The sequence below is a fragment of the Arthrobacter cupressi genome (genome assembly GCF_900099975.1).
GTDB lineage: Bacteria > Actinomycetota > Actinomycetes > Actinomycetales > Micrococcaceae > Arthrobacter > Arthrobacter cupressi.
The window spans coordinates 225,016-282,686 of sequence record NZ_FNEI01000004.1 but is presented as its reverse complement, the minus strand read 5'-3'; the positions used below and the strand labels follow the sequence as shown (position 1 = coordinate 282,686).

33 protein-coding genes (2 of these 33 only partly in view) are annotated in these 57,671 nt (G+C 68.0%); 20 read left to right on the top strand and 13 right to left on the bottom strand.

What is annotated here, in order from left to right; translation table 11 throughout:
* A protein-coding gene (locus BLP88_RS07150) for a Calx-beta domain-containing protein (RefSeq protein WP_139163320.1) crosses the window boundary here: on the top strand, positions 1-25,167 show its 3' portion. It extends 3,963 nt beyond the left edge of the window; the window shows 25,167 of its 29,130 coding nt (coding positions 3,964-29,130); its start codon lies beyond the left edge, outside the window; its stop codon occupies positions 25,165-25,167.
* A gap of 641 nt (positions 25,168-25,808) precedes the next feature.
* Here the strand turns inward: BLP88_RS07150 and BLP88_RS07145 are convergent.
* On the bottom strand, positions 25,809-27,041 hold the full coding sequence (locus tag BLP88_RS07145; protein WP_074588043.1) for an MFS transporter: 1,233 nt from the start codon (positions 27,039-27,041) through the stop codon (positions 25,809-25,811).
* Positions 27,042-27,353: 312 nt separating this feature from the next.
* Between BLP88_RS07145 and BLP88_RS07140 the strand changes: the two genes are divergently transcribed.
* Positions 27,354-27,803, top strand: coding sequence for an SRPBCC family protein (locus tag BLP88_RS07140; protein WP_074588041.1), 450 nt, complete (start codon positions 27,354-27,356; stop codon positions 27,801-27,803).
* On the opposite strand, the gene BLP88_RS07135 is transcribed toward BLP88_RS07140, so the two are convergent.
* Complete coding sequence (locus tag BLP88_RS07135; protein ID WP_245679790.1) at positions 27,784-27,996, bottom strand: VOC family protein; 213 nt, start codon at positions 27,994-27,996, stop codon at positions 27,784-27,786. The genes BLP88_RS07140 and BLP88_RS07135 overlap by 20 nt on opposite strands.
* A 171-nt stretch (positions 27,997-28,167) precedes the next feature.
* On the opposite strand from BLP88_RS07135, the gene BLP88_RS07130 reads away from it, so the two are divergent.
* From BLP88_RS07130 to BLP88_RS07095, 8 genes are read left to right on the top strand one after another with little or no spacing between them, the layout of a single operon-like run.
* On the top strand, positions 28,168-28,470 hold the full coding sequence (locus BLP88_RS07130; RefSeq protein WP_074588039.1) for an urease subunit gamma: 303 nt from the start codon (positions 28,168-28,170) through the stop codon (positions 28,468-28,470).
* A 10-nt stretch (positions 28,471-28,480) separates the two neighbouring features.
* The gene (locus BLP88_RS07125) at positions 28,481-28,819 is read left to right on the top strand and encodes an urease subunit beta (RefSeq protein WP_074588038.1); all 339 of its coding nucleotides are present in this window, start codon (positions 28,481-28,483) and stop codon (positions 28,817-28,819) included.
* Positions 28,816-30,561 carry an urease subunit alpha gene (gene ureC, locus BLP88_RS07120; protein WP_074588036.1) on the top strand — a complete coding sequence of 582 codons (1,746 nt, stop codon included), beginning with the start codon at positions 28,816-28,818 and terminating at the stop codon, positions 30,559-30,561. Before BLP88_RS07125 ends, ureC begins: the two co-directional genes overlap by 4 nt.
* 29 nt (positions 30,562-30,590) lie before the next feature.
* The gene (gene ureE / locus BLP88_RS07115) at positions 30,591-31,070 is read left to right on the top strand and encodes an urease accessory protein UreE (protein WP_074588034.1); all 480 of its coding nucleotides are present in this window, start codon (positions 30,591-30,593) and stop codon (positions 31,068-31,070) included.
* The gene (locus BLP88_RS07110) at positions 31,051-31,731 is read left to right on the top strand and encodes an urease accessory protein UreF (protein WP_074588032.1); all 681 of its coding nucleotides are present in this window, start codon (positions 31,051-31,053) and stop codon (positions 31,729-31,731) included. Before ureE ends, BLP88_RS07110 begins: the two co-directional genes overlap by 20 nt.
* A gap of 12 nt (positions 31,732-31,743) precedes the next feature.
* The gene (gene ureG / locus BLP88_RS07105) at positions 31,744-32,361 is read left to right on the top strand and encodes an urease accessory protein UreG (RefSeq protein ID WP_074588030.1); all 618 of its coding nucleotides are present in this window, start codon (positions 31,744-31,746) and stop codon (positions 32,359-32,361) included.
* Positions 32,362-32,375: 14 nt separating this feature from the next.
* Entirely contained in the window at positions 32,376-33,266 is an 891-nt protein-coding gene (locus tag BLP88_RS07100; protein WP_074588126.1) for an urease accessory protein UreD, read from the top strand.
* Complete coding sequence (locus BLP88_RS07095; RefSeq protein ID WP_074588028.1) at positions 33,266-34,330, top strand: HoxN/HupN/NixA family nickel/cobalt transporter; 1,065 nt, start codon at positions 33,266-33,268, stop codon at positions 34,328-34,330. The genes BLP88_RS07100 and BLP88_RS07095 overlap by 1 nt, the downstream gene beginning before the upstream one ends.
* Positions 34,331-34,365: 35 nt before the next feature.
* Here the strand turns inward: BLP88_RS07095 and treS are convergent, their stop codons facing one another.
* A complete protein-coding gene (gene treS, locus BLP88_RS07090) occupies positions 34,366-36,660 on the bottom strand; it encodes a maltose alpha-D-glucosyltransferase (protein WP_074588026.1) in 2,295 nt (764 codons plus the stop codon).
* Positions 36,661-36,852: 192 nt separating this feature from the next.
* Here treS and BLP88_RS07085 point away from each other — a divergent pair, with 192 nt between their 5' ends.
* Complete coding sequence (locus tag BLP88_RS07085; RefSeq protein WP_074588024.1) at positions 36,853-37,437, top strand: HhH-GPD-type base excision DNA repair protein; 585 nt, start codon at positions 36,853-36,855, stop codon at positions 37,435-37,437.
* A gap of 31 nt (positions 37,438-37,468) precedes the next feature.
* Positions 37,469-38,029: an HdeD family acid-resistance protein gene (locus BLP88_RS07080; RefSeq protein ID WP_074588019.1), complete on the top strand. Its 561-nt coding sequence runs from the start codon at positions 37,469-37,471 to the stop codon at positions 38,027-38,029.
* Positions 38,030-38,056: 27 nt separating this feature from the next.
* Here the strand turns inward: BLP88_RS07080 and BLP88_RS07075 are convergent, their stop codons facing one another.
* The 4 genes from BLP88_RS07075 to BLP88_RS07060 all read right to left on the bottom strand — a co-directional run bounded on the left by BLP88_RS07075 (position 38,057) and on the right by BLP88_RS07060 (position 42,080).
* Complete coding sequence (locus BLP88_RS07075) at positions 38,057-38,998, bottom strand: carbohydrate kinase family protein (protein ID WP_074588017.1); 942 nt, start codon at positions 38,996-38,998, stop codon at positions 38,057-38,059.
* Positions 38,999-39,099: 101 nt separating this feature from the next.
* Positions 39,100-39,894 carry an ATP-binding cassette domain-containing protein gene (locus BLP88_RS07070; RefSeq protein WP_074588016.1) on the bottom strand — a complete coding sequence of 265 codons (795 nt, stop codon included), beginning with the start codon at positions 39,892-39,894 and terminating at the stop codon, positions 39,100-39,102.
* A complete protein-coding gene (locus BLP88_RS07065; RefSeq protein ID WP_074588015.1) occupies positions 39,891-40,940 on the bottom strand; it encodes an ABC transporter permease in 1,050 nt (349 codons plus the stop codon). The genes BLP88_RS07070 and BLP88_RS07065 overlap by 4 nt, the downstream gene beginning before the upstream one ends.
* A gap of 24 nt (positions 40,941-40,964) precedes the next feature.
* Positions 40,965-42,080, bottom strand: coding sequence for a substrate-binding domain-containing protein (locus tag BLP88_RS07060; protein WP_074588014.1), 1,116 nt, complete (start codon positions 42,078-42,080; stop codon positions 40,965-40,967).
* A gap of 165 nt (positions 42,081-42,245) precedes the next feature.
* Here BLP88_RS07060 and BLP88_RS07055 point away from each other — a divergent pair, with 165 nt between their 5' ends.
* Together BLP88_RS07055 and BLP88_RS07050 are read left to right on the top strand one after the other, a co-directional pair.
* Positions 42,246-43,244: a LacI family DNA-binding transcriptional regulator gene (locus BLP88_RS07055; protein ID WP_074588012.1), complete on the top strand. Its 999-nt coding sequence runs from the start codon at positions 42,246-42,248 to the stop codon at positions 43,242-43,244.
* A 41-nt stretch (positions 43,245-43,285) separates the two neighbouring features.
* Positions 43,286-43,579 (top strand): putative quinol monooxygenase, encoded by a 294-nt coding sequence (locus tag BLP88_RS07050; RefSeq protein ID WP_074588011.1) that lies wholly within the window; start codon positions 43,286-43,288, stop codon positions 43,577-43,579.
* An 86-nt stretch (positions 43,580-43,665) separates the two neighbouring features.
* Here BLP88_RS07050 and BLP88_RS07045 read toward each other — a convergent pair whose 3' ends face one another.
* Positions 43,666-46,323, bottom strand: a complete 2,658-nt coding sequence (locus BLP88_RS07045; RefSeq protein WP_245679789.1) for a glycoside hydrolase family 32 protein — start codon at positions 46,321-46,323, stop codon at positions 43,666-43,668.
* 232 nt (positions 46,324-46,555) lie between these two features.
* On the opposite strand from BLP88_RS07045, the gene BLP88_RS07040 reads away from it, so the two are divergent.
* A complete protein-coding gene (locus tag BLP88_RS07040) occupies positions 46,556-46,753 on the top strand; it encodes a hypothetical protein (protein WP_074588009.1) in 198 nt (65 codons plus the stop codon).
* Positions 46,750-46,989, top strand: coding sequence for a hypothetical protein (locus BLP88_RS07035; RefSeq protein WP_084110901.1), 240 nt, complete (start codon positions 46,750-46,752; stop codon positions 46,987-46,989). The genes BLP88_RS07040 and BLP88_RS07035 overlap by 4 nt, the downstream gene beginning before the upstream one ends.
* A gap of 121 nt (positions 46,990-47,110) precedes the next feature.
* Here BLP88_RS07035 and BLP88_RS07030 read toward each other — a convergent pair whose 3' ends face one another.
* From BLP88_RS07030 to BLP88_RS07015, 4 genes are all read right to left on the bottom strand, one after another.
* Positions 47,111-47,320 (bottom strand): dodecin, encoded by a 210-nt coding sequence (locus BLP88_RS07030; protein WP_074588008.1) that lies wholly within the window; start codon positions 47,318-47,320, stop codon positions 47,111-47,113.
* 134 nt (positions 47,321-47,454) lie between these two features.
* A complete protein-coding gene (locus tag BLP88_RS07025) occupies positions 47,455-48,156 on the bottom strand; it encodes a FadR/GntR family transcriptional regulator (RefSeq protein ID WP_074588007.1) in 702 nt (233 codons plus the stop codon).
* A 149-nt stretch (positions 48,157-48,305) separates the two neighbouring features.
* Complete coding sequence (locus tag BLP88_RS07020) at positions 48,306-51,113, bottom strand: alpha-amylase family glycosyl hydrolase (RefSeq protein WP_139163318.1); 2,808 nt, start codon at positions 51,111-51,113, stop codon at positions 48,306-48,308.
* 429 nt (positions 51,114-51,542) lie between these two features.
* A complete protein-coding gene (locus BLP88_RS07015) occupies positions 51,543-52,589 on the bottom strand; it encodes a lactonase family protein (RefSeq protein WP_175453509.1) in 1,047 nt (348 codons plus the stop codon).
* Between the two features lie 138 nt (positions 52,590-52,727).
* Here BLP88_RS07015 and BLP88_RS07010 point away from each other — a divergent pair, with 138 nt between their 5' ends.
* The 4 genes from BLP88_RS07010 (at position 52,728) to BLP88_RS06995 (ending at position 57,592) form a co-directional block, all read left to right on the top strand.
* Entirely contained in the window at positions 52,728-54,215 is a 1,488-nt protein-coding gene (locus BLP88_RS07010; RefSeq protein WP_074588006.1) for a four-carbon acid sugar kinase family protein, read from the top strand.
* A 26-nt stretch (positions 54,216-54,241) separates the two neighbouring features.
* Complete coding sequence (locus tag BLP88_RS07005; RefSeq protein WP_074588005.1) at positions 54,242-55,141, top strand: NAD(P)-dependent oxidoreductase; 900 nt, start codon at positions 54,242-54,244, stop codon at positions 55,139-55,141.
* Between the two features lie 115 nt (positions 55,142-55,256).
* Positions 55,257-56,723: a GntP family transporter gene (locus BLP88_RS07000; protein WP_074588004.1), complete on the top strand. Its 1,467-nt coding sequence runs from the start codon at positions 55,257-55,259 to the stop codon at positions 56,721-56,723.
* Positions 56,723-57,592, top strand: coding sequence for a class II fructose-bisphosphate aldolase (locus tag BLP88_RS06995; protein ID WP_074588002.1), 870 nt, complete (start codon positions 56,723-56,725; stop codon positions 57,590-57,592). The genes BLP88_RS07000 and BLP88_RS06995 overlap by 1 nt, the downstream gene beginning before the upstream one ends.
* Before the next feature lie 16 nt (positions 57,593-57,608).
* Here BLP88_RS06995 and BLP88_RS06990 read toward each other — a convergent pair whose 3' ends face one another.
* Positions 57,609-57,671, bottom strand: the end of a protein-coding gene (locus BLP88_RS06990; protein ID WP_084110895.1) for an aminotransferase class I/II-fold pyridoxal phosphate-dependent enzyme. 2,778 nt of this gene lie beyond the right edge of the window; only the last 63 of its 2,841 coding nucleotides appear in the window; the start codon falls outside the window, past its right edge; the stop codon is at positions 57,609-57,611.

The window sequence follows — 57,671 nt, the reverse complement described above, 5'->3', positions numbered from 1 at the left end:
GTGGCGATCGTGGGCGGCGGTGCCGTGGCCATGAGCGCCAACTCGAACTCCACCTCCAACGCCAAGGCCAAGGCCAGCCAGTCCGGCAGCGGAACGGTGGGGATCGGCGCGGCCTTCGCGCTGAACCTCATCAACGACACCGTGTACTCGGGAATCGACCAGGTGGGAGATCCGACGCGCGGACCCCCGCTCACCGGAGCCGGAAACGTCACCATCGCAGGAACCACCGCGCACACCCTGACCACCACAGCCGAAAGCGGATCAGCGGGCGGAACAGTCAGCATCACCCCGGCAATCGCGATCACCATCGCCAACATTCTCAGCAGCGCCTCGCTTGGCGCCAGCACCACGGCCCTCACCGCCAGCGGCGCCGTGGACGCCCAGGCCACCCAGACCGTCAAGGCCACCACCACCGCCAAGGGCGACACCAAGGTGGGCGGCACCGCCGGCATCGGCGTTTCCCTCGCACTGGCAATCATCGACAACGACGTCGATTCAGGCAGTGCCCGCAGCATCACGGCAGGCGGCGCCGTCAGCTTCAAGGCCACCGGAACCTCGGACACCAAGACCACTGCCGAAGCCTCCGCGAAGGGCGCCTCGGCCAGCGAAGGCAGCAGCGGCGGCGGCAAGGACGTCAACAAGAAGGCCGACGACAACCTCGGCCAGGCCAAGAGCACCCAGTCTGCCGAAACCGGCAAGACCTCAAGCACCAGTTCCACTCCGAAGGCCGCCAGCAACGAGGACGGCGGAAGTTCGGTCTCGATCGCCGGTGCCATCGCCATCAACGTCGTGGCAACCACCTCGCGGGCCTGGCTCGCCAACGGCGTCACCATCAGCTCCGGCGGGATCGTCACCCTCAAGAGCCTGGCCAACACCGACGCCCTCGCCAACGCCAAGGGCGACAGCGCCGCGGACACGAGCGTGGGCATCGGCGCCGGCGTGGCCGTGAACAAGGTGGACATCGTCAACCGGGCCGTCACGGGCACCGCCACCATCACGGGCACCGGCCTGGTCCTCACCGCGGCCCTGACCGCCGGCGATACCAACGACGTGGTGCGGCGCTGGACCGGCAGCGAATGGAAGACCGTGGAAAGCGGGGCCGAACTTCCCGGCCCGTCCAAGGACGACCTCGCCTACGTCAAAACCAACGGCGGCACCGGCGGCAACGACGGCATCTACAAGTTCAACGGCAGCAACTGGACCATGGACCAGGACGTCACCATCACCAGCGGCGCCGCCTTCCCCGGTTCACCCTCCAGCGGCGACTACTTCCTCCTCACCACCGCCCACGACGGCCACCCGCGCAACAGCGTCTACAAGTACGACGGCAGCGAGTGGGACTTCGTCACCGCGGACACCTACGGGCAGAAGGAAGAACTGCCCAAGAACGACATCGAAGAGAACGACTGGTTCCAGCTGACGGCGCAGGACGGCGGCAACGCCCCCGGCTTCTACAAGCGCAACGGCTCCCAGCAGTGGGTGGCCCAGTCCGTGACCCTGAGCGACGGTGACCATTTCCCGGCCAGCCCCACAGCGGACCAGCTCTTCCGGCTCTGGGAGCACGAGATTTCCGCCACCGCCCGCGCCGGCGCCAGCAAGGCCTCCAGCGTCGGAGTCGCCGGCGCCCTGGCCCTGAACATCGTCACCAACACCACCGAAGCCGTGCTGCAGGCCGGTGCCTCGGCAACGCTCGGCGGCTCCGCCGTCGTGATCTCCGCCCTCAGCAACGAATACGACTACGCCAAGGCCAGCGGCAAAGCCGAGGTGGGCAGTGCCACGGGCGTCGGCGCCTCCGTCGCCCTCCAGGTCCTGGTGCCGTCCACCGTCCGGGCGGAAGCCGAAAACGGCGCCACCCTCACCGGCGGATCCTCCGTGACCGTGGACGCCTTCGGCTTCCGCGAGCTGGTCACCACGGCCGAAGGCGGGACGGCCGGCGGCACCGCGGTCACCCCGGTGGTGGCCCTGCTCATCAGCAAGGACGACCACGTTATCGCCCGCCTCGGCACCGGCTCCGCGCTGACCAGCTCCGGCGCCGTCAAGGTCACCGCCACCCACCTCAACCGGATCCGCACGGAAGGCAACGCCGAAGCGGCCGGCAAGGACACCGCCGTCGGGATCGACATCTCCATCAACGTGGCGGTCGGCTGGCAGACGACGGCGGAAATCGCCCGGAACGTCACCGGCGCCTCCGTGGACGTGGTGGCCTCCAGCGAAATCAAGAGCGAAGCGAAGGCCGTGGCCAGCGCCAAAGGCAGCAGCGAAAGCGATCCCAAGAGCGGCGACCAGAACGCCAACAGCCAGGTCAACGGCGACAACCCGAACACCAAGGACCAGGGCACCGGAACCCTCCCCAGCTCCAGCGGCGGCACCAACGGCAGCAACGGCGCCACCAACGCCAACGGCAAGGCCAGCAGCGAATCCGGCAGCGGGGGCGGCGGAACCGGAGTGGCCGGCGCCATCGCCGTCAACTGGGTGGTGATGGTCAACACCGCACGGATCACCGCCAACCGCACCGTCACCGCCACCGCCGGCGCCGTCACCGTCCGCGCCCTCAGCCACGTGGACGCCAACGCCCGGGCCATGGGCTCGGCCATCGACCTGCAGAACGACACCGGAGTGGGCGCCGCGATCGGCCTGAACGTCCAGGACCTCACCAGCATCGCCACGATCGGCGCCGGTGCGGTCATCAGCGGACAAGCCGGAATCACCGTGGAAGCGATCACCCCGGCCGGCCAGCGCAACGACTTCATCGTCTGGGGGATCGCCGCCGGCGGCGGCAAGAACAGCGCCGGGGTGGCCGCTTCCGCGGGCGTGCAGATCCTCCTCATCACCACGACGGCGTCTGTCGGCAAGGGCGCGCAGCTGGACTCCGCGGCGGGAGGCGTGACAGTCCGGGCCACCGAAGCCATGGGCCTGCAGCTCATCGCGCTCTCCGGAGGCTTCTCCACGGGCAGCGGCACGGCAGTGGGCGGCGCCGTGGCGGTCAACTACCTCGAGGTGACCACCTGGGCCTTCATCGACTCCGGCACCGCGGCCGGGCAGGTCACCTCGGTGGATGCCGCCGGCACCCTGACCATCAGCGCGAAGACCACCCTCGTGCCGCTCGAACCCGAAACCCCGCTGCAAGGCAAGGTCACCCTGCCCTCCGTCACCAGCGTCGCGGTCGGTGCCGGCGCCAGCAACAGCGGCGCCGCCGTGAGCGGCTCCTTCATCATCGACATCATGTCCTTCGACACCCAGGCCTCCCTCGGCACCGGTGCCCGCGTGAACCAGGAAGGCGCAGTGGGCGGCGCCGGCCAGTCCGTGTCCGTCACCGCAGAGGACAGCCTGGAGATCGTGAACGTGGCCGGCGCCCTGTCCTTCAGCGCCAGCTCGGCCGCCGTGGGCCTGACCGTGATCGTGGACGTCATCACCTCCAACGTCCGGGCCAGGATCGGCGCCGGCTCCGCGGTCCGGGCCGGCGGCAGCGTCACGGTCGAGGCCAAGGGCGGCGAGGACTGGTTCGAACTCTCCGTGGCCGGTGGCGTGAGCGGAAGCAGTGCGGCCGTCACGGGCGCCGTGCTGGTGTTCGTGTTCAACCAGGGCGGCAGCAGTCCGGCAGTCGTCGCCTCCATCGAAGCCGGCGCCGAGGTCCACGCCCTCGGAACCGTCAAGGTCCTGGCGAGCCGGACCGCCAGCGGGCCGTTCTCCGCAGGCAACCTGGCAATCGGCGGCGGCTCGGCCGGCGTCGGTGCCTCCGCCGTCGTGATCGTCCGCAGCAGCGTGGTGGAAGCGTACGTCGGCGCCGGCGCGGACATCGAAGCCGGCGGCGCCGGCCTCACAGTGAGCGCCATCCAGTCCGGCGATTTCAAGTTCCTGGCCGTAGGCGGTGCCGGCGGCAACTCCGCCGGCGTGGCCGGCTCCGTGGTGGTCAACGTCAGCAGCGATACCACCAAGGCCCACCTCGACGCCGGAGCCTCCTCGGCGGGAACGCACACCACGGTGCTGGCCAAGGACACGACGACGGTCCTTGCGCTCGCGGGCGTGCTCACCGTGGGCGGCTCGGCGGGCGTGGGCGCAGGCGTGGACGTCGAGGTCATCACCAAGGACACCCAGGCCTGGCTCGCCAAGGACACCTCCGTCACCGGCAGCGGCAACCTCACCGTGGACGCCCAGTCCGCCGAGAAGATCACCTCCATCTCCGTGGGCGGCAGCTTCGCCGGGTCCGCCGCCGTCAACGTCAACGCCGCCGTGTCCGTCCTGTCCATCACCACCAAGGCCTTCATCGCCGACGGCACCTCCACCTCGGACGCCGCCGTCGTCGCCATGGACGGCAGCGTCCGGGTCAACGCCGACGAATCCCTCACCCTGAACGTGATCGGCGGCAACATCGCCGTGGGCGGCAGCGCCGGCGTCGGCGCCGCAGTGTCCGTGCCGGTCACCACCAAGGAAACCCACGCCTGGATCGGCAATTACGCCCGGGTCTCCGCCAAAGGCGCCGACGCCGTCACGGTGGCCACCGGCAGCTACAGCGTCACCACCAAGGACATGCGCTTCGCCCCGGCGGACGTCAACACCGGCAGCAACACCATCACCCTGGCCGGCCACGGCTTCCAGAACGGCCGGCAGGTCCAGTACGACCGCGGCTGCGACACCGGCGGCTGCGGCATCACCGGCCTGACCCACCGCGGCATCTACTACATCGTCAACGCCACGGCCAACACCTTCCAGGTCTCCGCCACGCAGGGCGGCGCGGCCGTGGACCTGCTGAGCCAGGGAACCACCGAAAACCAGCGCTTCTTCGCCACCGACGAAGCCAACGTCCAGGAAGACAACACCCTCCGCTTCAACCCGCAGACGGCGGTGTCCGGCAACCAGATCACCACCCCGTACTCCGTCAATGCCGCCAACGACGACGCCGTGGTCTACAGTTCCGGCGGCGGCGCGGTGATCGGCGGCCTCGTCGACGGCGGCACCTACTTCTACAAGAGCCTGGGCGGGAACACCTTCCAGCTGTTGAACAAGAAGAGCACCGACGGCGGTACCCCGGTTGCCCTGTCCCTCAGCGGCACCACGGGCAAGGCGCACAGCATCACCAAGTCCGGCACTGCCCCTGGCGGCGACGCCAGCGCCATGGGACCACGCGTCATCCAGGCCGGCAGCACCCCGGACTTCGGCGGCGTCGCCGTCACCGCCAACAACTCCGACAACATCGGCGCCTTCGGCGTGGCGGTGGGCATCGGCGGCACGGCCGGCGTCTCCCTCGCCGGCGCCGTGGCCGTGAACACCATCCGCACCTCCGCGCACATCGGCGCGAACGCCCGCATCAACTGCGGCGTCACGTGCGCTTCCAACGTTGCTGGTGCCAACACCGGGCAGTCCGTCCAGGTCTCCGCGGCCAACCAGTACTACCAGCTGGGCATCGCCGCCGCGGTGGGCATCGGCGGCAGCGCCGGCGTGGCCGTTCCCGTCGATGTCCGGGTGGTCAGCATCGACACGTACGCCTACATCGGCACCGGCAGCACCGTGAACGCCCGCAACAACATCGCCGTCACCGCCAACGCCAAGGATGCCGTGGTCTCCGTGGCAGCCGGCGCCGGCGGCGGAACGGTCGGCGTCGCGGGTACCGTCGCCGTCACCGTCCTGAAGCTGAACACCTTCGCCTGCACCGGCACCCCCACGGGAACCCTCGCCTTCGAATGCCTCGGCACCGGGGCCACCCTAAAGGCAGACAACAACGTGCTGGTGTCCGCCAAGGATGACACCCGATTGCTCCTGCTCACCCTCGCCGCAGCCGGCGGTTACGTGGGCGTCGGTGCCGCCGTCGGCGTCGCCGTCCTGGACAAGAAGGTGCAGGCGTACCTGGGCGCCGGCGGCGCGGTGGACGCGCTGGCCCTCGGCAGCGGAATCGGCGGTGTATCCAACGGCGCCGGGCTCAGCGGTTCCGGGACCGCCGCAGACTTCGGCCGCCAGTCCTTCTCGGGCGTGATCGTGCGGGCCGATTCGGTGGAGGACGTCTTCGGGCTGGTGGCCGCGGTGGGCGGCGGCTTCGTGGGCGTGGCAGGCGGTGTGTCCGTGGCCCTCCTGACGGTGCTGGTGAAGGCCTTCATCGGGGGCAACAGCACGGTCAACGCCCAGCCCGGGGCCAGCCCGGCCCAGGGTGTCAACGTCTCGGCGACCGACAGGTTCAAGTCGCTGACAATCGCCGGCGGCATCGCTGGCGGTTTCGTAGGTGTTTCCGGCGGTGTGGATGTCGGCGTGGCCAACAATTCTGTTCAGGCCATTCTGGGCGCCGGCGCCACCATCCACGCCGCCGGAAACGTGCAGGTCTACGCGGTGTCGGCCAAGGATGTGAGCACTTTCGCCGTCAGCGTCTCGGGCGGGTTCGTCGGCGTCGCGGCGGCCGTGTCGGTCTGGACCGTGGGCACCGCCGCCACCGGCGGATACCACGCGGCCCCCGGCGGCGACTACCGCGGCAACTGGAACTCCGGCACCAGTTACCGGCGCGGCGACGTCGTCACCGACACCGGCGACGGCAAGCGCTACTCCGCCAAGGAAGACGGCGTGCTGGGCGGCGCCTCGCCGAGGAACAACCCCGCCAAGTGGCTGGGCGAGTCCAGCGCCTTCGGCCGCGGCGACTGGTCCGCCGCCGAGTACTACAACAAGGGCGACGAAGTCCGCGACACCGTGGACGGCAAGTACTACACCGCAACCGCCGACGGCGTACACAGCGCCACCCGCCCGGGCCTGGACTCCGGCAACTGGGACGAGGGCGGCTCGCTCAACAGCATCCAGCAGGGCGGCACGGCTGCCCAGGGCGGCAGCGGCGGCTACAAGGACAACACCCTCACCGGTACCACGGCCGGCGCGGCCACCGCATGGACCAGCGCCCAGGCCTGGGACGAAGGCGCACTTGCCAGCTACAACGGCCAGACCTGGTCGGCCACCGAGGACATCGCCAGCGGCGTGGCCCTCGCACCGGGAACCGCCGGCGCCAAGTGGCGGCTCGTCTCCGGCTCGGAGACCAAGACCAACCAGCGCCTCGCCGACCAGCTGGGCGTGGCGTCGGGACGCATCTCCGCGGCGGCCCCGGCCAGCAACATCGGTAATGACGCGCTCGGCACCGTCCCCACGGGCGGGACTACCGCCACCATCAACGCGATCGTCCTGGCCGGCGGCCACGTGCGCGCCTGGGCCAAGGACCAGCTGCGGATCCTCGGCGTCGCCGGCGCCGGCGCGGTGGGGGCAGTCGGCGTCGGCATCTCCGTCCTGGTCCTGAACATCAAGAGCAACACCGACGCCGGCATCGGTTCCACCGCGCAGATCACCGCCGGCACCGGCGGCACCGGCGAAGTGTCCGTCCAGGCCGGCATGGACGAGCACTCGGTGGGCTTCGGCTTCTCCGGCGCCGTGGGCGCCGTCGGGATCGCCGGGCAGGTGGTGGTCATCAACGACCGCGGCACCCAGCGGGCCCACATCGACGGCGGTGCGCAGATCCTGCGGGCCGGCGGCGGAGTGCTTGTGGGATCCACCGCCGACCGGCACCTCGAGAACTACTCGATCGGCCTGGCCATCGGGGCGGTCGGCGCGGGCGTGTCCGTGTCCGTCGTCAACGTCTCCGGCGACAACACCGCCGAAACCGGAACAGTGGCCGTCGGCGGCACCGGCACCGTGGCCAGCTTCACCTCCAGCACCGTGGACAACATCAACGTCTACGGACTGGGTGTCAGCGTCGCCGGCGGGGCCGGGGCCATTGGTGGCGTGGTCACCCTCGTCAGCCTGGCAGGGACGGCCAAGGCCTCGGCCTCGCCGAGCGGTACCGTGGGCTCGGGCGGGGTCGCCGCCACTGCCACCGGCACCCGCACCGTGCAGGCCACCACCCTCAACGTCACTGTGGGCGGCGTGGCGATCGGCCTCACCGTGGTCCGCGCCGACTCGGCCCGGCACCTCGAGTCCATCGTGGGCGGCAGCGCCACCACCAGCGGCGCGGTCGAATCCACGGCCACCGCCAGCAACACCGCAACCGTCCGCTCCCCGGGCGTCTCGATCGGCGGCGTCACCATCGGCATCACCGTCTCTTTCGCAGAACTGTCCGGACACACCCTCGCCAAGGCCACCGGCACCGTCACCGGCGCCTCCTCGATCGACGTCGTGGCCACGGCCGCCAACAAGGCCGACACCGAAACGGTCCTGGTTTCGGGTTCGCTCCTCGGCCTGAGCGGGGCCTGGGCCAGCTCCCGGATCACCTCGGACGCCTGGATCCGGGCGATCGTGGACGGCACGGCCAGCCTGGGCTCCACTGGAACCATCACCGTCAAGGCCCAAACCCAGGGCGACGGCAACTACGCCAAGGGCATCGTGGACTCCACCAGCGGCGGACTCATCGACCTCAAGGCCATGGTGGCCGTGGCCCGCGTATCGAACGAGGTCCGCGCCACCCTGGACGGCGCCGTCACCGCGGCCGGCAAGCTGGACGTCCTGGCGGACGCGCACAACAGCAGCGAGGCACGGGTCAAGACGGCCGCCGTCGCGCTCGTCAGCCTGGCGATCGGCGCGGCGGATTCAAAGATCGACGCCGGAACCCGCGTCACCGGGGCGGGCAGCATCGCCGCCGCCGGGGCCGACCTCACTATCAAGGCCACCAGCGTCAACACCGCTACCGCCTACTCCAACGTCATCACCGGCGGCCTCCTGGGCGGTGTGGCCGTCAGCGCCCCCGTCGCGGACATCTCGGCACCCACCGGAGCCCAATGGGACGGCCAGGCCACCGCCGGACGCAACATGACGGTGGAAGCCGACGCCACCAACACGGCCCACTCCACCGCGAAGGTCCTGGCCACCGGCATCGTGGGCGTCACCGGCGCCTCGGCCCCCGCGGACATCACCACCGCCACCGTCACGTACGCGGTCATCGGAAGCGCCGCGAAGATCAGCGGCCTGACCCAGAAACTCCTCGTCTACGCCCACGCGGTCAACCGGGCCACGGCAGTTGCAGGCGGCAAGGGCATCGGTGCCGTCAGCATCGGCGTCATGTACCCCAACGCCACGGACAAGGCCATCACCAAAGCCGAACTCAACGGCGACGTGGGCACCACCCACGTGGATCCCGCCGTCGGCACCGTGGGCGACGCCGGAGCCCTCACCATCGAGGTCAAGGCCATCGGCGACGACGCCACCAACGCCAGCGTGGACAGCCTGAGCATCGGGCTCGTGGCCGTCTCGGCGTCCTCCGCCGAGGCCCGTACCGAACCGGAAGTCCGCGCCCAGCTGGGCGGCGGCAAGGTCACTGCCACGCAGGGCGTCACCGTCCTGGCCCAGTCCGTGACCGACGCCGACTCCTACGCCTACGCGGCCTCCGGCGGCGTGATCGACATCCAGGCAGGCTTCACCGCCAAGTCCTTCGCCAGCCCCAAGGTCTCCGCGATCGTCACCGGCGGCTTCGTCCAGGCCGGCGGCTTGCTCTCCATCACGGCCCTGCACGGCGCAGCGCAGGCCCCGCTGTCCGACGGCACGGTGGCCGGCATCAACTGCAACGGCGCGGACACCATCTGCTTCACCCTGCCGCACGGCATCGGCACCGGAACGACCGTCACCTACAGTGCCCCCGCCTCCTCGGTGCCGGGCGTCGCCGAAGGCACCGTCCCCAACCCCAACGCGATTCCGGGCCTCGGCGACGGACGCACCTACGGGGTCATCAAGGTGGACAACAATACCCTCCGGCTCGGCGTCGAATTCAACGCCGCCGGCGTAGTGAACGCCCAGACCGGCACCCTGCACTTCGCCGGCGGCCACAACTTCCGCACCGGCGACCGGGTGGTCTACAACTGCAACGGCGGCGGCGCCCTCGGCACCCTCCCGGTGGCCGGGCTCGCCTGCGGCAGCTCCTACTACGTCTTCGCCGTGGACGAATTCGACATCCGGCTCTCCAGCACCCCGCTCGGCACCACGGGCAGCAACGTGGTCACCTTCAACCCGAGCACGGCCATGCCGGACGGCTCAACCTTCCAGGTGGCCGACACCACCGGCCTGGACGGGCGCGCCGTGGTCTACCACGCCCCGGCCACCATCGACTTCAAGTCCAGCCTGGTGGACGTCAACACCAACGGCAGCGGGCAGCTCCAGGACAACGACAACAACGGCATCGACCACGACGGCTCCTGGAACACCATCTACGCCCCGTCCCACGGCGCCATCGACAACGCCGAGTACGTCTACACCGTGACCGACGGCCCGGCCATCGGCGGCCTGTTCAACGGCCAGCACGTCTGGATCGTCCTCGAGGACCTGGACGGCCTCGGCAGCATGTTCGCCGCCGGCAACCACATGATCCGGCTCGCCGACTCGGCCTGCCACGCCGGAATCGGACAGTACGACGCCGACCCGGGCGCCGGCGTCGACCTCCATCCCTGCACCGAGGTCATGCAGGTCATCGCCCTGGTGCCGAACACCAGCCCCGCGGGTCTGCGCGCCAACCATTCGCTGCGCCGGGTCGGCTACGAATCCATCGGCCTCGTCGAAGGCAACATGTACTTCATCGACGTCGTCAACGGCACCGACTTCCAGCTGCGCAACGCCGCCGGAACCCTGATGACCGGCCTGGACACCAGCAAGCTCGGCACCCACCGGCTGGTCAACGAAGGCATTGCCGCAGTCAGCGGCGGCACCGGCACCCAGCAGCTCTACATCGACCTGGGCGCCGGCGCCCTGGCCGGCACGCCGCACGTGATGATCGGCGTCGGCGGCCCCGGCGCACTCCTGGCGGACCCTGCCGGCTCCACCAACGGCGTGGCCAGCGCAACGTCCACGGGCATCGGCGGCGGTCTCTTCCGCTTCAGCGACGTCTTCTCCGAGGTCACCTCCAAGCCCTCCCTCACTGTGGACGTCCAGGCCGGCACGCTGCGCGGCAACGCCGTCCTGATCGACGGCACCTCCTACATCAACGTCGCCGTGAGCTCCGTGGGCAAGGGCGGCGGGTTCCTCGGCTTCGGCGCCTCCAACGCCTTCGCCGATGCCGTCAACACTGTCCTCGTCAAGATCGGCAGCGCGGCCAACATCTTTGCCTCCACGGACCTGCAGGTCACCGCGCTCGGTATCACCACTGCCAACGGCGAAGCCGTCAACCGCACCGGCGGGCTGATCTTGGGAGCGGACACCGACGTCGATCTTGAACTCGGGTACTCCGTGAAGACCGGGGTGGCCGGTACGCTCTACGCCAACCGCTCCGTGCTGATCGACGCCGCCGCCGGCTTCAACGCCAACGCGCGGGCCTCCTCCGGCTCCGGCGGCCTGGGCACCAACGCGGACGCGAATGACGACAGCGGCCAAGGCGTGCAGATCGGTCACGACTACACCGCCGAGGTGGCCACGAGCCTCAGTGGGACCGCGAAACTGCGCGGCGCGCAGGTCCAGATTTCCGCCGGCGTCGGCTCGGCCTTCGGCATCGACTTCACCGACGGCAGCATCGACGGCCGGGCGCTCGAGGCCCGCGGCGTGGCCCGCTCCGACGCGGACGCCTACGCCCTCGGCGCGGACTCCGACGCCGGCGCCTACGTCAGCCTGACGGACAGCGTGCTGACCAAGCTGGACACCGGCTCCTACATCGAAGGCGAATACGTCTTCATCCGCGCCGCCCATGAACACCTGAACCTGCAGGCCGACGCGAACGCCAACTGCGGCTGCGGCGGTGGCGACACCGACGCCCGCGCCTACGTCTCGTTCAACGGCAACTCCGCGGTCCAGGGCCTCGATGAATCCGTGATCCGCACCGCCGAACTGCACGTGGCGGCCCTGCAGTACTTCGACCGCCTGTATTACCACGCACACCGGTCCGGCGGGCTCTTCGACTTCGGCAGCGCCGACGGCGACATCCACTACCAGCCCCAGCGCGACATCCTGTGGGAATCCACGGTGTACCTGCTAGGCGAACCCAACCCGGTGCTGATCGTGGACGCCAGCGGCAAGATCATCGCCAAGACCTACAACGTGACCGTCCGCTCCACCCAGTTCGGCCCCGCCCTGGGCATCGGCGACACCGTCTCCGGCCCCACCATCTGGATCGACCCGATCCTCTACGACGAACTGCCCGCAGCGCTCTTCGAGGCCAACAACGCCGGCGGCGAATGCGACGCCAACTGCAACGGCCTCATCCACGGCAGCCTGGGCATCTTCTCCATGCAGGAAACCTGGAACTCGGTGCTGATCCGCAACAGCTCGGACAAGAACATCTTCCTGAAGGGCACCACGGACCCGCAGAGCGTCTCCATCAACACGCTCAATTCCCACCTGACCAGCACGCCGGAAGCCGTCATCAGCGTCTCCGTGGACAACGGCCCGCACGCACCCCCGGCCACGCAATGGTTCTGGCACGTGCACCACATCTTCCCGGCCACCGGCGTGGTGATCGAAAGCCTCCGGCCCACGGCCACCACCGGCTTCGACCTCACGATCGACGGTGACATCCGCAACCGCATCGGCAGCACCCGCCTCACCAACCAGCGCGGCTCCATCCTGCGCGGCAACGACGCCGGCACGGAGACGTTCTACAGCAACACGATCACCCTGGACTCGGAGTCCGGCTCGCTTGGCGCTGTCTCTGCAGGCACCGTCCCGAACCCGCTCATCCTGGTCCTCCTCCAGATTTTCCACACCGGCGAGCCCGGCGTCCCCGCGGTCCTCAAGCCCGTGGGCCTGGACGCCGAAGCAGGCCAGGACCTCTACCTGGACCTCACCGTCCTCCGGCGTGATTCCCTCACCGCCAACCCGGCGCCCATCAACCCCGTCATCGGCCCCATCAAGGCCGGGCGCGACGCCGTCGTGATCCTGCGCGACAGCGCCGAAGGAGTCAACGGACCCGGCATCGGCGACATCAACGTGGACATCTACACCCCGGACAACAAGCCGGCACCCTACGGTACGGGCAGCGTCCTCGAAACGGTCCCCACCACCTGCTACTTCCGGCCCGACGGCGCGTCCTGCACCGGCGGCACGGACACCCCCGTGGTGGTGGGCGGCGCCGTCGTCGCGGTCGCCTTCGGCTCCGACCTCACGCCGATCAACGCCAACTACACGTTCAGCGACCTCCGCGCCGGGCACAACATCGCTATCTTCCACCCGTCCGCGGCCACGGCCATGACCATCAAGGCCTTCACCGACGTTGACGCCCAGTGGATCGACGACGAGACAGGCGCCACGCACGGCGTGACCGACGGCTCCGGCAAGACCGACGTCCTGAACAACGGCAACATTTGGGTGATCGAGCAAAGCGGCAAGGGCGACCTGCGGGTGGGCCACATCCACGGCACCGGCCTCTGCACCGGCGCCGCCGCGCTGTGCGCCACCCCGATCCCGGCCGACGTCCGGCTCGACTCGCCGGCCCGGATCCTCGACGCCGAACTGGACAGCGGCGTGCTGGACACCGACGACGACGGCACCCTGGTGGACGCCTACGACCTCGACGTCAGCGGCATCGCCAACGGCATCGACGTCACCGGCCGCAATATCACCCTCACCGCGGGCGACAACGGCCTGGGCGAGGCCGGCAGCGTCTCCGGCATTGGCGGCATCGGCCTGCCGGACAACTTCCTGGAGATCCAGGTGGACGCCGTGGGCGGCTTCCCGTCCGTGGCCAAGGGCCTGCTCAACGCCCACGACCTCGCCGCAGACGACGACAAGACCCTGGGCATCTACCTCGACCAGGTGGCCGGGGACCTGCGGATCGGCGTCGTGGAAACCGCGGGCGATAGCAGCCTGAGCACGGGCAACGTGTCCCTCCGCAGCCGGGCCGGCTCCATCATCGACGGCGCCGCCAACGGTGCCGGGGACGCGGCCGCCGACGTGCTCGGCCAGACGATCGACATCGACGCGCACGGCGGCTCGATCGGTACCGCTGCCAAGGACCTGGACATCGATTCGCTCCGCGGCTCGCCGTTCGCGTGCACCAACGCCAACTGCGCCAACAACTCTGGTGGTGTCTCCGACGGGACGTCCGACGCCGGCCTCGCCGCCGTTGCGGACGACGTCGCCCTGGAAGCCGGCACCGGCATCTACCTGACGGAAACGGACTCCTACCTGCGCCTGGTCCTGGCCCACGCCGTCACCGGCAACATCCGCATCACCGTCCGCGAAACCGCCGAACTCGATGAGGACCTGTTCCTGATCCGCGACGGCAGCGCCAACTTCGCCGAGGACAACACCACCGTCCCGGGCAACGACGCCGACCACCCGCGCACCATCCCGGCCGGCACCGTCTTCGCCGAAACCGGCGGCGTGCAGCTCCGCGTCGGCGACGACGTGACGCTCCACCAGAACAGCCAGATCCTCGCGAAGCTCGGAATCGACATCCGCGGCGACTTCGGCAACGCGGACACCGGCGGCACCCTCGCCGTCCCGGATCCCGAGTACGGCAGCAGCATGATCCTGCGCGGCCGCATCATCGCGGACTGCACCGTCACTCCGGGCGACTCCACCGGCGACCCGATGGGCGCCTGCGCGCCGAGCACCGCCAACCCGGTGGCCGGCCGCCAGGTGCACGTCTGGGGCGGTTCCGACGTCGACATCATCCAGCTCGGCGACCCGTCCGGACTGGACCTCGCGCAGACCACCAACCCGGCCCTGAACAAGGAACAGCAGGGCGACCCCGGCTACATCTTCCTGGGCTCCAAGACCACCATCCACGGCAACGCCACCACCGCCTCGAACACTGCGGACGGCGAGGACCGCATCACCGTCTGGTACCTGCAGTCCATGAACGTGGTCACCAGCCCCACCGGCCTCGCTAATCCTGCCCTGACGGGCACCGGCGCCGGCCACACCCTCACCCTCGACGGTCAGGGCGAGTCCGACCACTACGCCGTCTACACCAACGGCAGCCACGGCAACATCCGCAACTACGTCATCAACGTCCTGGACACCGGCGCCCCGGACGCAGGCGTGGACGAGCTCACCATCCACGGCTACAACAACACCGCCGCGGCCTACAACGGCTACGTACCCGGCACCACCCGGAATGCCGCCACGGACGACATCTTCCTCCTGCGGGCCCTGAAGTGCATCGACAACGCGAGCCCCTTCGACCTTGGCACCGGTGTCCCGAGCAACTGCCTGAGCCCGACCGAGACGGCGGACCACCCGGCCTTCATCGCCCTGCTCGCCGGCAGCCTCGCGGCGGACGGCGGCATCGGCTCCTACCGCGACCGGATCGCCGGCAACGAACCCAGCGCCCTGGTCCAGCGGATCAACTACGACACCGCGCTCAACGGCCGCATTACGGTCTTGGGCGAGGGCGGCAACGACGCCTTCTACGTGGACGACACCTCCGCCACCATCACCCTGGACGGCGGCGCCGGCAACGATGTGTTCCAAATCGGCCAGATCTTCGGCTCCCGCCGCGGCACCCAGAACGTTCCCGACGGCGGCGCCCTCCTCCCGGCCGACACCTTCCCGGCGCTGGTGCCCACCACCCGCGGCTGGCTCAGCCCCGGAGCGCACGCCCCGCTGCTGGCCACCGGCGGCACCGGCAACGACCAGTTCACCGTCTACTCCAACCAGGCCGAAATCCAGCTCAACGGCGACGACAACAACGACATCTTCATCGTGCGGGCCTTCGCGGTGGCCGCCGTCTGCGACACCGATGCGGACAGCATCGCCGGCTGCGGCCTGAGCGATGTGTCCTTCGCTCCGGCCGGCGGAACCTTCCCCACCACTGCGGCGTTCGGGTCCTGCGTCATCAACGCCGGCTACACCCGCTACGACCGCAACGGCGACGGCGTCTGCAACAATGCCGACGCCCACACCACCTTCAACCACCTGCCCGGAAGCAACATCGACCTCGACAACACCATGTGGGAAGACGACATCATCCCGCTGGACCTGAACGGCGTGGCGGTTCCCGTGATCGGCCTGGGCTTCTCCACCTCCCGGCCGCTGGACATCCGGGCCGGCGGCGGCGAGGACGAGGTCCAGTACAACGTCAACGCCCCGGTCAACTTGGACGGCGGCACCGGCTTCGACAAGTTGGTGGTCCTCGGCACCGAGTTCGCGGACGACTTCGCCATCACGGACAAGGGCATCTTCGGGGCCGGGCTGAACGTCAAGTACACCACCATCGAAGTGGTGGAAGTGGACGGCCTGGAGGGCGATGACCAGTTCTTCGTCCAGTCCACCGCCTACGGGGTGGCGTACCGGGTGATCGGCGGCCTCGGCTCGGACATGATCAGCGTGACCGGCGACGTCACCGCGGACATCGTCACCCGCGAACTCGAGGGCCTCAGCGGCGCCGTGGACCACATCGTCACCTCGCCCACCGACCCCGGCTACGACGGCCTCACCGCCGACGGCGTGCCCTACAACCTGGCCACCCAGGACCGCGGCATCGTGGTGATCCGCGAAGGCACGGGCGGCACCCGGGTTCGTGAAGGAGCCGCCGGCACCGCAACCATCAAGAGCTACGCCTACTACACGGTGGAACTCGCGGTGGTCCCGACGTCGAACGTGTACGTGACCGTCTCCGCCGCCCTCCCGCCGTCGCAGGAAGCGGACGGCAGCCTCGCCAACCCGGCCCCGCTGCCCAACGGCCTGGGCGACACCGTGTGGCTGTGCGTGGGAACCACGGACACCCAGTGCGACGAGCTCTCCGAGTTCCAGCGGCACTACGTAGTCAACGGCGTAGTGGTGGACGAAGCAGGCCGGGCACTGACCCTGACCTTCACGCCGGGCACCTGGAACACTCCGCAGCGCGTCTACCTCTGGGCCGTGGACGATCCGCGCGCCGAAGGCGACCGCACCGTGGTCCTGCAGCACAGCGTGATCAGCCAGGACACCCGCTTCCACCGGGCCGCGGTCCGCCAGGTCAACGCGCTGGTCTACGACAACGACACCCCGGGCGTGTACGTCACCGAGGTGGAACCCGGCGGCACCGCCACCGACGGCCGCACCGTGGTCATCGAAGGCAGCGCCCTGACGCAGCGCACCGACGACCTCCTGCTCAGCCTCGCCAAGGCACCCGCCGGCCACACCATCTGGGTGAAGGTCTGGATGGACGCGGACAGCCAGCGCCTCATCCAGCTCGACTTCAGCCTGGTCCCGGCCGGCCGCTGGATCGCCTTCTCCGACGGACACGGCGGCACCTACTACTCCGTCAGCTTCGACTCCACCAACTGGAGCACCCCGCTGCGGATCGTGGTCAAGGCACGGTCCAACAGCGACGCCGGCGACCCGCTGACCGCCGTCGTCAACTACGAACTCGACACCCTGATCACCACACCTGCCGCGGCGGCCGCGTACCCGTTCCCGAACCTGCGCAGCGGCCCGCAGCGCACCGACGTGCTGGTGTACGACGACGAGACCCCCAACGTGGTCAGCCTCCCCACCGGGACGGACACCGTGGTCATCAAGTGCGGCAACACCGCCTGCACCATCCCCGGCGGCACCGACGGGTACACCATCCGGCTCACCAGGGCCCCCGCCGGTGGCGCCGGCGGCACCGTCCGGATCGCGCTGATCCCGGACGGCCTGGTGGACGTGGTTTCGGTGGACGGCGTGGCCGTCACCCCGGCCGACTACGCGGTGGTGGGCGGGGACATCCCGGCCCGCGCCTTCCAAGGCGCACTGGCCATCGCCGGGGCCACCATCAGCCGGGCCAACGGCAGCGACCTCGGCAGCTTCCTCGACGAAGGCTTCGCCGCCGGCCAGCGGATCACGATCTCCAGCTGCGGCGCGACCATCTTCACCGTCCTGTCCGTCAGCGCCAACGGCAAGTCCATGGTCCTGTCCTCCGCCCCGGCCTGCGCCGGCGGCATGGGCATCAGCATCAACCGGATCACCCGCTCCGGCGCGTGGGACGGCACGGCCACCACGGAATTCGTGAACGGCGCCTGGCGGCTGGTCCGGCCTGTTGTTGGACCGACGGGTGGCAGCTGGCTCGCCGACGGCTTCAGCGAAGGCCAGTGGGTGCAGATCTGCCAGGCCGGCACGTGCATCCGGGCCAAGATCGCCGTGATCCGCGGGGACAACGCCGGGCACGACGAGAAGCTGGAACTGCGCAACTTCGCCCTCAGCGGCGACTCCCTGGCCGCCTTCGGGGCCGGCGCCTTCACCGTGGTGCGGATTGCCGCCATCGTGGACTTCACGGCCGCCAACTGGTTCCATGAACAGTTCATCGAACTCCGGGCCGATGTCGCCTACGAACAGCCGCTCCAGCGGCAGGGCGTGAAGATCTTCCCGGCCGCCCAGCACCTGGTGTCCCGGCTGCGCGGACCGCTCGCCGTGGAAGGCGGCGTCACCGGCGCCGACCGCTCCCTCCAGCTGGGCCTGAAGCTCCCGGGCGAACAGGACGGCCCGCTCTTCGCGATCGCCACGCAGGCACCCGAGTCCAAGCAGATTGACATCCTGAACATCTACAACGACTCCTCGCAGGCCAATGGCCGCGGGGCCATGAACAGCACCTCGCTGCGCGGCTTCAGCATGGCCAAGGACCTCGACTTCGGGGCAGCCTACGGCGGGGCCGAGGGCCAGACCTTCGGCGAACCGCAGGTGTTCCCGGGCGGCATCAGCTACGGAACCGTTCAGTTTGTGGATGGCCAGTTCGTCACAAGCGGCGCCAAGTCGACCATCGAGATCTTCAACCTGATGCTCGGCACCGGCAACGACCACCTGGACATCCAGGGCACCCTGCAGCCGGACGACGCCGTGAAGCTCACCGGCACCGTGGTGCTGGCACCGTCCGTCGGCGAATACGGCTCCACCCACCGCATCAGCCGGCCCGCCCCGTTCGACTGGAAGGCACAAGGCTTCCTGACCGGCCAGCCGGTGACCATCAGCGGCCTCGCCGGAACGTGGAAGGTGCTCGGCTTCGGCGACGACGACCCGGCGGACACCACCGACAACACCGTGATGTACCTGCTCCAGCTCACCGGCCCGGTGGTCGGCGCCTCCACCGCTGTGCGCACCCTGGTGGCCGCGGACGTGCCGGTCAGCGTCACCGGCGCCGTCACCACCGTTCCGAACGCAGCCAACGACGGCGGAACGGTCACCCGGGCGTCCGGCAGCTGGATCGCCGACGGCTTCGTGGCCGGCCAGTTGGTGATGATCCAGGGCGTCACGGGCGCCTGGCGGCTCACCGCTGTGACAGACCTCGTCCTCACCCTGGGCCGCGGAGACCCGCTGCCCGCCCTGAACGGCAACCGCACCGTGTTCGTCCCCGGACCGCACGGCGGCCTCACCACCGTGCACGGCGGCGGCAACTCCTTCATCCGGAACGCCTTCGACATGCAACGCTCCGCCCCCGGCGCCGGTGCCCCTGCGGGCACGGGCCTGGTCCTCACCCGCCAGGACGGGCTGCCGTGGGCACTCACCGACTTCCTGCCCGGCTCCGGCTACTACGCACTGGATCCGTACGGCCACGGCCCGCAGCACATCCAGCTGGCGGGGGAGTCCTTCACCCGGCTCATTCTGGGCTTCGGCAATGCTGCCTGCCCCTTCGCCGATCCGTTCCCGCACTGCGGCGAAGGCTCGGTCATGTACCTCTCCGGGCCCGTCTACGGCGGCCCGAAGGCGGTAGTCCCCACGGACGTGCACGCGGCCAAGCCCCTGGCGCTGACTGCCAGCGGCACCATGCAGCTGCACACTGACTACCTCGTCCGGACCGACGGCGGGTCCTTCCTGGCCGACGGCTTCAAGGCGGGCATGCAGGTGCGCATCAGCGGCCTGGCCGGGCCCTTCACCATCAAGACCCTGACGGCCACCACCATGACGTTCTGGAACGCGGCCCTGCGGCCCACCGTCCACCTCAACGCCGCCGGCGCTGCGGTGTGGGATGCGCCGGTCTTCACGGTGGCCGGCAACGACCCGAACCGCGACGGCGGCCTCCTGATCGGCGGCGACACTATCACCGTCTGCAGGCTCGCAGCCCCGGTCATCGACGGCACGGCCGTCCCCTGCGACCTCGACGCGACCGCGGGTCCCGGCTCACCGCTGGTGGTCTACGGCGACACCAGCCAGGACGGCGTCTGGTACTCCGGCCACCCGTACGACGTCCTCGGCATGGAATTCGGCCCCAAGCCCTTCGACCCCTTCGTCAACATCCCCGACGCCGGGAACGAAGACGACGAATGGATGCTTGGCCTGGCCAACCCCTACGACTACGCCGGCAACGACATCATCGACGCCTCCGGCCTCTTCGCCCACTTGCCCGCAGGCCAGCTGCCCACCGTCGGCTTCACGGCCTACGGCGGACTCGGCGACGACCTCATCATCGGCAGCCAGGCCGGCGACCACCTGGCCGGCGGCTCGGGCGACGACGAAATCCGCGGCCAGCGCGGCGTCGACCACATTTACGGCGACTCCGGCGTCAACGTAAACGTCTTCACCCGGGCGCTGGACATCGCCGTCGTCGACCGCAGCCCGCTGCCGTCCGTCACCGGCGCCGGCGTCCTCAACAACGGCACCACCATCCAGCCCTACCCGTCACCGGTCCGCGACGACCTCCTGGCGGCGGGCCGGGACCTGCTCTTCGGCGAAGGCGCCGGCACCGTCGGAAGCGTGCCGGAAAGTGCGTACGACGACATCGTCTTCGGCGACCACGGCGCCGTGATCCAGGACGTCGCGGACCCGAACGAACCGGACGTCCGCCTGCAGAAGATCCAGACGACGGCGCTCGCCTCCGTCCTGGCGGTCGAGTCCCGCAACCTGCAGCGCGGCGCGGACGACATCCTCTTCGGCGGCCTGGGCCGGGACCTGCTGATCGGCGGGGCCGGGCACGACATGGCCGACGGCGACGACGCCGACGACATGGTCCTCGGCGACAACGCCTCCCTGCTCCGGACGGACTTCCTGAGCTTCCACTTCCAGACCCTCTGCGGCACCCTGCTCTACAGCCGCAGCGACCAGCCCAACGCGTGCGGCGGAACAGTCACAGAGGACAACAGCGGCCTGCTCCTCGTGGACGGCACCCCGCGTGCCTACCGCGATCCGGACGGCGCCCCCTGGTGGGCCGAGTACGACGTCACGAACCTCTTCCACGACTTCGCCTCGGACGAAGGCAGCAAGTGGGCCGGCAGCTTCGGAAACGACTACCTTGCAGGCGGCGCGGGCCACGACGTGATCCTCGGCCAGCTGGGCAACGACGTCATCCAGGGCGACGGCGGCATCGAGCAGGCCTTCGCGCGCATGGTGGACGACCCCACGATCACCCTGCATGCCGGCGCCTCCCGCACCCCGCTGGGCTGCACCGGCGCACCCGGCAACGTGGTTTGCGACTTCACCGGCGTGCTCGCCGTCGTCGCCTCCTTCGAAGCCGCCACCGACGGCGAGGACTACACCGAGGGCAACGCCGGCAACGACGTGGTCTTCGGCGGACTCGGCCAGGACGACATCGTGGGCGGCAGCAGCGACTTCTTCTCGCTGGTTACCCCCGAGCTCCGCCCGGACGGCCTGCCCTTCCCGGCCTTGGCCTACCTGCCCGGCGATGACCGCGGCGCGGACCTGCTGTTCGGCGGTGCCGGAACCCAGATCGCCATGAACAACCAGGTGAGCGGCGTGCCCGGCACCCCGGGCCAGCCCGGCGGCATCCTGGCCGACAACACGCTCCCCGCCAACATGCATGCCCGCGACGCCGACACCATCGTTGCGGACAACGGCCGGATCATCCGGATCGTGGGCACCAACCACACGGACATCAACCCGGCCGGTACCGCCGGCGCGGCCAACTACGTCACCTTCAACTACGACAACTACGGAACACAGCGCATCGTGGTCCGCGGCGTACATCTGCTCGACTACACCCCTGGCGGCCCGGACTTCGTCCCCGCCAACTTCGGCCAGGGCGCCGGCTCGGACTGCAACGGCTCGCCCACCCAGCCCACCTGCTCGATCGTCCTGGACACCGCCACCGGCACCTGGAAGTACACGCAGATCGGCGGCCGCGACGAGGTCCACGGCGAGTCCGGCGACGACACCGCCTACGCCGGCGCCGACCACGACGCGCTCTACGGCGACGCGCAGGACGACGACCTGATCGGCGGCTGGGGCAACGACTGGATCTCCGGCGGCACCGGCACCGACGGCATCCTGGGCGATGACGGCCGGATCTTCACCAGCCGCAACACCGGTTGCTCGGTCGCCTCCAGCGCCGTGTGCACGCAGCTGGGCGAGCCGCTCTACGGCGTCTACAAGTTCCGCTCCGTGGACCCGGACACCCGCACCAGCCAAGGGGATGTCCTCAACGAGGCCATCTACACCCCGGGCCGCGTGCAGACCGCTACCATCAACGTTGCCGGGCAGCTGGCCAAGGCCGCGGACCTCACCCCGTACAACCTGGGCGACAACGTCAACGCCAGCCAGCATCACGTGGCCAACCAACCGCTCTTCGACGCCAACAACTCGGACGACGTCATCTTCGGCGGTTGGGGAAACGACTTCATCCACGGCGGCGCGGGCGACGACGCAGTCTCCGGCTCCGAGGCGTTGGGCACCTCCTACGCCCAGCACTTCGACGCCGGCGGCAACCCCGTGGGCCTGGAACTGATCGACTTCCTGCACCCGTACAACCCGGGCGATGTACTGCACTTCGGCGCCGACACCAACGCCTGGCACAGCAACAACCACAACATGGGCCGGCTGGGCGAATTCCTCCTCTACGACGAATACGATCCGCGCCGCGCCATCCTCTTCAACGCCGACGGCAGCGTCTGGAAGGGAACCACCCCGCCGTGGACCCGGCAGTTCTTCCTGAACAACGACGCCGCGTCCGGCAACTGGGTGACCGCCTGCATCGCCGTCGACAACCAGGGCAACTGCACCGGAACCATCACCAACCAGCCCTCCGACGGCGACGACGCCATCTTCGGCGACCTCGGCAACGACTGGTCCGTGGGCGGCACCGGCCAGGACACCATCTGGGCCGGCTGGGGCAACGACCTCTCCAACGCGGACGATCTATTGACCACCAACAACGGCCTCAACGACGCCCCCGACGGCGTGAACTCCAGCTACCAGGACCGCGTCTTCGGCGGTGCAGGCCTGGACATCCTGATCGGCAACACCGGCGGCGACCGGTTGATCGACTGGGTGGGCGAATTCAACAGCTACCTCGTGCCGTTCGCACCGTTCGGTATCGCCACGGTCAGCCGCCAGGTGGAACCGCAGCTGCCCATGTTCCTGTACGCCCTCTCCCGCAGCCAGGGCGCGGACCCCACCCGGGCCACGGACACGGGCAACGACCCCGTCCGCAACGGCGAGCCCGACGGCGAACTGGGCCTCATCACCCAGCACGACCACGGCCAATGGCAGACGCAGACCGGCGGACCCACGGACCCGCAGGCCGGCAACATCCCGGGCGGCCGCCGCGACACCCTCCGCGGCGCCGACTTCAACGACGGCACACTGCAGGGCTTCGCCACCGACTCCGGTGCATTCGCCGTCCAGAACGGCCTGCTCAAGGTGACGGCCGCAGGGCCCTCGCAGGACGCCGTCGCCGTCTGGTACTCGGACGCCTACAAGTCCGTGTACTACGAAATCGCGGCCAAGATCTCCATGGACAAGGCAACCGGCGGCTGGAAGGCCAACGCGTTCATCATCTTCGACTACTTCGGCCCGGAGGACTTCAAGTTCGCCGGCATCGACGATTCGATCAACAAGATGGTGATCGGGCACCGCAACGCCTCCGGCTGGTGGTACGACGCCCAGGCCTCGGTGCCCGGTTCGGTCAGCCCCGGCAGGTTCTACGAGCTGAACGTGGTGGTCAACGGCTTGGTGGTCACCGTGACGGCCGACGGCAAGAACGCCTTCAGCCATCAGTTCCCGGTGCGGTACGTCGACGGCGACGCCGTGGCGCTCAACAAGGGGCTGGTGGGCTTCGGTTCGCAGCAGGCCCAGGGCTGGTTCGACAACATCGCCCTGACGGTCATCTCCCCGGAAATCTCGCTGGACCGCACGGAATACTTCGACGACGGCACGGCCGAGGCGTTCACCCCGGCGGCCGGATCGTGGAGCATCGACACCGGCCGCTACCTCGGCACGGTACGCAACGGCACGGCGCTAGTAACCGCCCAATTCGGCAGCACCGGGATCGACCCCCTGTCCTACGTGGAGGTCGAGGCAACGTTCCGGGCCGCCGGGGTCACCGGCATCGTCTTCGACTACTACGCCGCCAACGACTACAAGTTCGTGGTCCTGGACGTGCCCGCGCAGCGGGTGCTGATCGGGCATGTGAGCCCGCGCAGCGGCTGGGTGGTGGACCAGGCCGTCGCACGGACCATCGCCGCCGGCAGCGAACAGACCCTCAACCTGGTGCTCAAGGCCACCGTGGCCACGGTGACGCTCAACGGCCAGGTGGTCACCAGCCGCTCCTTCAACTCCGCCGTCGCTGACGGCCGCACCGGCCTGCTGGGCAGGCCAGCATCGGACGCGGAGCCGGCGTCATTCAACAGCTTCCGCTTCCGCACCGACGATGACCAGTTCACCCCGCCCGCCGTCATCCAGCGCGAGGTGCGGATCGGCGACGCCACCGTGGTCGAGGGCAACAGCGGGGCCAGGACGGTGGCCCTCACCCTGACGCTCAGCCAGGCCCAGGCCATCCCGCTGACGCTCAGTTGGCGGACGGTGGCCGGGAGCGCGACGGCGGGAACGGACTTCCTCGCCGCGTCCGGCACGGTGACCTTCGCGGCCAACAGCACGACGGCGACCATCACCGTGACGGTCTACGGGGACGCTGTGTTTGAATCGGCCGAGCAGTTCATGGTCCAGCTCCTGGCCGGGCCGGACTTCAACCTCGCCGACGGCTTCGGCCAGGTGACCATCAGCAACGACGACGCCGCGCCGGCCGGCGGTGCCGCCGCGGGCGGTGCCGCCGCCACCACGATGTCGTCGCCTGGCACTTCTTCCAGCTCCACCACCCAGTCCGCCTCCACTGAGCCGGCGCCCGCGGCGGCGTCCTCAGATGGCCCGCTCACCGTAAACTACCTGCCCGACGGCGGCTTCAGCTTCACCGTGCAGGGCGCCAACAACCGGGACTACTACACGGTGCGGATCGTCTGCGGGGACTACTCCACCACCCTCACCGTGGTGATTGGCGCGGACGGTACCGGCACCACGCAGGCCGTCTACCCGCCGTCGGGCAGCTGCACTGCCACGCTGGAAATCCCGAAGCAGATCAACCGCTCCCGGGTCCTGGCCACGGTCACCTTCACGGTGTGAGGCGCCCGGAACGGCCGGCGGAACCGATTCTTACAACCCGACCTGTTCGTTTTGCTCCGGTTGCCACAATTCAACGGCCCCTCTTATCGCCGCTGAAATTTCAGAAGCCGTGAACTTGAATTCCGCGCTAATCTGCTGCTCCGGCCAGGAAAAGGAGATCGTGAGAAGTTTCTCAGGTAAGACTCCGCCTGCGATGAAATAATGCGCTGCTCCTCCAGCGAGAGCGGGCCGCGGAAACGGACGCTAATCTCAGCGAAGAATCCACTGGGATAGATCTCCCCGAAGTTCAGCGTAAAGATTGTTGCAGTCCCGAGTTCCGGGGCGACCTGGCCTGACAACAGTCCAGGCATCCAGTTCCGCGGTCGCCTGCTCATGTCGTTCTCCTAGCAATTTAGCCAAACTGCCACGCTTTTTGTACTGCCCCGGCATCCATGAAATGACTCATTGTAACGCTGAGAATGGAGCTGCCGGCCCAAAGCTGAGCTGCAGGCCCGGTATGTGTTCCAAACAAAGGCCAGATATCAAAGGATCAGTCCTGCAGATCAGGCGACATACAGGCTTGCAAACCCGCCTGATCTGCAGAATCAATTTGTGCCCTGTGCAAGGGCGGACGCAGCGGCACTAGTCCCCAGCCGTGGGGTTTAGCCAACGGTGTCCCCGCCAACTGCACGGGCGGTCAGCACGGCCAGCAGTGCGGCGGCCCCGAGCACCGCGGCACTGACCATGAAGGTGCTGCCGTACCCGCCGCCGTCGAACAGGACGCCGCCGAGCGTGGAACCGAAGGCGATGCAGGTCTGGACCGTGGCCACCATGAGTCCGCCGCCGGCCTCGGCGTTGTGCGGCATGGCCGTGGCCACCCAGCTCCACCAGCCCACGGGGGCCGAGGTCGCGAGCAGTCCCCACACACCCAGGAGTGCCAACACCGCGATGAGTGAGGGGCCGAAAGGAACCAGGGCCAGCGCGACGGCGGCCAGCAGCGCCGGGATGACCGCCAGGGTCCGGTACAGGCCCGGGCCGAGGAACCGGCCGATCAGCAGCGTGCCGATGAAGCCCGTTACGCCGACGATGAGCAGCGCCAGCGACACCGTGGTCACATCCACCTTGGTGACCGTCTCCAGGAACGGCCGCACATAGGTGAACAGGATGAACTGGCCCATGAAAAAGGCCCCGCACGCCGCCATGCCCAGGGCAATCGGGCGGCTCTTGAGCGCGGCGAAGATGCCGAAGATCTGCCGCGCCGACGCCGAGGACCTCCCGGCTTCCAGCGAGGGCAGGCTGAACCACTGCCAGGCGAGGCAGAGCAGTGAGATCGGGACCAGGCAGAAGAAGGCTCCACGCCAGCCCACCACCGTGCCCAGGTAGCTGCCCAGGGGCGCCCCCAGCACGGTGGCCAGGGCTCCGCCGCCGTTGAAGATGGCCAGGGCGCGTGGCAGGCGGGACGCCGGAACGAGGTGCATGGCGGTGGCCGCGGACATCGACCAGAAGCCGCCCACCACCACGCCGATCAGCGCCCGGCCCGCCATGTACACGAAGTAGCCGGGTGCCATCGCCACCACGGCGCCGGAGACGCCCATCAGTGCCGTCAGGCCGAGCAGCAACGTCTTGCGGTTCATTCCGCCGGCCAAAGTGGTGACCGAGAGGCTGGTCAGCACGGCGAACAGTCCGGAGATTGCGATGCCCTGCCCCACCAGTCCCTCGGACACGCCCAGGTCCGCTGCCATCGGGGTCAGCAGGCTGACGGGCATGAACTCCGAGGAGATCAGGGCGAAGGCACAGAGCGACATCGCGAAGACGCCCTGCCAGTGTGCAGGGTGTCCTTCCGTCGGCGCTGCGTGAGTCGCGGTTACAGACTCAATGGACGTGCCGTGTGACATGAAAATCCTCTTTCGACCGCGGGCGGGGGTTGCCCCGACAATCCATGGGACCATCGCGCTCGCGAATGAGGGAGGCTCAGTTGATAGGGGTACTGCGAGTGCCTCCCTCCCTGCGGTCCAGGCGGATGATTCTGCTGGATCACCCTGAGGGACAGCCGGGGTTGCCGCATTATTCCGGCTCGAGGGCGCGGCCTGGAAAAGGGTGATCCAGCAGAAACTCACGGCACTCTAAACCCGCGGCGTCCCGAAGCCTAGACTTGGCTTGATCGGAGCGCCTGGCGGGGCGCCCGTGTGGAGAGCGGGGTGCGGACTATGGTCGATGTCCAGGTTGAAACAGTGATCAACAGGCCGCGCAACGTCGTGGCGGATTACGCGGGCAATCCGGACAACGCGCCCGAGTGGTACGCCAACATCAAGCGGGTGAGCTGGGAAACCGAACCGCCGCTGAGGCAGGGGTCGAGGCTGGCGTTCTCCGCGAATTTCCTCGGCCGGACCCTGGATTACACCTACGAGTTCGTGGAGTTCGTGCCCGGGGAGCTCCTGGTGATGCGCACTTCGCAGGGCCCGTTCCCGATGCAAACCACCTACCGCTGGGAAGACCTCGGCGCCGGCACCCGGATGACCTTGAGGAACACAGGCACGCCGGCGGGCTTCTCCAAGCTCGCAGCCCTGGTCATGGCGCCGATGATGAAAAGCGCCATGACCAAGGACCTGAAGCGGCTCAGGGAAATCCTCGAAGCTCCTACAGGTACGGGCGCGTGATCATCTCCAGGGCATGGCCTGCGGGATCCTTGAAGTAGACGCCCCTGCCGCCGTGCCCGGAACTGATCGTGCCGGCCAACTGCATCTGCGGGTCGGCCCAGTGCTCGATCCCGTTTCCCTGCAGCCGTGCGTAGGCGCGGTCGAACAGTTCGTCGTCCACCAGGAACGCGTAGTGCTGCATCTGGATGGCCACCGGCGGTTCGGCGAGTCCGCCATCGGCACGCGACGCTGCCCACAGCCTAGTACAGTCCGGACCGGCATCTTTGTGTGGGAGCAGTAGCAATCCGGAAACCTCACCGAAACGTCCCGCGCCTACTCTTGTCACGAAACCCGCGTCAGCGGTGCCCGGCGATGAGGAGAAGCGATGCATTTGATGCCCCGTGAGCAGGAAAAGCTCATGATCGTCGTGGCGGCCGACCTTGCCCGGCGGCGGCAGGCCCGGGGGCTCAAACTGAACCATCCGGAAGCGGTGGCCATCATCAGCTACGAGCTCATCGAAGGCGCACGCGACGGCCGCACCGTGGCCGATCTCATGAGCTGGGGCACCACCATCCTCGGCCGCGACGACGTCATGGAAGGCGTGCCGGAAATGATCCACGACGTGCAGATCGAGGCCACCTTCCCCGACGGCACCAAGCTCGTCACCGTCCACCACCCCATCCGCTAGGAGGCCGCACATGATCCCGGGCGAATACCGGCTCCGTCCCGAGCCGATCCACTGCAACAGCGGCCGCGAGGCGATCGCCGTCGACGTCGTCAACCGGGGCGACCGGCCCGTCCAGGTTGGCTCGCACTACCACTTCGCCGAGGCGAACCGGGCGCTCGAATTCGACCGGGAGGCCGCGTTCGGCCGCCGGCTGGATATCCCCGCCGGCACCGCGGCGCGCTTCGAGCCGGGGGACCGGCGCACCGTGCGGCTCGTGGAACTCGCCGGGCGGCGTGAGGTGCACGGTCTGTCCAACGCCGTGAACGGCCCGCTCGACGGCGGCACGCACCTTGAGGGGGACACCAAGTGAGCTTCGACCTTCCGCGCAGGCAGTACGCCGAGCTGTACGGCCCGACGACGGGCGACGCCATCCGCCTCGCGGACACGGAGCTGTTCCTGGAGATCGAGAAGGACTGCACGGTCTACGGCGAAGAAGCGGTCTTCGGCGGCGGCAAGGTGATCCGCGACGGCATGGGCCAGAACGGGCAGGCCACCCGTGAGGAGGACGTGCCGGACACCGTCATCACCAACGTGATCGTGTTGGATTACACGGGCATCTACAAGGCCGACGTCGCGCTCCGGGACGGCCACATTTTTAAAATCGGCAAGGCCGGCAACCCGGACATCAGCAGCGGCGTGGACATCGTGATCGGCGCCGGCACCGAGATCATCGCCGGTGAACGGAAGATCCTCACCGCCGGCGGCATCGACACCCACATCCACTTCATCTCCCCAGACCAGGTGCCCGCCGCGATCAGCAGCGGCATCACCACCATGGTGGGCGGCGGCACCGGCCCGGCCGAAGGCACCAAGGCCACCACCGTCACCCCCGGCGCCTGGCACATCAAGCGCATGCTGCAGGCGGCCGAGGGGCTGCCCGTGAACATCGGCGTCTTCGGCAAGGGCCACGCCTCCGCCGTCGAGCCCCTCGCGGAGCAGATCCGGGCTGGCGCCGTGGGGCTGAAGGTCCACGAAGACTGGGGCTCCACCACCGCCTCGATCGACAACTCCCTGAAAGCCGCGGACGAATACGACGTGCAGGTGGCCATCCACACGGACACCCTCAACGAGTGCGGCTTCGTGGAAGACACGATCAAGGCGATCGACGGCCGCGTCATCCACACCTTCCACACCGAAGGCGCCGGCGGCGGCCACGCCCCGGACATCATCAAGATCGCCGGCATGCCCAATGTGCTGCCCGCCTCCACCAACCCCACGCTGCCGTACACACGCAACACCATCGAAGAGCACCTGGACATGCTCATGGTCTGCCATCATCTGAACCCGGACATCCCGGAGGACGTGGCCTTCGCCGATTCGCGCATCCGCGCCGAAACCATCGCCGCCGAGGACGTGCTCCAGGACCTCGGCATCTTCTCCATCACCTCCTCCGATTCCCAGGCCATGGGCCGGGTGGGGGAGGTCATCACCCGGACCTGGCAGCTGGCGGACAAGATGAAGAAGCAGCGCGGCGTTTTGGAGGACCCCAGCCGGGAGGACCCCGACGGCGGCAGTCACGGTTCCGCGGGCAGCGACAACTTCCGCCTCAAGCGCTACGTGGCGAAGTACACCATCAACCCGGCGATCGCGCAGGGCATGGCGGACTCCATCGGCTCTGTGGAGGAGGGGAAATTCGCCGACCTCGTCCTCTGGGACCCGGCGTTCTTCGGCGTGAAGCCGGAACTCGTGCTCAAGGGCGGGCAGATCGCGTACGCCATCATGGGCGACGCCAACGCCTCCATCCCCACCCCGCAGCCGCGGACCATGCGGCCGATGTTCGCCACCTTCGGCAAGGCCATGCAGAAGTCCTCCATCACCTTCCTGTCCAAGGCCGCCATCGAGGCGGGCGTCCCGGAGGAACTCGGCCTGGAGAAGGTGATCCGCCCGGTCTCGGGCATCCGCTCCCTGAGCAAGGCGGACCTGAAGTTCAACGACGCGACGCCGGACATCGCCGTCGACCCCGAAACGTACAAAGTGAGCGTGGACGGCGAGGACGTCACCTGCGAACCCGTCGCCGAGTTGCCCATGGCGCAGCGCTACTTCCTCTTTTGAGCGGCACCACCGAAGGACCGGAGCACCACATGATCATCGAGAAAATCCAGGGCAACCTCCACGAACTGGCGACGCCAAACCCCTACGCCGGGCACCACAAGGAAAAGGTGGTGCTGCCCAGCGCCATGCTGGTCAAACGGATCCAGCGGGTCACCACCGACCACGGCAAGGAACTCGGCATCCGACTGCCGGCAGGCTCCCCGGACCTGCGCGACGGCGACATCCTGGCTGTGGAGGAGAAGAACCTGATCGTTGTCTCGGTGCTGCCCTCGGACGTGCTGGTGATCGCGCCGCGGAGCATCCACGAAATGGGGGTCGTGGCGCACTCCCTGGGCAACCGGCACCTGCAGGCCCAGTTCTTCGACGCCGCCTCCGAATATGCGGCCGAGGTGATGGTCTGCCAGTACGACCACACCGTGGAGGACTACCTCAAGCACGTCGGCGTGCCCTACGACCGCCAGGAACGCGTGATGCCCGTTCCCTTCCGCCATGCCGAACACACCCACTAGCCGCCGCCTGGCCCTGCAGCAGCTGACGGACTCCGCGCTGCCCACCGGGGCGTTCGCGCACTCCTTTGGCTTCGAGTCCTACATGGAGCGCGGCCTGGTTCACGACGAAGCAAGCTTCGGCACCTGGCTGGCCGCGTTCCTGGGCCAGCAACTGACGTACTCGGACGCCCTGGCCATCCGCTTCGTCTACGATGGCGCCCCGCTGGCGGAACTGGACGAACAGCTGAGCGCCCAGTTGCTGCCCCGGCAGGTGCGCGAGGCCAGCATCAAGATGGGCGGACGGCTGCTCGGGATCGGCGCCGAGGTGTTTCCGTCGCCGGAACTGGAAGCCTACCGGGCTTTGGTGACCACAGGCCGGGCCGCCGGCCACCAGCCGCTGGCGTTCGCCGTCGTCGCGCGCTCCCTGGGGGTCCCGCTGGAGGAGGCGCTCGCCGCGTACCTTTTCGCCGCGGTCACCTCGCTGACGCAGAACGCGGTGCGCGCCATCCCGCTTGGCCAGAACGCCGGGCAGCGGCTGCTGCGTGCAGCGCACGACGGCGTTGCTGCCGCCGTCGAACGGGCCGGCACCCTCACGCCGGACGACTTCGGGGCCATTAGCCCAGGCCTGGAAATTTCGCAGATGCGGCACGAGAAGCAACGTGCCCGCATGTTCATGAGTTAGTAGGAGGACACCATGTCAGAACCCGTCAAGATCGGCATCGGCGGACCCGTCGGCGCCGGCAAGACCCAGCTCGTGGAACGCCTCACCCGGCACATGAGCGGGGACATCTCCATGGCCGCCATTACCAACGACATCTACACGATCGAGGACGCCAAGATCCTGGCCGCCAACGGCATCCTGCCCGAGGACCGGATCATCGGCGTCGAAACCGGCGGGTGCCCGCACACCGCCATCCGCGAAGACACGTCCATGAACACCGCGGCCATCGAGGAACTCAAGTCCCGGCACCCCGACCTGCAGGTGATCTTCGTCGAGTCCGGCGGCGACAACCTCTCAGCCACCTTCAGCCCCGAACTGGTGGACTTCTCGATCTACATCATCGACGTCGCCCAGGGCGAGAAGATCCCGCGCAAGGCCGGGCAGGGCATGATCAAGTCCGACCTCTTCATCATCAATAAGACCGACCTGGCACCCCACGTGGGCGCGGACCTGGCCGTCATGGAGCGCGATTCCCGCGAGTTCCGGGGCGACAAGCCCTTCTGCTTCACCAACCTCAAGACGGACGAAGGCCTGGACGCGGTCATCCAATGGATCCGGCACGACGTCCTGATGCTCGACCTGGTTCCGTGACTGGCGCGGATCTCATGAGCACGACGACGGCGGCACCGGCTGCCGCCGTCGGGGCACCGATGGGGGAGCTCGCCTTGCGGGTGGCCCGGCGCGGCGGGCGTTCGGTGGCGGTGCACCAGTTCCACCAGGGTGCCTTGCGGGTGCTGCGGCCGCACTACCTGGACGACTCCGGGCAGCTCGGCTACGTGATGGTCAACCCGGGCGGGGCCTACCTCGGCGCGGACCTGTATGTGGTGGACGTGGAGGTGGAAGCGGGGGCGTCGTTGCTGCTGACCACGCAATCGGCCACCAAGATCTACCGCACGCCGGGCTCGTTCGCCGAACAACGCATGGCCATCCGGCTGGGGGAGGGGGCCAGGCTGGAACTGGCACCGGACCAGCTCATCGCCTACCGGGAGGCCAGCTACCGGCAGGACACCCGCATCAGCATGCACCCGTCGTCGAGCCTGCTCATGAGCGAAATCGTCACGCCCGGCTGGTCCCCGGAGGGCACCGCGTTCAGCTACGAGGAACTGCGGCTGCGCAGCGAAGTCCGGGTGGAAAGTACCGGCCTTCCGAAGGGCGGTGGCCTGCTGGCGCTGGACAATGTGCTGATCCGGCCGCGGCTTGGTGCGTCTGACGTCACCGGCCTGGGCTTCATGGAAGGCCGCAGCCACCTGGGATCGCTACTGGTGGTCGATCAGCGCGTGGACCAGGCGCTGGCCGAAGAACTGCGCGCCATCGCCGCGGCCCATGGGGCGCTGAGCGGGGTCTCCCTGACCGCGACGGTCGGCGGAACCACCGGGCTGATGCTGCGCGCACTCTCGGACAGCACGGAGGAACTGAACCGGCTGTTGGCCGGATGCTCCACGTACCTGCGCAGGCACTGGTACGGTCAGGAAGCACTGGACCTGAGGAAGTACTGATGACTGCTCTGACCGGCTTCGCCGCCCTGTACCGGCAGCGCGAAAAACTGTCCCTGCGGACCCGGCTGCTGTTCACCTTTGGTGCGGTGGCCGCCCTGCATCTTGCCGCCGTCGGGCTCCTGGCCGCCGGTACGCTGCTCCCGGGGACATTCGGGGGCGGTCAGCCGCTCGCCCTCGGCCTCGTGCTCACCGCTTACCTGGCCGGCATCAAGCACAGCTACGACTGGGACCACCTCGCCGCGATCGACAACTCCACCCGGAAGTTCGTGGCGCAGGGCAAGGAACCCGTCAGTGTGGGCTTCGCGTTCAGCCTGGGGCACAGCTCCGTGGTGGTCCTGGCCGGGGCGCTGGTGCTGGCCGGCGCCACCGTGGTGGGGCAGTTCATGGAGGAAGGCACCACCGGGAACCTGGTGCTGGGGCTGATCGGCAGCGGGGTGTCGGGCCTGTTCCTGCTGGCAATGGGCGTCTTCAACGGTTCAGCGTTCCTCCGGGCGGCCCGTCTGCACAGGGAAATGAAAGCCGGCGGAACTGTGTCCGCTGAAGACCTCGAGGTGAAGGGGTTTGTCGCGCAGTTGCTGGCCAAACCGCTGGCCCGGGTGCGGCGGCCCCGGAACATCTACGTGATCGGTTTCCTGTTCGGGCTGGGGTTCGATACCGCCACCACCATCGGCCTGCTGGTCATGACGACGGCGGCCTCGCTCGCCGGGGTCTCGCCGCTCGCGCTGCTGTCCTTGCCGCTGGCGTTCGCCGCGGCCATGACGCTCTGCGACTCAGCCAACGGCGTGGCCATGATGCGCATGTACCGCTCCGCGCTCGCGGACCCGCGCCGGAAGCTGGGGTTCAACTCGGTGGTCACAGGGGTCTCCGCCGTCTCCGCGTTGTTCATTTCCGGCATCACTCTGGGAGGTTTCCTCAACGCGGCGTTCGGCCTGCAGGATCCGGTCACCACCTGGCTGGGATCGATCGAGCTGGGCGAGGCGGGCCTGCTGCTGGTGGCCCTGCTCCTGGTGGTGTGGGGCATCGCGGTGTTGCGCGGCCGGGCCGCGCGCGGCAAGCTCTCCTGACTTTCCGCGCGCCGGTCCCGTCAGGCGCCGGGCCGTCAGGCGCCGGGAACCGCGCCGTCCTCCCGCAACAGCCCGTCTTCCCGCAGCAGCAGGGCGGTGCCCTGGAACGCGGGCAGTTCAAGGAAGAAGCTGCCGAGGTCGTCCACCTGGCCGATCGTGCTGCCGCTGAACAGGTCCTGCACCGTGGAACCGGGAAGCAGGTGGCTCGACTGGATGCTTCCGGCCACGTCCTGGTCCGAGAAGTTCAGCACGGTGACCTCCAGGGCGCCGCTTCCCAGCCGGTTGACCAGGACCAGCAGGCCCCGGTGCGAGACGCCGGGTACGTCCAGCAGTGTTCCGGTGGCGATGCCGTGCTCTTCTCGGACAGCGAGGACACGCTGGAGGCGGCGGGCAAAGGAATTCGAATCCTGCAACTGCTCCGGCAGTGGACCGTACAGGCTGCGGGCCCGGGGCATGCCGGAGGCCGAGGCCTTGGCGTCCGGGCTGGTGCCCATGAGGTCATGCGCCCCGCGGTTGATCCAGCGCGTGTCGCCCTGGGCGGTGAGTTCCGCGACGCTCTGCCGGTCAAGGGCCGTGATGCCGGTCAGGTCCCAGCCGGACAAGGCAAAAACGCCGGGCTGCAGGGCGTTGTACATGGCCAGGAGGATGTGGGCGTCCAGCACCCGCGACTCCTGTTCCGGCGTCATCGTCTCCGGATCCCGGATGCCCAGGGCCGCCATGATGAAGCTCACCGTGGTGCAGGCGATGCCGTTGGTGGTGAACACGGCGTTGTACGGCGCGCTCTCCCCGGTCAGCCGCTCACGCATGGTCTGCTGGACCTTCTCGGCCAGCTCGGCGCCGCTCAGTTCCTCCCCCGCGAGCTCGAAGATCTCTTCCCGGTGCCCCGAGGCGAAATGCATTAGCTCATAGGTGAGCTCGTCATGGTTCTGCAGCGCGTGCACCAGTGACGCCTGGTCAACGCCGATCTCCATGGACAGCCGGAGCATGAGCCGCAGCAGTTCGGTGTCCGCGGTGACCAGCGCGTAGTGGTACGCGGGCCGGGTGATGAAGTCGTAGGACAGGTCCGGCCCGGACTCGGATGTGGCCTTGATGTCGTCGATGGTGAGGTTGAGCTCCTGGAAGGAGAACCCGCCCACCTTACGGATCATCGAACCGATCAGCTGGTTGGCGGCCTCCGACAGCGGGTGCCCCTCCGACCAGCCGGGCTGCTCTTCGGCGCTCTTCTCCACGCCCAGGAAGCCGTTGGCGTCCAGCCGCAGGGCTCCGGTGCCGAGGTCAAGCAGGGAATGCAGGGCGTCGCCCACCACCAGGCGCATGCCGGCGAACGTGGGGTCCAGCCAGTTGATGGACGGTTGGCCGGCCTTGAAGTAGTGCAGGTACACCCAGCGGCGGGTTTTCCCGGTGGTATCCACCACCGGACGCGTGGCGCTCCAGTTGGTTTCCTTGACCCCGGGCTCGTAGAAGATCACCCGCTGCAGCCGGCCGATGATGTAGCCCGCCTTTTGCAGCGCCTGTTCGGAGTCCGGGCTGAGGTTCACCGAGTCCTGCCCGGCCGGGACCTCCGGCAGCAGGTGCCAGTCCTCCTCCGGGATGTCCACCATGTGGTAGATCCCGGGGTAGTCCCGGAAGTTCATCTCGGCGAGGCGGAAATCGGCCCCCTTGCCGGTGTGGCCGGGAACGATGTCGTCGATGATCGTGCCGTCGTGGTCGGCGGCCACTTCGCACATGCGGCGGAATTCGTCCTCGGTGCCGAAAACAGGATCAATCGCCATGCTGATCCGGTCGAAGTGGCCGTCCACGCTGGGTGTCTGGGACCAGCCGCTGATCCCGCCGGCCAGCTTGACGGGACCGGTGTGGATGGCTCGGATCCCGATCTCCCGGAAGGCGTCCCACATGTTCTTGTCGCCGAGGGCGCCCAGGAAGGACTCGCCGGACCGGGTGATGAAGGACAGGGGATACGCGGTGAACCACACGGGCGCACGTTCGACGGCGGCCCTCGGGTTCGGGTGGGCGTAGGAGTTCTGCCACATGCTGGCCTGCCCCGAAAGCTGCCGGGACAGGGTGTTGGCGTCGCCGAGCATTGCCTGGTTGCGCAGCCATTCGACGTACGCGGTGTTGCGGCCGTCGAACTCGAAGGATGGCTTGGTGGCGAGGTACTGCCGCCGCCGGGCAATCGGCCGCAGGGCCTTTGGCCGCGCAGGATAGAACTGTTCGTCGTAATTCATGTCGGGGTCGACCGCGGTTTCGGCGGCGGCCGGCACGGCCTCTCCTTCCCCGCCCGCAAGGGTGTCCGATTCAAGAAAACCGTCGCTGGCACTGAATTCCCGCATAGATTCCTCCTACCGGTGGGTGCCCGCGGTCCGCGGGCATCATTCCAGGTCGCCTTGCCCCTGCCAACGTACCCCAGTGTGCGGGGACCCGTCAGGCGTGGCTCGGCCACATTTCCCAGCCCCGGTGCATGGAACCGCGGACTGGCGCGGACGGGCTGACGTGCTCACAGGCAGGGTGGCAGGATAGGGCGCATGGAACTGCACATCACAGGGGACCCGGCCGCCGATAAACTGCTCAGCGACGATGCGTTCGCGCTGCTGACGGGCATGCTGTTGGACCAGCAGGTGACGATGGAATCGGCGTTTGCCGGGCCGGAGAAGATCCGGACGCGCATTGGTTCGATCTCCCCGGCAACCGTGGCCGGCTACGACCCCGCGGGCTTTGTGGAGATGTTCAAGGAGAGCCCGGCGGTTCACCGCTTCCCCGGCTCGATGGCCGGGCGGGTCCAGGCCCTCGCCGAAGCGGTGGAGCATGACTGGGGCGGGGACGCCACCGCCATCTGGACCCAGGGCGATCCCGGCGGCAAGGAGGTGCTGAACCGGCTCAAGGCCCTGCCGGGCTTCGGCGAGCAGAAAGCAAAGATCTTCCTGGCGCTCCTGGGCAAGCAATGCGGGCTCCAGGCCCCGGGCTGGCGCGAGGCCGCAGGCAATTACGGCCAGGCCGACGTCTTCCTGTCCGTGGCCGACATCGTTGACCCGGAGTCCCTGCGCAAGGTGCGCGCCTCCAAGCAGGCAGCCAAAGCGGCGGCCAAGGCTGCGAAGTCCGCAGGGCACTGACATCGCTTCCCCGGTGGATTAAACTGGCGCCATGGCCGCCATCGCAGCGCGCAAGTTGTTCAAGCATTCCGGCACGGGGCTCATTGTCCGCGGCGCTCTGGCCTTGCTGCTGGCTTTGGCCGTAGCGGCCCTGCCCGTTGCCACGGTGTTCGCCCTCGCGTATGTGTTCGGGATCTACGCGATGGCCGATGGCCTCGCGAACCTGGCGCATTACTATTACGACCCCGTACGCCATTCCCGCTGGAGCATGATCGGCGGGATTGCCTCCGTTGCGGCCGGCCTGGTTGCTGTTTCGTGGCCGGGCATTGTGGCGTCGGCGCTGGCGTTCCTGGTGGGAATATGGGCTTTGGCCCTGGGAGTCTCCCAGGTCTTCATCGCGCTGGAGGGCAGGTCGACCGTGCGGGCCTGGCGAAGCCCCGCGCTGACGGGCCTGGTCCTGATCGCGTTCGGCATCCTGGTTCTCGTCAATCCCGGCGCCGGAATCGTCTCGCTCGCCTGGCTGCTGGCGTCCTTCACCGCCGTCGCCGGTTTGCTGCTGGTGATCTCCGGATTCTCGATGCGCAGGGTTGCTGGCTCCTCGATGGTTGCCTGAGCGTCCGGGTCCACTCCGCCCGCGAAACTAAGCAGGCGCAGGCTCCGGTTCCGCCGCCAATTCTTCCGCCGTGGGCGGGTTCGCGCCGGGCCTGCTGACCGTGATCGCGGCCGCTTTCGACGCGGACCGCCCGAGGATTTCGAGCACCGCAGGTGCCAGGCCGTCGCTGCTGCGGCTGAGCAGCCCATAGATCAATGCTGCCATGTAGGAATCGCCGGCTCCGATGGTATCGGCAACAGCGGTCTTCACTGCCGGCACCCGCAGGCGGTTGGCCCGTGTTGCCAGCAGGGATCCTTCGGAGCCACGCGTAACCACGGCCAGGTCGGCGCCAAGCCCCAGGACGCGGTCGGCGGCATCGTCCAGACCGAGTCCAGGGTAGAGCCAGCGCGCATCCTCGTCGCTGAGCTTGACAGCATCCGTCAGCGGAACGAGGTCCTCGAAGATGGCCAGCGCTTCGGCATGCGTGCCGAGCAGCGCAGGCCGGATGTTGGGATCGTAAGTGACCAGGGTTTCGCGGTACGACTGCTCGAGCAAGGTCCTGACGGCTCCGGCGCCAGGGGAGAGGAAGCTGGCGATCGATCCGGCGTGCAGGATCCTGGGGAAGGAAGGGGGAGCCACGGGCGCCAGTTCCCAGGAGATATCGAACGCGTAGCTGGCAGAACCGTCGGATGCCAGGGTGGCAGTTGCCGAGGCCGTCCGGCCCGCCGAGATGGACCCCGGGAGCAGCGACACGCCGGCCGAGGCCAGATGGTTGGCAATCGCGGCACCGCGTTCGTCGTCGCCGATCGAAGTCAGCAAACTGGTCCTGACCCCCAGCCGGCCCAGCCCGTAAGCCACGTTGGCCGGCGAGCCGCCCGGATGTTCAACTGTGCCGCGGGAGGTGGTGACGACGTCGATGAGCGCCTCGCCGATCACGACGACGTCGGCGGATTCTCTCTGGGGAGCGGAGTCTGGGTACGAGTGGGCCATGGAGGGGTGTCTTTCGCAGGGCCGTCCGCGGACGCGGCGTTGTGGGGCTTCGCCGGGTCCGCGGACGGGAGGTGGGTAGAGCGTCAGGACGACAGAAGGATTCAGGCTGTTGCGGCACCTGTCATGATCGCCACCGCATCCGTCATGGAGTGCGACTGTGGCGTGATCGTGGCCGCGCACTTGCCGAGCCGCTGGATGTGGATGCGGTCGGCGACGTCGAACACGTGAGGCATGTTGTGGCTGATCAGGATGACCGGCAGTCCGCGGTCCCGGAGATCCCGGACCAGCTGCAGGACCTGGTTCGATTCACGCACGCCCAGGGCTGCCGTCGGCTCGTCCAGCACCACCACCTTGGAACCGAAGGCAGCGGCCCGGGCCACGGCAACTGCCTGGCGCTGTCCGCCGGAGAGGTTTTCCACCGGAACCGTGACGTCCTGAAGTGTGGAAATACCCAGCCGGATCAGCTCCGCCTTGGCCTTGCGGCGCATGCCTTTGGTATCCAGGACCCGGAAGATCGACCCCAGGGGCCCGGGGAGCCGTTCTTCCCGGCCAAGGAACAGGTTCGATGCCACATCCAGGGCGGGGGAAACCGCCAGGTTCTGGTAAACGGTCTCGATGCCGTGGGCCCGGGCGTCCTGCGGCCGCTTGAAGTGGACCTGCTGGCCGGACACCAGCAGTTCGCCGGTATCCGGGAGCTCGGCCCCGGTGAGGCATTTGATGAGGGTGGACTTGCCGGCCCCGTTGTCACCGATGATGGCCAGCACTTCGCCGGGGTAGAGGTCAAGGCTGACCCCGTCCAGCCCGACAACTTTGCCAAAAGTCTTGACCAGGTTGCGTGCCTGCAGGATCGGTTGGCGGGTCCCGGTAGCCGGGGTAGGAACGTCGACGGCGGTCATGACTTAACCTTTCGGATCCACTGGTCCACCGACACAGCGACAATGATGAGCACGCCCACGGCGAGGGTCTGGAACAGGACGTCCAGCCCCGCGAGGGACAGGCCGTTCCGGAAGACGCCCACGATCAGCGCCCCGAGCAACGAACCCCAGACCGAGCCGCGGCCGCCGAAGAGGCTCGTGCCGCCGATGACGACGGCTGTGATCGAATCCAGGTTCAGATCCACACCGGCGTTGGGGCTGGCCGCGTTGGTGCGGCCGATCTGGATCCACGCGCCGACGGCCAGGACCGCGCCTGCGGCCAGGTAAACGCTCATGAGGACCCGGTTGACGGGGATACCGGCCAGGCGGGCCGCCTCTTTGTCGTCGCCCACCGCATAGACGTGGCGTCCCCAGGCGGTCTTGCCGAGGATGAAGGCCACTCCGATGTAGAGCAGCAGCATCGCGACCACACCGGTGGAGATCCGTACCGGGCCCACGGGGAAGGTGCTGCCCATCCAAGTCAGCAGGGCCGGCATGCTCGAGCCGCGCACCGTGGAGCCGCCCGAGTACAGCAGGGTCAGCGCGATGAAGATGTTCAGCGTTCCCAAGGTTACGATGAACGGCGGAAGCTTGAACCTTGTCACGAGGAAACCGTTGAGCGCCCCGGCGGCGAGTCCGACGACGAGCCCCGCCACGAGTGCCAGCGGTGCCGGCATGCCGTTGTTCACTGTTATCTGCGCGACCACCATGGACGTAAGAATCATCACCGCGCCCACTGAGAGGTCGATGCCCGCGGTGAGGATGATCAGGGTCTGTGCGATGGCAAGGGTTCCCACCACGGAGACCTGCTGCGTAATGAGGGAGAGGTTCTCAACGCGCAGGAAGCGGTCGTTGAGGATCCCGAACACCACAACGGCTACCAGGAGCACGATGGCCGGGCTCAGGGCGGGGTAGCGGTGCAGCACATTGCGGATGCGGCTGAGGGGTGTGCTTCGGTCCAGAAATTCCTCGGCCGGGTCGGTGGACTTCTCGGCCGGCGGTCCGGCCGCCTGCTGTTGCTGGGTCATGTTTGCTCCTGTCAACTGCCGGTCCTACTTGCCCCAGCAGACCTGGGCAGCATCCGCCGTCGTGATGCTCTTGACTCCCTCGGCCGCCTTGTCGGTGACCAGTTCGACTCCGGTGTTGAAGAAGTCCAGTCCTGCCGAGTTCTCCGGCTTCTTGCCGGTCTTGGCGAGGTCGACGATTGCCTTGACGCCGAGCTCTGCCATCTTGACCGGGTATTGCTGGGCGGTGGCGCCGATGACGCCGGCCTTGACGTTGTTCACGCCGGCGCAGCCGCCGTCGACCGAAACGATGAGGACGTCCTTTTCCTTGCCGGCGGACTTGAGTGCCTCGTACGCTCCGGCGGCAGCAGGTTCATTGATGGTGTACACGACGTTGATATTGGGGTTCTTGGACAGCAGGGTCTCCATCGCCGTGCGGCCGCCGTCCTCGGCACCTTGGGAAGCCTGGTTGCCCACAATCTCGTAGTCGCCGCCCTTGCCGCCGGTGTACTTGCCGGCCTTGGCTTCGTCGCCGTTCTTCTTCTTGTCCGCCGTGTCGATGCCGAGGCCCGTCAGGAACCCTTGGTCGCGGTTGTAGTCAACGGAGACCACCTTGTCATCGAAGAGGTCGATCAGCGCGATGGTGGCCTTCTTGCCTCCCAGTTGCGCGGCGGTCCACTTTCCGATCAGCTCGCCGGCCGCGAAGTTGTCCGTGGCGAACGTGATGTCCGCGGCATCGGCCGGGTCCGGCGGGGTGTCCAGAGCGATGACAAAGAGGCCGGCATCCTTGGCCTTCTTCAGGGCGTCGACGACGGACGGGCCGTTGGGGGTGATGAGGATTCCCTTGTCACCCTTGGAGATGGCGTTTTCGATGGCCTGGATCTGGGTGTCCTCGTCGCCGTCGGCCTTGCCTGCCGCGAGCTTGAGGTCGACGCCGTCAGCTTCGGCGGCCTTTTTCGCACCGTCCTGCATGGAGACGAAGAACGGGTTGGCGGTGGTCTTGACGATCAGCGAGACGCCGATCTTCTCGGAGGAGGTGCCGGTGGAGGACCCTGTCCCGCTTGAACTGCCTCCGCAAGCCGTCAGGCTCAGTGCACCGAGGGTCAGGACCGCGCCGGCGGCGAAGAGGCGGCGGGCGGTGGAGCGTGGGGCGATGGAACTCATCTTTGAATCTCCTGTCTCAGGGCACCTGGCGTGCCTGACAACGATGTCATCCCCATGTGTAATCCAGCTCACACGCTATAGTCAACGGGGACACCTCGAGGGGGAGAATATTTCGTGACAACGTTGTCTCATCGTTACCAAGCCAACCAGAGCGGGCGCCCGACCATGCGCCATGTTGCTGCCCTCGCGGGCGTCGGTATCAAAACCGTCTCGCGCGTCATGAACGACGAGCCGGGGGTATCCGAAGCAACCAGGCAGCGTGTCCTGCAGGCCAGCCAGCAATTGAACTACCAGTTGGACATGGCCGCCGGCAGCCTGCGCCGGTCCGGACGCCAGACCCTGTCCATCGGACTGCTCCTGCCAAGCGTGGCCAACCCCTTCAGCAGCGAAATACACCGCGCGCTTGAGGACACGTTGTCCGAGCGCGGCATCGCGGTCTTCGCGGCGAGCCTCGACGACAACCCCGAGCGGGAAAAGGCACTCGTCGCAGCCTTCCTCGGCCGGCGGGTTGATGGCATGGTGCTTACGCCGATCGCCAGGAGCCAGGCGTACGTGATCCCGGAGCATTCACGGGACCTTCCAATGGTTTTCATCGACCGCGAACCGGTGGGCATTGAGGCAGACGCCGTGGTCACGGACAACGCTGCCGGAGCCGCCCGGGCGGCTGCCCACCTGCTGGGCCACGGCCACACCCGGCTGGCCTACTTTGGTGACACGCCGGACATCCAGACGGCACGGGAACGCCGCCGCGGCTTCCTCGAACAACTTGGCCAGGCCGGCATCCCCACCTCCACGGTTTCCGTCCGGGAAGGGCTGCGGGATGTCGAATCAGCCAGGCTTGCGGCCCGTGCTGTCCTGGCCTCGGATGAACCGCCAACCGCCATCTTCTCCAGCCAGAACCTGGTCACTTTCGGTGTCATGCGGGCGTTGAAAGAACTGGACGCGAGCCGCCGCGTGGCCTTGGTGGGCTTCGACGACTTTGCCCTTGCCGACATGATGGACCCCGGAATCACCGTGATAGCCCAGCATCCTGAACGGATCGGCAGGCTCGCGGCCGAACGGCTGCTTGCCCGGATAGACGGCGACGACGGCGCGCCGCGGACTTACGTGGTCCCCTCCGAACTGATCGTGCGCGGCTCCGGCGAGTTGCCGCCGTCGTACTAAGCCCGTCCCAAAAACCATCAGCAAAGCAAGGAGAGCCACGCATGGCCAAGACACTGTATGCCGAATTCACCGTCAAGCCCGGCAGCGAGGATAGGGTCGCCGGGATGATGCGCGAGCTGACGGAACGCGTGCGCGAGGAACCCGGCAACCAGTTGTTCCTGCCGTATACCCGCGAATCCAATCCGCGGGAGTACTTCGTGTTCGAGGTGTATCGCGACGATGAAGCCTTCCGTGAGCACATCACCGCGGATTACGGGGCCGTGTTCAACGCCGAACTTGCGGAACACATCGAGGAAGACGGCTCGGTCCTGACCTGGCTCCAACCGCTCGCCTGAACATCCCCAAGCCCAACTGACTCGCAGTTAATGTCGCTTTGATGGCTCATAACGACATCTATTGCGAGTCAGTTGGGCTGCCGGTGCTACTTGAACATGGACTGCCGCAACGGCGTGACCGTCAGGGTCTTGAGGTGCGCCGTGCCGCCGTCGGCGAAGAGCGCGACATCCGTGGCCCCGGCGTCCGGGAACACCTGATCGGTGATGCTTCGCAGGCCGTCCTGGGTGAAGACCTCCACGGAGGAGCGGTCAACGTAGATGCGCAGGGTGATGGTGCCTTGCGCGTCAACGGAGACGGGAGCGGAATCCAAGGACGTGAAAAGCGGATGGAATCCGGTGTTGCCGGAGTTTCCACGGTCCACGTAGAGCTCTTTCGTCCTGGCGTCGTAGCCGATGACTGTCGACGTCGTGCCGTTGCCAAGCACCGTGATCCCCGACTTCAGCGCCGTGCCCGGGTTGAAGGTGACGTCGATTCTTTGCACGTCGCCTGAGGCCTGGCGCGGCAGCGGGTGCGTGCCGGGAAGGATGGATCCGCCTGCCTTGTCCTGATAGTTGGGTTTCAGGGCGAGGGAGTCCACCTGCTTGACGGCTTTCTGGGTGAGTCGCGGCCCGTCAGCCGTCTGGGTCAATGCCACCTCGCGGGGCAACGACATGGCGCTGCGCCAGGGGGAGGTGGGAATGCTGTTGGCGTAGTCCCAGTTGTTCATCCAGCCAAGCACGACGCGTTTGTCCTGCGGCATGTTGCCGAAGGAGACGGTGGCGTACAGATCGCGGCCGTAGTCCAGCCAGTCGTAGCCGATGATGCGCGGCCGTGCGGGCTGGGCGGAAGCGATGAATTCGTCCGCCAGGATGTGGCCCCAGCCGAAGCGGTTGTTGTCCACGATCCGGATGTTCGCCTTGCGGCCCTTGAACTCCGAGACGTTCCAGGAGGCCCAATCCAGGACTTCGCTGTTGCTGCCTGTGGTGGAACGGACCACCTGGCCGTCGACCACGAGGTTCACGGTGGTTTCGTCCGAGCGGGGCACCGCGGCGGAGTCCGTCAGCATGACATGGTCCAGGGTCAGGTGCCCCCATCCGCCGGTGGCCTGGTCCACGATCCGGAGCCGGGCCTGCCTGCCCGCGAATTCGGACACGTCCCAGCCCTTCCAGTTGAGCTGCCCGGCGTCGTCCCCGGCGACCCTCCGCACGACGTTGCCGTCCACCAGCAACTGGGCCTCCAGGGTCTGCCCCGTTTCGGGGCCGCGATGCCCGCCGCCCACCAGCAGGCTCATGAAGTTCCGCGAGACCGTGAATTCGGGTGAGGTCAGCGTGCCTTGCCTGTCGTCTCCCGGCGCGCCGCCGGTCTCGAAAGTGTTGATGCGCTTGGCCCCGAGGTAATAGTCCCCGCCCGCAGTGGCCGGCTGGTACGACGGCGCGAGGTCGCCGGTGCCGGTCCAGCCGGATTCCGCCAAGGTGCTGCCGTCCGGGACCTCGAAGCCAGCGAACAGCAGGTCTCCTGGCGGTGGGGTGTTGTCCAGTTTGTCGGAAACGCGCGGGTGCTGGCCACCGCCCACCAGGAAGTTGATGTAGTCGCTGTCCACCGTGAAGTCGGGGGAGGACATGGACCCAAGTGGCCAGTCGCCGTCGTTGAAGGAATTGACCAGCCCCGCGCCCGCGAAGCCGCTGACGGGATTCTGCCCGGGCAGGGATCCGGCCGCGGGGCTCCCTGTAAACGGACCATCCTTCCAGTTGCCGGGCTCGTTGTTCACAGTCCAGCCGTTGTATGTGCCGTCGTTGAATCCCGCGATCGGGGTGCCGGCGGGAAGTGCGTCCGCCGGCTTGGTGGTCTCGGAAGTGAACGTGGTTCCGTCGAAGGTACCCACGAAGTACTGACCGGCCGAACCGCCGGCGACACCGCCGGGGTTGATGTTCACCACCATGACCCATTTGATGTTGTTGGTGTCGCCGTCAACGGCCAGGGGGAACAAGTCCGGGCACTCCCACAGGCCTCCGGTGGCATTCGCGGGGCCGAACTGGCTCAGGGCCGTCCAGTCCTTGAGGTTGTCCGACTTGTAGAGCAGCACTTTGTGGTCAAGGGCCTCCACGGCTGCCATTACCCAGTAGCCGCCGCCACTTGGGGAGCTGTACCAGAACACTTTGGGGTCCCGGAAGTTCGCCGAGTTGCGGTTCAACACAGGATTGCCGCTGTACTTTGTCCAGGTCCGGCCCTCGTCAAGGCTGTAGGCAAGGGACTGCGCCTGGAGGCCGCGGTGTGGTGAGGCCTCCTTGTAAGCGCTGGTGTAGATCGCCACAAGCGGCGGGTTCCCTGCTGTGCCGAAGCCCGAAGAATTGTCCTTGTCGACCACGACGCTTCCGGAAAAGACGTCCTCCTGCATGTCGGTGGAGATCGCCAGCGGCTGCTCCTTCCAGCTCACCAGGTCCTTGGACGTGGCATGGCCCCAGGACATGTTTCCCCACGTGTTCCCCTGTGGATTGTGCTGGTAGAAGAGGTGGTAGACGCCCTTGTGGAAGACCAGCCCGTTTGGATCGTTCATCCAGTTCTTTGCCGGCGAATAGTGGAACGCGGGCCGGTACTGCTCCTGCCCCAGGGTGTCGCCGGAAGCCTCAAGGCCCGCCCGGTGGCTTCCGACGTCGGCCCTGCCTGCCGCAGCGGGACCCGCTGCGGCGAGGGCTCCCGCGAGTGTGAGTCCGGCGAGCGTCAGTGCTGAAAGTGACTGCAGGCGGCTGGTTCGTTTTTTGTGCATTGGTGTGGATTCGCCCTTCATCGCGCGTGTCTTCCCCGTAGACAACGTTGTCAATGCCGGGAACGCTAGGTTATGTCCACGAGACAAGTCAACGATCGGGATGAATCGAGACAACTGTTTGGCTGCACATCAAGATTGCTGATCTCTGGCCAAATGCCCATTGGTGTGAGCTGCGCGACTTTCTAGGCTGGAGGAAGTTCCTGATCACCACCGCCAAGCATGAGGTTCAACGATGAAGCGCATCGCACTCCTGGGCAACCGCGTCGCCCCCGTCAGCCCCACCGGTTCACACGTCCCCGCCTCCGGGCCGTGGAGCCCCGACGCCGAGCCGCAGGCCGTGCAGACCTTCGCCGAGGGCCACGTCTTCCCGGCCCACAACGGTATTCCCACCATGTGGCGCCCGCGTCCGGCGATGGCGGTTTCGGCATGATGCCCGCAGCCGTTGCTCCCAGCAAGCCGGCGCCCGAAGCCACGCTGGTCCCGCCGGCCGACTGGTCCACGTTCAACCGGGGCGACGCCGTCTGGGTCCACGAAGACGGGTGGGGCTACGACAACGGCATTGTCGATGAGGTGTCAGGCACCCACCGCATGCTGTGGATTGTGCTGGAGCAGGGCGGCCGCCGCCTGATCTGCGGCAACGATCCCCTCGAAGTCTGGGCCGCCTAGCCTCCGGGCCAAACCGCAGGGCACAGAAGCGGGGCCGCACCTTCCCGGTGCGGCCCCGCTTCCTTCTTGGGCTGGATCCCTGCGCGGGGATGGGTTGCGCAGGGACGAAAAGTGCGCCGGCTCAGCGCTCCAGCCGGAAGCCAAGCTTGATGGTGACCTGCCAGTCGGCCACCTGTCCGTCGCTGAGATGGCCGCGGATTTCCTTCACCTCGAACCAGTCGAGGTTCCTGAGGGTCTGGTTCGCCGTGGCGATGGCGTTCTTGACGGCGGTATCGATGCTTTCGGAAGAAGTGCCAACAATCTCGGAAATGCTGTATGTGTGGTCAGCCATTTTGTGCTCCTCGCGATCGTCCTTGATGCCGGCGGCCGGGGCGCGTCCTGCGGGCAGGCGCGGCCTGACAAGCAGGCGGTGAGAGCAGACTAACCCAGGAGGGGGCGCGCGGCTACCGTCCTCGCGTCCGGAAATCAGGCTCCGAGCACGTAGTTTTTCAGGTCGTCCAGGGTCTGCTGCATGTGGGCGTCCATCGCCTGGCGGGCTTGGTCCGGGTTCCCGGCGGCCAGGGCGTCGAGGATGCTGCGGTGGTGCCCGATTGCGTGCTCCTGGATTTCGGGGACCTTGGACGTCTGCGTGCGCCGGGTTTCCAGGACGCGGTGGAGCGGCTCGAAAAGCACGGCGACGAACACATTGCCGGAGGCATGCAGGATCACGTCGTGGAACGCCAGGTCCGCCTCCACGAAGGACGCGACATCGTTCTTCTCATGGGCTGCCTGCATCGTGTCAATATGTTTGCCGAGCCGGGCGAGGTCTTCGGCCGAGACCTTCGAAGCCGCCAGCTCGCAGGCCCCCGTTTCGAGCATGCGGCGCAGTTCGATGAGCTGGACTGCCGCCGCGGCGTCGTTTTCCCCTTCGGAGGCGGCCCGCAACACGGCCTCGAGGGACGCCCAGCGGCTGAGCGGGTTCACGAAGGTGCCGCGGCCGCGTTCCACGCTGAGGATCTGCTGGGCCTGCAGGGTCTTCATGGCTTCGCGGACCGTCATCCGGCTGACTTCGTGCTTCGCGCTGAGCTCGAGTTCGCCGGGGACCACCGTTCCGGGCGGGAACTCGCCCGCCACGATGCGGTCCAGCAACTCATCAGCGACGACGCCGACCAGCGACTTGCGTGCCATGGTGCTCCGTTTCTGTTGCCGCGCAATCATTGCGCTAGATGTCTGACATCTTACGCTGGCCGGGGAGGCTCGCTTCACAAAGCGGACCAAGAAGGGCCCGCGTTGCGCGCAATCGACGCAACGCGGGCCCGCTTCCGTGAAGGAGGTGCTCAGCCTGCCGTGATGAGGTGGCTGGCCGGGTCGTAGCGGAACGTCACCGGGCCCCCGGGGTGGTTGAGCAGGATGTTGCTGCCGTTGGCGGCGCCGCCCAGCCCGTAGTTCTCGGCCCAGGAATTGTTGATGGCGGCCTTGAACTCGTAGCTGCCGGCCGGGAGGTCCGCGACGGCGAGCCGCCACACGCCGTCGGCCGGATCATAGGCGAGCTGGGCCTGGGCGCAGTCCGGCATCCAGTCCCCGGCGCAACCCAGCTCCGAATTCAGGCTGCCCGGGACGGACACCGCCGCCGGCTGCTGGCCGGCGTAGGCCGCACGGATGACGTTGGTGCTGTGGTCGTAAATGAACGTGACCGCGCCGCCCGGGTGGTCCAGGGCGATGTTGGGCCCATTCGCCTCTCCGCCGGCACCGTAGTTTTCCTCCCAGCTGCCATTGAGCGCGGCTTTGAACTCGTAGCGCCCGGCCGGCAGTTCCGGCACCCGCAGCAGCCACAGCCGGTGCGTGGGGTCGTAGCTCATGCCGGCTTGGGCGCAGCCGGGCTGCCAGTCCGCGGAGCAGCCCAGTTCGCTGTTGAGACTGCCCGCGACCGTGACCGAATCAGGCTGGGTGGGTTCGCCGACGGTGCCGCTGCGGACCTCGCTCGCGGCGGTGTGGCCGGCGTTGTCCAGCACGACGGCACGGTATTCCACACTGGTGCCCGCCGCCAGCCCGGAAACATCGTGGAAGACCTGGTACGGGGCGTTGTCGTCGACGCCGATGCGCTGCCAGTCGCCGCCGGGCACCCGGGCCTCGAAGCTGACCTCGTTGAACGACGTGCTCCCGACGGCGGCACTCACCTTCAGGCGGCTGCTGTCCGCCGCGGCGGTGGTTGGCTTGCCGAGGGTGACGGCGGGTGCCGCCTGGGAGGCCGGGAGCTTATCCGTTGCGCGGTAGACGACGGCCGAGAGCGGCGGCACGGTGACGGTCAGGGTGGAGTCCGCGGCGGAGGTGAGTTCCTTCGCCGCGTCGCCGTAGATCCGTTTGAAACCGGCGTTGGCCCGGTAGGTGGGCACGGCCGCCGTCTGCGTGGTTTCGCTGTTGTTCAGCGCCACCAGGTATTCGCGCTGTTCGGTGGCGCCGGTGCGGGAGAAGGCGTAGATGCCGGCGCCGTCCGCCGCATAGCGGTGCTGCTGGGCGCCGTCGCGCAGGGCCGGGTGGTCCTTGGTGAGTGCGGCGAGTTCCGTGATCTTGCGGTACAGCGGGTGCGCGGTGTTGAAGTTGGCGGTGGCATGCGTGGCGGAGGTCCCCAGCAGGTCGTCGTCGAGGTATTCGCTGACCTGGCTGGCAAACATCGGCTGGCGCGAATCCTGGTCTCCGCCGGCCCCCGTGAAGCCCTGTTCGTCGCCGTAGTAGATCACCGGGTTGCCGCGCGAGAAATACATCAGCTCGTGGGCAAGACTGTCCCGCTTCACCAACTCGGAGTTGGTGGCCCCGGCGTTGTCCTGGGCGATGAACGTGCCGATCCGGCCCATGTCGTGGTTCCCCAGGAACGTGGGCAACTGGTAGACGTTGGTGTCGGCGTCGGTGTACCAGTCGTCCCCGGCGTAGAAGTCCTGCAGGCCGGCGGCGTTGCTGCTTTGCGATGCGAAGCTGCGGGCCGCACCCTGGAAGCCGAAGTCCAGCACGGCCTGCATGCGGTTCCGGGTGGTGTACCTCGAGGTGATGGTCTTGGAGGTGTCGAAGACTTCCCCGAACATGAAGAACTCATCCTTGCCCTGGGCCTTGGCGTAGCTGAGGACCTGCGGGCCGAACTGCTGCCAGAACTCGTCGTTGACGTGCTTCATGGTGTCGATCCGGAACCCGTCGATCCCGAAGTCCCGGATCCAGCCGTTGTAGATGTCCACCATGCCGTTGACCACCCGCGGGTGCTCGGTGAAGAGGTCGTCCAGGCCGAAGAAGTCCCCGTAGGTGGAGTCCTCGCCCGCGAAATTCGTGTTGCCGCGGTTGTGGTAGAGCGTGGGGTCGTTGAGCCAGGCCGGCACCTTGACGTCCTTCTCCGCGTCGGGAACGAAGGGCGTGTACGGGAAGGACGTTGCGGCGTCGAGGGCGGGGAACGTCTGGGTGCCTGCATAGTCGTGGTCGTCGAAGGCCTCGCCGCTCGCGGAGCGGTAGGGTTCGGTGGCCTTGGGGATGTACGGCGCGGAGGCTGTCTCCCGGTACTGGATGACGTCCGCGGTGTGGTTGGCGATGATGTCGAAGTAGACCTTCATGCCGCGCGAGTGGGCGGCGTCGATCAGCGACTTCAGTTCGGCGTTCGTGCCGAGGTGCGGGTCGATCTGGGTGAAATCGGTGACCCAGTAGCCGTGGTAGCCGGCCGAGCTGTTGTCCAGCTGCCCGCCACCCTGGACGGCCTTGTTCTTGAAGCTCGGGGTGAGCCAGAGGGCGTTGGTGCCCAGGCCCTTGATGTAGTCCAGGCGGTCCTGCAGGCCCTTGAGGTCGCCGCCGTTGTAATAGCCCTTGCGGGTGGGGTCGAAACCGGACACCAGGGGGTCGGTGCCGAGGCCGCCGGTGTCGTTGGCGGTGCTGCCGTTGTTGAAGCGGTCGGCCATCACGAAGTAGAAGTTTTGCCTACTGATGCCGCCGTCGCGGAGGGAGTGCCCGGCGTCGGGGGAGGGCTTCCGGGCGGTGTCGGCGGCGGCCGCCGGAGCAGCGGTTGCGGAACAGGCCAATGCGGCGGCCAGGACGACGGCGGCTGCCCGGCCGAGCGGCCGACGGTGGCCGCCCCGGAGCGCGGCTGTGCGCTTGGAGGTTCTGGGGAATGACAAGTGATTGAGCCTTTCACGAGACGAGGATGCTGTGTGGCAAGTCACAACTGTAAGCGCTTGCGGACTATTAATCCATGATTTGGTGGCTAGTTCCGAGCTTTGCTTACCTAATTTGGTGGAAATTCTGGAAACGCTTCCAGTCTGCTGCATTCTGCTGGCTCACCCCCGTGAGCGGGCCGGAAAGTGCCGGAATTTCACGGTTCCTCGGGGGCCTGGTGCCGGGTGATCCAGCAGAATGCCGAAGCGCCGGCTGCGGGGTCGTTTGCGCACATTCTGCTGGATCACCCCGATGGGCCAGCCGGAAAGCGCCGGAATTTCACGGTTCCTCAGCGTCGGGCGCCTGGTGATCCAGCAGAATGTCGAGCCAAGGCCGTGATTGAGGCGAAGGAGGCGGGCCGGCGAAGACTCGGCCGGCTCCGTGGGCAGAATCTAGGCGCTGCCCCCGACAACAAGTGCCGTGGGTGATCCGGTTTCCAGCCGCGCGGCGGGCCCGGCGGGCAGCCCGCTCTCCGGATCCAGGCTGAAGGTCACGACGTCGTTGGAGCGCTCGTGCGCCAGGTGCAGCCAGCCCTCATGGACCAGGTGGTGGCGCGGCCAGTCGCCGCTGCTCGGGGTGTCGGCCACGGGCTCAAGCCCGGTGCCGTCGTCGCCGGCCGGCCCACCAGTAATCCGCAGGGTGCAGATCCGGCTGGAGCCGCGCACCCCCACGTAGGCGTGGCGCCCGTCAGGCGACAGGGCAATCTCCGCCGCAGCGTCGCCGTCGGATACTTCCGAGGCGCCCGCCGGGCCAATGGAAACGAGCTCGAAGCGGCCGTCCGTGCCGGCCCGCACTGCCGCGACCTCGATGGAATACTCCGTCACGACGAAGACCGTTCCGTCCTTGTGCTGCGCCAGGTGCCGCGGCCCGGAATCCTTCGGCAACGCCAACTCCCCGGCGGCCTCTAAGCCCTTGCCCGGCACGTAATCCCACACCCGCAGCAGGTCGTGCCCAAGGTCCGTGGTCATGATCCGGCCATCCTGCAGGAAGAGGGTGGCGTGCGCCCGGCTGGGCCGGCCGGCGTCGTACGGGTCCCGCGAAGGTTCCACCTCCCGGCGCGAGGCGATGGCGCCGTCGGCATCCAGCTCATACAGCAGCACCTGGCCGTCGCCCCAGCATGCCACCACCAGGAAGCGGCCCCGCGGATCGACGGCGACGTGGCAGGCGGCCGCGCCGGCGGTCCATGCCTCGCCGAGCGGCTCGAGGGTGACGCCGGATCCGCTCCGCCGGTAGACGCCGACCGTCTGGGCGTGTTCGTGGACCGCATAGACAACGGGAAGCGCCGGATGCACGGCCAGGAATGAGGGGGAATCGCAGGCGACCGCGAGACCCAGCGGCTCCAGCGAGCCATCCGGCCGGGCCAGCAGGGCGCCGATTCCTTTGCCGTTGCCGCCGGAATCCACCGTGTAGGAACCGGTCCAGATCAAGGTGTCAGCCATTCCGCCAGCTTAGTGATGGCAGGGCGACGCGCGTCACTTGCGTGGGGCGGCGGGCCGTGTCACACTATTGCAAATGCAAGATGTCTGACATCTTACATTCTTCGAACCGAACAGCCTTTCCACACAATGGAGTGCCCCGTGGCCCTTGAAGCCGACGTCCTGGCCGCCTTCCCGGCCGAAGTCCAGGTTCCTGCCCAGCTCGTGGCCGACGCCGTCGCCGCGTCCGCCGCCCCGTCGCCGCGCATTCTCGTGGTGCTGGACGATGACCCCACCGGAACCCAGTCCGTGGCCAAGCTGCCCGTGCTGACCCGCTGGGACGTCGAAGACTTCGGCTGGGCGTTCACCCACGTGGTCGGGAACGGCCTGGAACCCGCCGTCTACGTCCTCACCAACACCCGCAGCCTCGACCCCGCCGAGGCCGCAGCCCGCAACGAGGAAATCGTCCGCAACGCCCTCGCCGCAGCCCCGGCTGCCGGCGTCCGCGTGGGCTTCGTCAGCCGCTCCGACTCCACCCTGCGCGGCCACTACCCCCTGGAAACGGACGTCATCGCCGCCACCGTCGCGGCGGAAACCGGCGACGCCACCGACGGCGTGGTAATCGTTCCGGCCTTCCCCGACGCCGGCCGTGTCACCATCGGCGGCGTGCACTACATGCGCGGCGACTCCGGCGCCCTTACCCCGGTGGCCGAGACCGAATTCGCCAAGGACGCCACCTTCGGCTTCGCCAACTCCGAGATGGCCAAGTATGTGGAGGAGAAGTCCCAGGGCCGCTTCGCTGCCAGCGACGTGATCGTGCTGGACCTGAACATCATCCGCGCCGGTGCCGCCGCAGCCGACCCCGCGATCTCTGCCAAGGCCATCGCTGACGCGATTGAATCCGCCACCGACTCCACCCCGATCGTGGCCGACATCGTCACCGAAAACGACTTCCGCCTGCTCGCCCTGGGCCTGGAGGAAGCCGAGCGCCGTGGCAAGAAGCTGCTCTACCGCGTGGGCCCGCCGTTCGTCCGCGGCCGCGTCGGCCAGGAAATCCGCGCCGCCCTCAGCGGCGAGGAAGCCTTCGAGGGCAACACCCCCTCCACCGCCGGCGGCCTGATCGTGGTCGGCTCGCACGTAGGACTCACGACCCGCCAGCTCAACGTCCTCACCGCGGAGCACAGCTCCGCCCGCATCATCGAGATCGACGTCGAGAAGCTCCTCGCGGACGACGCGGAAGGCGACGCCTACATCGGCGCCGTCGTGGCCGACGTCGTCGAGGCCCTGCACGAAGGCGACGTGATCGTCCACACCAGCCGCCTGCTCATCAAGAGCGACGACGCCGCCGCGAGCCTGCAGATCGCCCGCACCGTCTCCGCCGCCGTCGTCGCCGTGGTAAACCGCACCCTGAAGACCTTCCCGCCGCGCTTCGTCATCGCCAAGGGCGGCATCACCTCCTCGGACGTGGCGGCGCACGGCCTGGAAATCCGCCACGCGATCGTCCGAGGCCCCATGCTCCCGGGCATCGTCTCCCTCTGGGAACCGGTGGACGGCCCCGCCAAGGGCATCCCGTACATCGTCTTCGCCGGAAACGTGGGCAACGACGACTCCCTCGCCCAGGTCACCCGCAAACTCAGCACCAAGTTCTAGACGCACCACATTCAACGGAGAACACCATGACCAGCAACTACACCGTCACAGTCCTTGGCCTTGGCGCCATGGGCCTGCCCATGGCCACCCGCATGGCCTCCCAGCTCACCGTCCACGGCTTCGACATCGCCGAGCCCCGCCTGGACCTCGCGGCAGCGGCCGGCATCAAGACCTTCGCCTCCGCCCGCGAAGCCTCCCAGGACGCAGACGCCCTGCTGCTGGCCGTGCGCAACGGCGAACAGCTCAACGATGTCCTCTTCGGCGAGAACGGCGTGGCCTCGGTGCTCAAGCCGGGCGCCGTCGTCATCCTCGGCAGCACCGTGGGCACCGAAGCGATTCCGGCGACCGTCGAAAAGCTCGCCGCGTACGGCGTCGAACTCGTTGACGCCCCACTGTCCGGCGGACCCAAGCGCGCCGGCGAAGGCGATCTGCTGATCGTGGTCGGCGCCGCCCCGGCCGCCCTCGAAAAGGCCCGCCCGGCCTTGGAACTGCTGGCCTCCACCCTGAGCATCGTGGGCGACAAGCCCGGCGACGGCCAGGCCCTGAAGACTGTCAACCAGCTGCTGTGCGGCGTGCACATCGCCGCCGCCGCCGAAGCCCTGGCCCTCGCCGACGCCCTCGGCCTGGACCAGGAGAAGACCCTTGCCGCCCTCGAAGCCGGTGCCGCCGGTTCGTTCATGCTCTCCAACCGCGGCCCGCGCATCCTCGAGGCCTACACGGAAGACGGCGCCGAGGTGCTGTCCCGCCTGGACATCTTCGTCAAGGACATGGGCATCGTGGGCAAGGCCACCCGCGCCGCAGGCCTCGCCGCACCGGTCGCCGCCGCCGCCGAACAGCTCTACCTGCTCGGCCAGGCCCAGGGCCTCGCCGCCGCGGACGACTCCGCCGTCATCAAGGTCGTCGCGCCCGCCAAGCGCTCCAAGTAATTCGTCCCCAAGCAGTACATCCCCACCAAGAACCGCGGCGACGGCGGTCCCCCTCCGCCGTCGCCGCCCCCTCCCGCCGGTCTTCTAGACTGGTATGTCAAAGGAGACACCCCCAATGAATCCCCTCGTCAACTCGTTGGCGGTCAGCGCTGCCGACGCGCCGGCCATCAAGCCCGCAGTGGAGCTGGGTACACCCCTTCTGCTGACCATCGCCGCGGCCGGCATCGCCCTGCTGCTGGTGCTGATCATCCGCTTCAAGATCCAGGCCTTCGTGGCCCTGCTGGCCGTCAGCATCCTGGTGGGAGTTGCGGCGCAGATCCCCCTCAAGGACATCTTCACCGTGGTGTCCACCGGCGTCGGCGGCACCATGGGCAAGGTGGCGCTGCTGATTGCCCTCGGCGCCGTCCTCGGCCGCATGATCGAGGTCTCCGGCGGCGTGCAGTCGCTGGCCACCCACTTCACCGAAAAGCTCGGCGCCAAGCGCGTCGCGGTCGCCCTGACCGCGGTGGGCTTCCTGGTGGCGATTCCCGTGTTCTTCGAAGTCGGCGTCATCGTCCTGGTCCCGATCGTCTACGCCTTCGCCAAGATCGCGAACGTGCACCCGATCAAGTTCGGCCTGCCCATGGCCGGCATCATGCTCGCCATCCACGTGGCCGTTCCGCCGCACCCGGGCATCGTTGCAGGCGCCGGCGTCTTCGGCGCCGACATCGGACTCATCACCCTCATCTCCCTGATCATCTGTGTGCCGCTTGGATTCCTGTCCTACTGGGTTGCCAGCATCATGAACCGCAAGGACTACGAGCTGCTGCCCGGCGTCAAGGCCCAGGTGGACGAGTTCGGCTCGGAGTCCCTCGTCCACGTCGGCCACGAGGGCCCCGGCGCCCGCGCCATCGCTCCGCCCCGTCCCGGCCTGATCATGTTCCTGATCGCCGCCCCGATCGTCCAGATCCTCCTCGGCACCCTCGGCACGCTGACCATCGCCAAGGACAACTACTGGTACGGCGTGGCCGCGTTCATCGGCAACCCGTTCTTCGCTCTCCTGGTTGCCGTGGCCCTCTCCTTCTTCCTGCTGGCCGTCCGCCGCCACTGGTCCCTGAAGGAAACCGGTGAAATCTTCGAAGGCGCCCTGCCTCCCATCGCCTCGATCCTGATGGTTGTGGCCGCCGGCGGCGTGTTCGGCGAGGTCCTGCGCACCTCCGGCATCGGCGCCGCCCTGTCCCACACCCTGGACAGCCTCGGCCTGCCGGTGATCGTGCTCGGCTTCATCATCTCCCTGGCGCTGCGCGCCGCCCAGGGTTCGGCCACCGTCGCCATTGTGACCACCACCGGCCTGCTCACCTCCGCAGTGATGGAAGGCGGATACTCCCCGGCGCAGATCGCCGTGATCGTGATCGCCATCGGATTCGGTTCCCTCGGCCTCTCCCACGTGACCGACGCCGGCTTCTGGACCGTGGTCCGCTACTACGGCCTCACTGTGTCCGACGGCCTGCGCACCTGGACCGTCCTCACCACCATCCTGGGCCTGGCCGGCTTCGTGCTGACCTACGTGGCCTGGATCCTGGTCGGCGGCTTGGCCCACTGATGCGAGCCAAACTCGACGAACTGGTAACGGCCGCCCTGCAGCGTGGGGCGGCCGTTCCGGCCTTCACCTGCTACGACTTCACCACCGCCACCGCCGTCGTGGAGGCCGCAGAGGAAACCGGCTTGCCGGTGATCCTCAACGTGGCGCCCAAGACCGCGGCCGCGCGCGCCGGGCAGCGGCTCATCACGGCCCTCCGCAGCCTGGCCGACGGCGCCGCGGTTCCAGTGTGCGTCCAGCTGGACCACGCCTCGGACCTCGCGGTGATTCGCGAATCCGTGCGCTCCGGCGCGGACTGCGTCCTCGCGGACGGTTCCGCGCTCGGCTTCGAGGAGAACATCGCCCTGGTGCGCGGCGTACGGGCCGTGCTGAACGCCGACGGCGGCACCGCCGTCGTGCTCGAAGCGGAACTTGGCGGGCTGGCCGGCGACGAGGACAAAGCCTTCGGCGTCGACGTCCAGGCCGCCGGCCTCACCGACCCCACCCAGGTGCGCGACTTTGCGGAGCGCTCCGGCGCGCAGCTGCTGGCCGTGGCTATCGGCAACGTGCACGGCAAGTACAAGGGCGCCCCGAAGGTCCGCTGGGACGTCCTGGAGCGGATCTCCGCTGAAACGACCTCCTCGGAAGCCACAGTGCCGCTGGTGCTCCACGGCGCCTCCGGCATCCCCGCCGGCGAGCTGCTGAAGGCTCGCACCCTGGGGGTCGGCAAGGTCAACTTCAACACTGAACTGCGCAGCGGCATCCTGGCCACCCTGGAAGCCGAGACCGCCGCGCACCGGGCCGACGGCGAGAACCTCCAAGGCCTGCTGGGCCGCTGGAACGCATCGGCCAGGGAGTTCGCCGCAGCCACGCTGCGGACCCTGGGGGAGTAGCTCCCTACACTTCCCGTCAGGACCCCGTCAGCACCCGGAAGCCCAGCTCCGCGTTGAAGCCGTGGATTTCCCGGGTGTC

What these genes read in the sequence shown, in the direction of transcription:
- BLP88_RS07145 (WP_074588043.1), bottom strand. Translation starts at nt 27,041, where the DNA reads ATGTCACACGGCACGTCCATTGAGTCTGTAACCGCGACTCACGCAGCG.
- BLP88_RS07140 (WP_074588041.1), top strand. Translation starts at nt 27,354, where the DNA reads ATGGTCGATGTCCAGGTTGAAACAGTGATCAACAGGCCGCGCAACGTC.
- BLP88_RS07130 (WP_074588039.1), top strand. Translation starts at nt 28,168, where the DNA reads ATGCATTTGATGCCCCGTGAGCAGGAAAAGCTCATGATCGTCGTGGCG.
- BLP88_RS07125 (WP_074588038.1), top strand. Translation starts at nt 28,481, where the DNA reads ATGATCCCGGGCGAATACCGGCTCCGTCCCGAGCCGATCCACTGCAAC.
- ureE (WP_074588034.1), top strand. Translation starts at nt 30,591, where the DNA reads ATGATCATCGAGAAAATCCAGGGCAACCTCCACGAACTGGCGACGCCA.
- BLP88_RS07110 (WP_074588032.1), top strand. Translation starts at nt 31,051, where the DNA reads ATGCCGAACACACCCACTAGCCGCCGCCTGGCCCTGCAGCAGCTGACG.
- ureG (WP_074588030.1), top strand. Translation starts at nt 31,744, where the DNA reads ATGTCAGAACCCGTCAAGATCGGCATCGGCGGACCCGTCGGCGCCGGC.
- BLP88_RS07100 (WP_074588126.1), top strand. Translation starts at nt 32,376, where the DNA reads ATGAGCACGACGACGGCGGCACCGGCTGCCGCCGTCGGGGCACCGATG.
- BLP88_RS07095 (WP_074588028.1), top strand. Translation starts at nt 33,266, where the DNA reads ATGACTGCTCTGACCGGCTTCGCCGCCCTGTACCGGCAGCGCGAAAAA.
- treS (WP_074588026.1), bottom strand. Translation starts at nt 36,660, where the DNA reads ATGCGGGAATTCAGTGCCAGCGACGGTTTTCTTGAATCGGACACCCTT.
- BLP88_RS07085 (WP_074588024.1), top strand. Translation starts at nt 36,853, where the DNA reads ATGGAACTGCACATCACAGGGGACCCGGCCGCCGATAAACTGCTCAGC.
- BLP88_RS07080 (WP_074588019.1), top strand. Translation starts at nt 37,469, where the DNA reads ATGGCCGCCATCGCAGCGCGCAAGTTGTTCAAGCATTCCGGCACGGGG.
- BLP88_RS07075 (WP_074588017.1), bottom strand. Translation starts at nt 38,998, where the DNA reads ATGGCCCACTCGTACCCAGACTCCGCTCCCCAGAGAGAATCCGCCGAC.
- BLP88_RS07070 (WP_074588016.1), bottom strand. Translation starts at nt 39,894, where the DNA reads ATGACCGCCGTCGACGTTCCTACCCCGGCTACCGGGACCCGCCAACCG.
- BLP88_RS07065 (WP_074588015.1), bottom strand. Translation starts at nt 40,940, where the DNA reads ATGACCCAGCAACAGCAGGCGGCCGGACCGCCGGCCGAGAAGTCCACC.
- BLP88_RS07060 (WP_074588014.1), bottom strand. Translation starts at nt 42,080, where the DNA reads ATGAGTTCCATCGCCCCACGCTCCACCGCCCGCCGCCTCTTCGCCGCC.
- BLP88_RS07055 (WP_074588012.1), top strand. Translation starts at nt 42,246, where the DNA reads ATGCGCCATGTTGCTGCCCTCGCGGGCGTCGGTATCAAAACCGTCTCG.
- BLP88_RS07050 (WP_074588011.1), top strand. Translation starts at nt 43,286, where the DNA reads ATGGCCAAGACACTGTATGCCGAATTCACCGTCAAGCCCGGCAGCGAG.
- BLP88_RS07045 (WP_245679789.1), bottom strand. Translation starts at nt 46,323, where the DNA reads ATGCACAAAAAACGAACCAGCCGCCTGCAGTCACTTTCAGCACTGACG.
- BLP88_RS07040 (WP_074588009.1), top strand. Translation starts at nt 46,556, where the DNA reads ATGAAGCGCATCGCACTCCTGGGCAACCGCGTCGCCCCCGTCAGCCCC.
- BLP88_RS07035 (WP_084110901.1), top strand. Translation starts at nt 46,750, where the DNA reads ATGATGCCCGCAGCCGTTGCTCCCAGCAAGCCGGCGCCCGAAGCCACG.
- BLP88_RS07030 (WP_074588008.1), bottom strand. Translation starts at nt 47,320, where the DNA reads ATGGCTGACCACACATACAGCATTTCCGAGATTGTTGGCACTTCTTCC.
- BLP88_RS07025 (WP_074588007.1), bottom strand. Translation starts at nt 48,156, where the DNA reads ATGGCACGCAAGTCGCTGGTCGGCGTCGTCGCTGATGAGTTGCTGGAC.
- BLP88_RS07015 (WP_175453509.1), bottom strand. Translation starts at nt 52,589, where the DNA reads ATGGCTGACACCTTGATCTGGACCGGTTCCTACACGGTGGATTCCGGC.
- BLP88_RS07005 (WP_074588005.1), top strand. Translation starts at nt 54,242, where the DNA reads ATGACCAGCAACTACACCGTCACAGTCCTTGGCCTTGGCGCCATGGGC.
- BLP88_RS07000 (WP_074588004.1), top strand. Translation starts at nt 55,257, where the DNA reads ATGAATCCCCTCGTCAACTCGTTGGCGGTCAGCGCTGCCGACGCGCCG.
- BLP88_RS06995 (WP_074588002.1), top strand. Translation starts at nt 56,723, where the DNA reads ATGCGAGCCAAACTCGACGAACTGGTAACGGCCGCCCTGCAGCGTGGG.